This is a genomic window from Pseudovibrio sp. Tun.PSC04-5.I4, from assembly GCF_900104145.1.
GTDB lineage: Bacteria > Pseudomonadota > Alphaproteobacteria > Rhizobiales > Stappiaceae > Pseudovibrio.
On the sequence record NZ_FNLB01000006.1, the window covers coordinates 375687 to 433357 of the forward strand.

Annotated in this window: 54 protein-coding genes and 1 riboswitch (2 of these 55 cut by a window edge); of the genes, 24 read left to right on the plus strand and 30 right to left on the minus strand. The window is 50.5% G+C overall.

What is annotated here, in order from left to right; translation table 11 throughout:
- The 7 genes from BLS62_RS06745 to BLS62_RS06775 form a co-directional block, all read left to right on the plus strand.
- Window positions 1-755 carry the 3' portion of a glycosyltransferase gene (locus BLS62_RS06745; protein ID WP_093178512.1) on the plus strand. The gene continues 394 nt to the left of window position 1, outside the view, so only the last 755 of its 1149 coding nucleotides appear in the window; the start codon falls outside the window, past its left edge; the stop codon is at window positions 753-755.
- A 22-nt stretch (window positions 756-777) separates the two neighbouring features.
- Window positions 778-2283, plus strand: a complete 1506-nt coding sequence (locus tag BLS62_RS06750; RefSeq protein WP_093178514.1) for a glycosyltransferase family 39 protein — start codon at window positions 778-780, stop codon at window positions 2281-2283.
- Window positions 2284-2364: 81 nt separating this feature from the next.
- Window positions 2365-3162, plus strand: a complete 798-nt coding sequence (locus BLS62_RS06755; RefSeq protein ID WP_208990716.1) for a ChbG/HpnK family deacetylase — start codon at window positions 2365-2367, stop codon at window positions 3160-3162.
- Window positions 3163-3385: 223 nt separating this feature from the next.
- Window positions 3386-4075 carry a Crp/Fnr family transcriptional regulator gene (locus tag BLS62_RS06760; protein ID WP_093178519.1) on the plus strand — a complete coding sequence of 230 codons (690 nt, stop codon included), beginning with the start codon at window positions 3386-3388 and terminating at the stop codon, window positions 4073-4075.
- Between the two features lie 83 nt (window positions 4076-4158).
- Window positions 4159-4596, plus strand: coding sequence for a group III truncated hemoglobin (locus BLS62_RS06765; protein WP_093178522.1), 438 nt, complete (start codon window positions 4159-4161; stop codon window positions 4594-4596).
- Between the two features lie 34 nt (window positions 4597-4630).
- Complete coding sequence (locus BLS62_RS06770; RefSeq protein WP_093188534.1) at window positions 4631-5059, plus strand: acyl-CoA thioesterase; 429 nt, start codon at window positions 4631-4633, stop codon at window positions 5057-5059.
- Window positions 5060-5094: 35 nt separating this feature from the next.
- Entirely contained in the window at window positions 5095-5544 is a 450-nt protein-coding gene (locus tag BLS62_RS06775; RefSeq protein ID WP_208990718.1) for a group III truncated hemoglobin, read from the plus strand.
- A 3-nt stretch (window positions 5545-5547) separates the two neighbouring features.
- Here BLS62_RS06775 and BLS62_RS06780 read toward each other — a convergent pair whose 3' ends face one another.
- Window positions 5548-5922, minus strand: coding sequence for a hypothetical protein (locus tag BLS62_RS06780; RefSeq protein ID WP_208990719.1), 375 nt, complete (start codon window positions 5920-5922; stop codon window positions 5548-5550).
- A gap of 47 nt (window positions 5923-5969) precedes the next feature.
- Window positions 5970-6100: riboswitch (SAM-I-IV-variant riboswitch) on the minus strand.
- A 281-nt stretch (window positions 6101-6381) separates the two neighbouring features.
- On the opposite strand from BLS62_RS06780, the gene BLS62_RS06785 reads away from it, so the two are divergent.
- Window positions 6382-7623, plus strand: a complete 1242-nt coding sequence (locus tag BLS62_RS06785; protein ID WP_093178529.1) for a PQQ-dependent sugar dehydrogenase — start codon at window positions 6382-6384, stop codon at window positions 7621-7623.
- 50 nt (window positions 7624-7673) lie between these two features.
- Here BLS62_RS06785 and msrA read toward each other — a convergent pair whose 3' ends face one another.
- Window positions 7674-8303, minus strand: a complete 630-nt coding sequence (gene msrA / locus BLS62_RS06790; RefSeq protein ID WP_093178532.1) for a peptide-methionine (S)-S-oxide reductase MsrA — start codon at window positions 8301-8303, stop codon at window positions 7674-7676.
- 254 nt (window positions 8304-8557) lie between these two features.
- On the opposite strand from msrA, the gene BLS62_RS06795 reads away from it, so the two are divergent.
- Entirely contained in the window at window positions 8558-8932 is a 375-nt protein-coding gene (locus tag BLS62_RS06795; protein ID WP_093178535.1) for a hypothetical protein, read from the plus strand.
- Between the two features lie 71 nt (window positions 8933-9003).
- Here BLS62_RS06795 and BLS62_RS06800 read toward each other — a convergent pair whose 3' ends face one another.
- From BLS62_RS06800 to BLS62_RS06825, 6 genes are all read right to left on the minus strand, one after another.
- Window positions 9004-9471 (minus strand): GNAT family N-acetyltransferase, encoded by a 468-nt coding sequence (locus BLS62_RS06800; RefSeq protein ID WP_093178538.1) that lies wholly within the window; start codon window positions 9469-9471, stop codon window positions 9004-9006.
- 72 nt (window positions 9472-9543) lie between these two features.
- Window positions 9544-9990, minus strand: coding sequence for a DUF4268 domain-containing protein (locus tag BLS62_RS06805; protein WP_093178541.1), 447 nt, complete (start codon window positions 9988-9990; stop codon window positions 9544-9546).
- Window positions 9991-10088: 98 nt separating this feature from the next.
- The gene (gene groL, locus BLS62_RS06810) at window positions 10089-11738 is read right to left on the minus strand and encodes a chaperonin GroEL (protein ID WP_093178544.1); all 1650 of its coding nucleotides are present in this window, start codon (window positions 11736-11738) and stop codon (window positions 10089-10091) included.
- A gap of 65 nt (window positions 11739-11803) precedes the next feature.
- Entirely contained in the window at window positions 11804-12091 is a 288-nt protein-coding gene (gene groES, locus BLS62_RS06815; protein ID WP_093178547.1) for a co-chaperone GroES, read from the minus strand.
- 364 nt (window positions 12092-12455) lie between these two features.
- Window positions 12456-13031 carry a hypothetical protein gene (locus BLS62_RS06820; RefSeq protein WP_093178550.1) on the minus strand — a complete coding sequence of 192 codons (576 nt, stop codon included), beginning with the start codon at window positions 13029-13031 and terminating at the stop codon, window positions 12456-12458.
- Between the two features lie 173 nt (window positions 13032-13204).
- Window positions 13205-14656: a sigma-54-dependent transcriptional regulator gene (locus BLS62_RS06825; protein ID WP_093178552.1), complete on the minus strand. Its 1452-nt coding sequence runs from the start codon at window positions 14654-14656 to the stop codon at window positions 13205-13207.
- A gap of 380 nt (window positions 14657-15036) precedes the next feature.
- Here BLS62_RS06825 and BLS62_RS06830 point away from each other — a divergent pair, with 380 nt between their 5' ends.
- Window positions 15037-16455 (plus strand): EAL domain-containing protein, encoded by a 1419-nt coding sequence (locus BLS62_RS06830; RefSeq protein WP_093178555.1) that lies wholly within the window; start codon window positions 15037-15039, stop codon window positions 16453-16455.
- A gap of 43 nt (window positions 16456-16498) precedes the next feature.
- Here the strand turns inward: BLS62_RS06830 and BLS62_RS06835 are convergent, their stop codons facing one another.
- The 9 genes from BLS62_RS06835 to BLS62_RS06875 form a co-directional block, all read right to left on the minus strand.
- Window positions 16499-17860: a M16 family metallopeptidase gene (locus BLS62_RS06835; RefSeq protein WP_093178558.1), complete on the minus strand. Its 1362-nt coding sequence runs from the start codon at window positions 17858-17860 to the stop codon at window positions 16499-16501.
- A gap of 14 nt (window positions 17861-17874) precedes the next feature.
- Window positions 17875-19323, minus strand: a complete 1449-nt coding sequence (locus tag BLS62_RS06840; protein ID WP_244283545.1) for a M16 family metallopeptidase — start codon at window positions 19321-19323, stop codon at window positions 17875-17877.
- 167 nt (window positions 19324-19490) lie between these two features.
- Window positions 19491-20228 (minus strand): hypothetical protein, encoded by a 738-nt coding sequence (locus BLS62_RS06845; RefSeq protein ID WP_208990720.1) that lies wholly within the window; start codon window positions 20226-20228, stop codon window positions 19491-19493.
- A 198-nt stretch (window positions 20229-20426) separates the two neighbouring features.
- A complete protein-coding gene (lspA, locus tag BLS62_RS06850; protein WP_280141829.1) occupies window positions 20427-20885 on the minus strand; it encodes a signal peptidase II in 459 nt (152 codons plus the stop codon).
- 71 nt (window positions 20886-20956) lie between these two features.
- Window positions 20957-23893, minus strand: coding sequence for an isoleucine--tRNA ligase (ileS, locus tag BLS62_RS06855; RefSeq protein WP_093178565.1), 2937 nt, complete (start codon window positions 23891-23893; stop codon window positions 20957-20959).
- 344 nt (window positions 23894-24237) lie between these two features.
- The gene (locus BLS62_RS06860) at window positions 24238-25209 is read right to left on the minus strand and encodes a DMT family transporter (RefSeq protein ID WP_093178568.1); all 972 of its coding nucleotides are present in this window, start codon (window positions 25207-25209) and stop codon (window positions 24238-24240) included.
- A gap of 157 nt (window positions 25210-25366) precedes the next feature.
- Window positions 25367-26311, minus strand: a complete 945-nt coding sequence (locus tag BLS62_RS06865) for a DMT family transporter (RefSeq protein ID WP_093178571.1) — start codon at window positions 26309-26311, stop codon at window positions 25367-25369.
- Window positions 26312-26340: 29 nt separating this feature from the next.
- Complete coding sequence (locus BLS62_RS06870) at window positions 26341-27342, minus strand: bifunctional riboflavin kinase/FAD synthetase (protein ID WP_093178573.1); 1002 nt, start codon at window positions 27340-27342, stop codon at window positions 26341-26343.
- A gap of 133 nt (window positions 27343-27475) precedes the next feature.
- Complete coding sequence (locus BLS62_RS06875; protein WP_093178576.1) at window positions 27476-27922, minus strand: MaoC family dehydratase; 447 nt, start codon at window positions 27920-27922, stop codon at window positions 27476-27478.
- A 278-nt stretch (window positions 27923-28200) separates the two neighbouring features.
- On the opposite strand from BLS62_RS06875, the gene BLS62_RS06880 reads away from it, so the two are divergent.
- Together BLS62_RS06880 and BLS62_RS06885 are read left to right on the plus strand one after the other, a co-directional pair.
- Window positions 28201-28584, plus strand: a complete 384-nt coding sequence (locus BLS62_RS06880; protein ID WP_008552155.1) for a response regulator — start codon at window positions 28201-28203, stop codon at window positions 28582-28584.
- Between the two features lie 177 nt (window positions 28585-28761).
- Window positions 28762-29436, plus strand: coding sequence for a protein phosphatase CheZ (locus BLS62_RS06885; protein ID WP_093178579.1), 675 nt, complete (start codon window positions 28762-28764; stop codon window positions 29434-29436).
- Between the two features lie 52 nt (window positions 29437-29488).
- Here the strand turns inward: BLS62_RS06885 and BLS62_RS06890 are convergent, their stop codons facing one another.
- The gene (locus tag BLS62_RS06890; protein WP_093178581.1) at window positions 29489-30343 is read right to left on the minus strand and encodes a TIGR01459 family HAD-type hydrolase; all 855 of its coding nucleotides are present in this window, start codon (window positions 30341-30343) and stop codon (window positions 29489-29491) included.
- A gap of 201 nt (window positions 30344-30544) precedes the next feature.
- Between BLS62_RS06890 and mutL the strand changes: the two genes are divergently transcribed.
- Window positions 30545-32503: a DNA mismatch repair endonuclease MutL gene (gene mutL, locus BLS62_RS06895; RefSeq protein ID WP_093178583.1), complete on the plus strand. Its 1959-nt coding sequence runs from the start codon at window positions 30545-30547 to the stop codon at window positions 32501-32503.
- 104 nt (window positions 32504-32607) lie between these two features.
- Here the strand turns inward: mutL and BLS62_RS06900 are convergent, their stop codons facing one another.
- The 3 genes from BLS62_RS06900 to BLS62_RS06915 all read right to left on the minus strand — a co-directional run bounded on the left by BLS62_RS06900 (window position 32608) and on the right by BLS62_RS06915 (window position 37604).
- Complete coding sequence (locus tag BLS62_RS06900) at window positions 32608-33909, minus strand: porin (RefSeq protein ID WP_093178585.1); 1302 nt, start codon at window positions 33907-33909, stop codon at window positions 32608-32610.
- Between the two features lie 696 nt (window positions 33910-34605).
- Window positions 34606-35166 carry a 16S rRNA (guanine(966)-N(2))-methyltransferase RsmD gene (gene rsmD / locus BLS62_RS06905; protein ID WP_093178588.1) on the minus strand — a complete coding sequence of 187 codons (561 nt, stop codon included), beginning with the start codon at window positions 35164-35166 and terminating at the stop codon, window positions 34606-34608.
- Window positions 35167-35168: 2 nt separating this feature from the next.
- The gene (locus BLS62_RS06915; protein WP_102063727.1) at window positions 35169-37604 is read right to left on the minus strand and encodes a pseudouridine synthase; all 2436 of its coding nucleotides are present in this window, start codon (window positions 37602-37604) and stop codon (window positions 35169-35171) included.
- 275 nt (window positions 37605-37879) lie between these two features.
- Here BLS62_RS06915 and BLS62_RS06920 point away from each other — a divergent pair, with 275 nt between their 5' ends.
- Window positions 37880-38341, plus strand: a complete 462-nt coding sequence (locus BLS62_RS06920) for a nucleoside deaminase (RefSeq protein WP_244283548.1) — start codon at window positions 37880-37882, stop codon at window positions 38339-38341.
- 150 nt (window positions 38342-38491) lie between these two features.
- On the opposite strand, the gene fdhD is transcribed toward BLS62_RS06920, so the two are convergent.
- Window positions 38492-39244, minus strand: a complete 753-nt coding sequence (gene fdhD, locus BLS62_RS06925) for a formate dehydrogenase accessory sulfurtransferase FdhD (protein WP_093178594.1) — start codon at window positions 39242-39244, stop codon at window positions 38492-38494.
- Window positions 39245-39277: 33 nt separating this feature from the next.
- Entirely contained in the window at window positions 39278-40123 is an 846-nt protein-coding gene (locus BLS62_RS06930; RefSeq protein WP_093178597.1) for a patatin-like phospholipase family protein, read from the minus strand.
- 220 nt (window positions 40124-40343) lie between these two features.
- Here BLS62_RS06930 and BLS62_RS06935 point away from each other — a divergent pair, with 220 nt between their 5' ends.
- Window positions 40344-41108, plus strand: coding sequence for a helix-turn-helix transcriptional regulator (locus tag BLS62_RS06935; RefSeq protein WP_093178600.1), 765 nt, complete (start codon window positions 40344-40346; stop codon window positions 41106-41108).
- Window positions 41109-41416: 308 nt separating this feature from the next.
- Here BLS62_RS06935 and purD read toward each other — a convergent pair whose 3' ends face one another.
- Complete coding sequence (gene purD, locus BLS62_RS06940) at window positions 41417-42697, minus strand: phosphoribosylamine--glycine ligase (RefSeq protein ID WP_093178602.1); 1281 nt, start codon at window positions 42695-42697, stop codon at window positions 41417-41419.
- Window positions 42698-42818: 121 nt separating this feature from the next.
- On the opposite strand from purD, the gene BLS62_RS06945 reads away from it, so the two are divergent.
- Together BLS62_RS06945 and ubiA are read left to right on the plus strand one after the other, a co-directional pair.
- Window positions 42819-43307: a hypothetical protein gene (locus BLS62_RS06945; protein ID WP_093178604.1), complete on the plus strand. Its 489-nt coding sequence runs from the start codon at window positions 42819-42821 to the stop codon at window positions 43305-43307.
- 20 nt (window positions 43308-43327) lie between these two features.
- The gene (gene ubiA, locus BLS62_RS06950) at window positions 43328-44275 is read left to right on the plus strand and encodes a 4-hydroxybenzoate octaprenyltransferase (protein WP_093178607.1); all 948 of its coding nucleotides are present in this window, start codon (window positions 43328-43330) and stop codon (window positions 44273-44275) included.
- On the opposite strand, the gene BLS62_RS06955 is transcribed toward ubiA, so the two are convergent.
- A complete protein-coding gene (locus BLS62_RS06955; protein WP_093178609.1) occupies window positions 44269-44877 on the minus strand; it encodes a DUF6101 family protein in 609 nt (202 codons plus the stop codon). The genes ubiA and BLS62_RS06955 overlap by 7 nt on opposite strands.
- 319 nt (window positions 44878-45196) lie before the next feature.
- Between BLS62_RS06955 and BLS62_RS06960 the strand changes: the two genes are divergently transcribed.
- The 6 genes from BLS62_RS06960 to lpxK are packed head-to-tail and all read left to right on the plus strand — an operon-like array spanning window position 45197 to window position 50687.
- Window positions 45197-46540, plus strand: a complete 1344-nt coding sequence (locus BLS62_RS06960) for a TldD/PmbA family protein (protein WP_093178611.1) — start codon at window positions 45197-45199, stop codon at window positions 46538-46540.
- Window positions 46527-47321 (plus strand): 3'(2'),5'-bisphosphate nucleotidase CysQ, encoded by a 795-nt coding sequence (locus tag BLS62_RS06965; RefSeq protein ID WP_093178613.1) that lies wholly within the window; start codon window positions 46527-46529, stop codon window positions 47319-47321. Before BLS62_RS06960 ends, BLS62_RS06965 begins: the two co-directional genes overlap by 14 nt.
- Window positions 47322-47375: 54 nt before the next feature.
- Complete coding sequence (locus tag BLS62_RS06970) at window positions 47376-47618, plus strand: DUF4170 domain-containing protein (RefSeq protein WP_093178615.1); 243 nt, start codon at window positions 47376-47378, stop codon at window positions 47616-47618.
- Between the two features lie 50 nt (window positions 47619-47668).
- Window positions 47669-48364, plus strand: coding sequence for a lysophospholipid acyltransferase family protein (locus BLS62_RS06975; protein WP_093178617.1), 696 nt, complete (start codon window positions 47669-47671; stop codon window positions 48362-48364).
- A 25-nt stretch (window positions 48365-48389) separates the two neighbouring features.
- Window positions 48390-49679, plus strand: a complete 1290-nt coding sequence (locus BLS62_RS06980) for a 3-deoxy-D-manno-octulosonic acid transferase (RefSeq protein WP_093178619.1) — start codon at window positions 48390-48392, stop codon at window positions 49677-49679.
- Window positions 49680-49682: 3 nt separating this feature from the next.
- A complete protein-coding gene (lpxK, locus tag BLS62_RS06985; protein WP_093178621.1) occupies window positions 49683-50687 on the plus strand; it encodes a tetraacyldisaccharide 4'-kinase in 1005 nt (334 codons plus the stop codon).
- 21 nt (window positions 50688-50708) lie between these two features.
- Here the strand turns inward: lpxK and BLS62_RS06990 are convergent, their stop codons facing one another.
- From BLS62_RS06990 to BLS62_RS07010, 5 genes are all read right to left on the minus strand, one after another.
- On the minus strand, window positions 50709-50930 hold the full coding sequence (locus tag BLS62_RS06990; RefSeq protein ID WP_093178623.1) for a DUF2093 domain-containing protein: 222 nt from the start codon (window positions 50928-50930) through the stop codon (window positions 50709-50711).
- A gap of 105 nt (window positions 50931-51035) precedes the next feature.
- On the minus strand, window positions 51036-52400 hold the full coding sequence (locus BLS62_RS06995) for an MATE family efflux transporter (protein ID WP_200798481.1): 1365 nt from the start codon (window positions 52398-52400) through the stop codon (window positions 51036-51038).
- A 6-nt stretch (window positions 52401-52406) separates the two neighbouring features.
- Window positions 52407-52829 carry a MerR family transcriptional regulator gene (locus BLS62_RS07000; protein ID WP_093178625.1) on the minus strand — a complete coding sequence of 141 codons (423 nt, stop codon included), beginning with the start codon at window positions 52827-52829 and terminating at the stop codon, window positions 52407-52409.
- A gap of 166 nt (window positions 52830-52995) precedes the next feature.
- Entirely contained in the window at window positions 52996-54774 is a 1779-nt protein-coding gene (locus BLS62_RS07005) for a monovalent cation:proton antiporter-2 (CPA2) family protein (RefSeq protein WP_093178627.1), read from the minus strand.
- Between the two features lie 116 nt (window positions 54775-54890).
- Window positions 54891-56795, minus strand: coding sequence for a monovalent cation:proton antiporter-2 (CPA2) family protein (locus BLS62_RS07010; RefSeq protein WP_093178629.1), 1905 nt, complete (start codon window positions 56793-56795; stop codon window positions 54891-54893).
- Between the two features lie 218 nt (window positions 56796-57013).
- Between BLS62_RS07010 and BLS62_RS07015 the strand changes: the two genes are divergently transcribed.
- Window positions 57014-57671, plus strand: the 5' portion of a protein-coding gene (locus BLS62_RS07015; RefSeq protein WP_093178631.1) for a transglutaminase-like domain-containing protein. 92 nt of this gene lie beyond the right edge of the window; 658 of the gene's 750 nt are visible here — the first part of the coding sequence; it begins with the start codon at window positions 57014-57016; its stop codon lies beyond the right edge, outside the window.

Sequence of the window (57671 nt, forward strand, 5' to 3'; positions counted from 1 at the left end):
AAGACTACGACATCTGCGTTGCTTCCCGCCATGTGGAAGGCGGGGATGTGGGCACCGGCCTGTCTTCTATTCGCGCTTGGGGCTCCAACCTTGCAAACAATCTGGCGCGTAACTTCCTGAAGGTTGAACTCTCCGATCCGATGAGCGGCTTCTTCATGCTTCGCCGTGATAAGTTCGTGGATCTTGCGCCGCACTTGTCCTCGCAGGGCTTCAAAATTATGCTCGACATTGTTGCCAGCGCAAAAGGCGCGTTGCGGATCAAGGAACTGCCGTTTGTGTTCCGCGAACGCCAGCACGGTGAAAGCAAGCTCGATACTTTGGTAACAATGGATTACCTCGGCCTGCTCGTCTCCAAACTCTTTAATGACGTGATTTCAATCCGCTTCATGATGTATTCCATGGTTGGCGGCACCGGTGTTGTCGTTCACCTCATCGCATTGAAATTGCTGCTCGTTCTCTTTGGTATGAGCTTCGGCATTGCGCAGTTGATTGCAACCTTCGTCGCCATGTCCTCCAACTTCTTCCTCAACAACCGCCTCACGTACCGGGACCGCCGTTTAGCCGGTGCAGCCTGGATTAAAGGTCTGCTCACATTCTATGTGATTTGTAGCTTTGGTGTTCTGGCAAATGTTGGTGTGGCAGAGTTGATTTACACCAGTAAACCAATCTGGTGGTTTGCCGGTGCAGCCGGTGCGATCATGGGAGCCGTGTGGAACTATGTAATCTCCAACACGCTCACATGGCGCAAAGGCTGATTACCCTGAGGATTGTGAGCAGATGCAGGAAACAACCTCCGCAAAGCCGTTGAGCTTCTGGCTCCGGCCAACCAATTTGATCCTGATTGTTGCCGTGCTGTCTCTGGCACGTCTGGCGACAGGCATGAATTCAGATCTGGTTGAGGATGAAGCCTATTACCGCCTGTGGGGGCTCTATCCTGCACTCGGATATTACGATCATCCACCAATGGTCGCCTACTGGATCTGGCTAGGTCAGGCGTTGTTTGGCGATACTGCGCTCGGTGTTCGCTTTATAAGTATTCTGTCAGCCGCAATAGGGTCTGCTGTTCTGTGGCGAACTGCAAAAGTGCTGTTTGATGACCATGTTGCAGGCTGGACAGTTCTCTTTTTCAACGCAAGCCTACTCATAGGTGTTGGCTCATTACTGGCAACGCCAGATGCCCCCTCGGTCTTCTTCTGGGGGCTGGCACTTTGGGCCATGGCAGAGCTCACCGCTTCAAAGAACGCCAACTGGTGGATTGCTGTTGGCATTTTTGCAGGACTTGGGCTTCTCTCCAAATACTCCGTACTGTTCCTTGGCATAGGCATTGTCTTATGGCTGCTCTGGGTGCCGGAAAACCGTCGCTATCTGCTCTCATGGCAGTTGTGGCTTGGTGGGGCACTCGCCATCGCGATCTTCTCGCCCGTGCTTTATTGGAATGCGCAGCACGAGTGGATCTCGTTTGTAAAACAGTTTGGTCGCTCTGTTCCCGATGGCTATTCCGTCAAATACATTGGTGAGTTTATTGGTTCTGTTGCTGGTCTGCTCAACCCGCTGGTCTTTATAATCGCACTGGTTGGAGCATGGCGCATCCTCCGTCGCGTGGTAAAGCAGGACAGCGCTGCAAGCCTGTTGGTTTTGACCGTTCTGCCGTTCTTGGTCTATCTGTTCTTCCACTCGCTGCATTCTCGTGTGCAGGGCAATTGGCCCGCGCCCATGTATCCAACTCTGGCACTGTTTGCCGGCATAGCCGCAGCTTATCCGCCGGTGAATGTTGGGCGCTGGTTCAAAGCACTCGCTCCATCAGCAGTGGTGCTGGGAGTTGTGATCGCAGGTCTTGTTTATGTCCACGCACTCACGCCGTTGAACACATCACTGGGCCGCAAAGACCCCACACACCAGATGCGCGGATGGCAAACGATCGGCACTGAACTTGCTGAGCTGGCTAAAGCCAACAATGTCGACTGGATCGCCACAACCAGCTATGGTTTGACCGGCCAAATGGCAAATGCGCTGAAAAATACGGGACTCAAAGTCTATGCGATTCCCGAGCGTATGCGATATGCAATGATTCCCGAGGCACTTCAGACCCCAAAAACCAGCAATATGCTGTATGTGACGGAAGAAAGAAGAGATCGGTCCGATAGGCTCAAAAACATGTTCGATGATGTGGTGTTGATCGAGACTATCCCCCGAGAATCTAAGGGTGTATTCGGAAATACTACCATCGAAAATATACGGATATACAAGCTCTCTGGGGTGAAGTTGCCCCTGAAATCCTACTGAGAGGGTCGAGATTTCGTTGCGTTAAATTTCCAAGCTTTGTTAAATATGCTCCTGAACCTTTGGGATTGGGAGTTCCGCGCGATGAAGCGCATCCTCTTAACAAGTCTGGAATTTGGGCAAAGCTACGGCGTTGATAGGGCGATCTGTGATTTAATCATCGCTGGACGCCTCTCTGCTGTCGGTTGCGTTGTAACTGGTGAGATGTGGTCGCGGGAGTTTTATCAACTCCGCGATGTGGTCGCATGGGCTGAACATGAGACCATGGTCGGCCTGACTGTTACCCTCACAAAGCCAGCAGGTCCCCTAACGGATTTCGGCCATACCGTCTTTGGTGATCTATTCCCGAGCTCATTGTGGTACTCGATCCGCAGCCCGATGAAGATGTTACCCGAAGAAGCCATTGCAGCTGAAATCGCCGCACAGGTGGATTTGTTTGAAGAGGTTTATGCCCGCCCACCAGCCTTTATTGCAATACAAGGGAATCTGGCCAAACACCCCGCAGTCAGTGCAGCACTGATCACCGTTCTGACCATGATGAAGGGACGAGAGCCCGCACTTGTCCTCCCGACGGGTGCAAATCGTATCGGCAATTCAATAGCTAAGCGTGCGGCCAAAGATGGGTTGGAAACCATATACTGCGGTCCCGATTTGCCATTAGCTGATGAGGAAACCGATCTGCGAGATTTTTTCTGGCATGGCATCAACGAAGCTAGAGATCAGGCGATGGTCCTGTGTCGCCCATCCTATCCCGAACAAGAGCACCAGCTAACGCTGAGGAAGAACATACGGCAGATCTCCTCACGAGAAAATCAGCTTAAATTCCTGATAAGCGAGGAATTTCCGTTTCTTTTGATGGAAAAAGATATCTTCTTGTTCTAAGAACGATCTCTTCCTGCGGTAACGTGAAGAGATCGTTCTATTGAATATGTCATAAATGTTGGGGTATTTATGAACGTCTCTAATTTGCCGAAAAATGGCGATAAGCTCTGTGACTCTTGTCACAAAAAAGCCGCAAGATAGACCTAGTTAAAATCATCAATTATATTGATGTAGTTTCAACTACAAAATGTGGAACTACGGCTCGTCAGGACCTCGTGATAAGATGACAAAGTTCAAAGAACTCCTTCAAAATAGCTTCTCACTTGCAGGCTTGGCGGAAGAACATGCGCATGGGCTCTCTGAAATCGCGCAGCCTATGTCTTTGAAGTCCGGGGCAGTTTTGTTTAAGGCTGGAGATCCTGGCAATGGCTGTTATGCTATTATCGAAGGCAACATGAAGGTCTCCGTAGTCTCATTGGATGGCAGTGAACAGCTCCTTGCCGTTTTGGCGCAAGGAACGCTAGTGGGTGAAATTGCTTTGCTGGATGGCAGTGAACGGTCCGCAACCGTGACCGCTTTGAAGCCAAGTAAGCTTGCATTTATCTCCAAAGCTGCATTTTATCGCTATGCCGATGAAAATCCTGCAATTTACCGACACATGCTTTCCATCGTAGCGACTCGCCTGCGCAGATCCAACGATGCTTTGGCGGCTCGCTCTTTCTTGCCGCTCAACGGCCGTGTCGCGCAAACACTGCTTCAATTATCAGAAACCTTTGGCAAGAAGGTCGATAGCCACAAAATTCTTGTTCACTACAAAATCTCTCAGGCCGAAATTGCCAATATGGCGGGTGGCGCACGCGAAAACGTCAGTCGTGTGTTGAATGTATGGAAGCGAGAAGGTGTTATCAGCAGGCTCTCTGGTTATTACTGCCTTGAAAAGCCAGAGGTGCTACGAGCTGCCGCAGAGCTTTAAGGTGGGTTCTTGAGGTAAAGTGACCTTAAGGAAAAATAAAGGGCCTAGGCCTTGTCATTGGCAAGGCCTTTGAAAATACCACAATGACATATCAACATTTTGACATTCGCCCGCTGAGCGAATGTACTCCGGTTCATCCCGAACTCACCCACACTCAGGTGCGTGCGCTTGTCACAAGCCATGTAGATAAGCTGCGCAAAAATAAGCGTCTTGCTGGTGTTTATCTCAGCAATTTGAGATGTGATTGGGAAGATTATGAAGCACAGGCAATGCGCTTCTGGTGCTCAGCGCTTTTGAAGGATCAGAGTTACTCTGGCCGCCCGCTTGGCAAATATCGGAGTGCCGCTGCTCAGGTCTGCAGTGATGATATTGCCAGCTGGTTGAATTTGTTCGAGAATGCAGTTGAAGAATGCATTGCAGACGCAGCCCAGGCTGACACGAAGAAGAGTGCAGCTCAAGTTGTTGATTGCTTCCACATGGCGATGAATATTACTGGAGCTGATGGCACACGTCATGCATAGCATTTCTGGTAATGTTTGGACGGAGCTTAAAACAATGACTGACGCAAGAGACAACGCTGAAAACGTGCAGCCAGTAGGTGAGCTAACCACGCGCACAATGGCTATGCCAGCGGATACGAATGCATCTGGCGATATCTTTGGTGGATGGGTTGTCTCTCAAATGGATATAGCAGCCGGTATTGCTGCCAGCCAATGCACTATGGAACGTGTCGTCACTGTCGCAATTGACGGCATGACTTTTATCCGCCCAGTGAAGGTTGGAGACGTCATGTGCGTGTATGCGCATGTCCTGCGGGTAGGAAGAACGTCCGTCACCCTTGCGATCGAAGCATGGGCGCTGCGCCACCGCTTCGGCAGTCGTGAAAAGGTGACAAACGCACAGTTTACGTTTGTTGCAGTCGGTGATGATGGTAAGCCAATCGAAATATCATCGGAACAACGCGCCAAATTTACGACCTCGTAGTCGCGTAACTGCAAATTGGAATTGGGAAACAAGCCGTGTCACTAGAAATCCCCGTTGTATCAGCGCGTGAACGGACACCGCTTGACCCTTCCATTACGCCTGCTCAAATCAATCTGCTCGTAGAAAGTTTTTACGGTAAAGTCCGGGCACATGAAACACTTGGGCCGATCTTTCTGAAAGAGATGGGTGACGACTGGGGCCCGCATCTGAATAAGATGAAGCACTTCTGGGCGTCTGTTTTGCTAAAAACAGGCACCTATAAGGGAAAACCGGTTCCAGCACATGCCAGAATTGAAGGCGTATCGACCGAAAACTTCCATGAATGGATGGACTTGTTTGAGGACGAGGTCTACGCGATCTTTTCCAAAGAAGCAGCTCCACAATTGTTGGCCACAGCACAGCGCATCGCACAAAGCCTTTGGCTTGCAATGGTCGCAGATCCTTTTGCCACGCCACCAAAAAAGTTTGGCAGCCAAGCAGCCTGAGGTCTAGCGAAACTGTTTGGAGCGAAGAGCGGTTTGTTTAAAGTGCAATCGTAGTGCTTCAAGTTCTCTCGGGCGTCTGCGCACCGTATCTGCAAATAGACGCTCGTCAACAACCGTATGGCAACCGTTGGCCCATAATCGCAGCAAAGTCGCAAACCGGTCTGTGCGCTCTTCTGAGCTGAGGGGAGTGTTGTCTTGGCGTGTTGAGTGAGAGCATAAACGACTACGCAATCCCTTTTCGAGGATCAGGCAATCCAAAAGGTATGTTGCCGTAAACTCATCAGCAAGATGAGACACAGCTTCTCTCAGTGATTGTGGTACGCACTCAGACACATAGGACTGCCATGCAGACTGTGGCTGACTAGTAAGATCAAACATTAAATCCTCCATCGGTTTCCCGAGGAGAACTGGCGCAAAATCCATTGAAACTACCGCTTGGTTGTTGCGAACGATGACGACCTAGTCCTCTATTCGAAACCACATCCCTAATGGCGGAGACCACCTTGCCCGGTTTGGCAGGTTGGCGAGGGCGCCAGCCCTTCTCTTGATGATGCTAGGGATTTGGCACGAAAATAAGGCAATTGCAAGTGTGCGACTGTCCTTTGTTCTTTCTCCACACTTTCAAAATTCCGTTATGTCTTACCCTAACACCACATAACGTAGGTTCCGCTAAGTGAATACCTTCAATTTTCACGTTTCGATAAACTGAATTATTGTCAAATCTAAGTATTCTCCCTCCTCGTCAAAACAGCGCATAGTGTTGGTCTAATTGCACGGCTTAGGTCATTTATTGCACCTAACTATTCACCAAATCAGGAAACCCAAGGAGACGCGAGAATGTGCAGTAAAATAACCATCAGCTACGGAATCGTGGCGACATGCACATACGCTTTCCTGATGTCCTCAACACAGGCTGCTGTATCCACTAAGATAATAGACGAGGTTAAGACGGAGTTTGTGAGCCAGACAAAGGCTGACCAGAAAACCCTCTCTGACAATGTGGATGTTGTTGTAATGCCGAGAGGCTTTCATATTGAGCCCTATGCTGTAGTGCCAGATGCACGCCATATGGCCGTTGCTCCCGATGGCAAAACCGTTTTTGTTGGAACGACGACTGATCGGGTCTGGGTGGTTGAGCAGGATGAAAACGCACCGATAGCCGCGGAAGTCAGGCAGTTTGCTGCCAACCAGTCTTTTATCATCCCAAATGGCGTGTGCTTCACAGAGGATGGTGCTCTGGTTTTGGCGGAACAAAACCGGGTGTTGAAGTTCCCCAATGCATTAAAAGCCAAAGATGAAGCGAAGCCGGACGTTCAGATTCTCATCGGTCAGGGAATGCTCATTCCCAAAGCAGAAGAAAGTTACTCCCACTCTGCGCGGGTCTGTGATCAGGGGCCTGATGGCCGGATCTACATCTCTCTCGGCCAGCCTTACAACGTCCCACCTGAGATGAAGCTGAAACTATACGACAGTCTCGGCATCGGCGGTATTATCTCAATCACTGGGGATGGAATGGATCGTCAGGTCTACGCGACTGGTATTCGCAACTCCGTAGGCATGGAATTCCATCCCAACTCCAGCAATTTGTGGTTCACTGACAATCAGGTGGATGGCATGGGAGATGACATTCCGCCGGAGGAGCTGAACAAGGGCGTGGAGCCGGGCAAAAACTATGGTTTCCCGTGGTACGGAGGTGGAACAGTTCGCACGCCGCATTACATCAATGAACCAATCCCGAGCGGAGTTGTTAACCCCGAAGTGGAACTGGATGCCCACGCCGCCAGTTTGGGAATGACCTTCTATCAGGGCAATATGTTCCCTGAAGAGTACAAAGGCGGCATCTTCATCGCCCAACACGGCTCTTGGAACCGCTCAGATCCTATCGGCGCACGAGTGGTGTTCGTGCCGGTGAATGACAAAGAGGAAGCTGGCGTCCCCACAATCGTTGCAACGGGGTGGATTGATGCTGAAGGGGACTATCTTGGTCGTCCGGTTGATGTGGTGGAACTTGGAGATGGATCGCTTTTGATCTCTGATGATTCAACAGGCGGTATCTACCGCATGTACTACGAGGACTAAAAAGCAGGCCAAGAACGTCCTTGACCTGCTCACATTAAGAGTATCGCTGATTAATGGCTGCCGGGAATACCTTTGTAGGCATTCTCTCCCCAAACCTTCTTCACGCGTTGATCGCGACCACATTGGTAGCGGTAGTATTTGTAACGGATCGGGTTCTTCTCGTAATAGTTCTGGTGATAGTCTTCTGAATCATAAAAAGCAGAGGCTGTACGGATCGGCGTCACAAGAGGTGCTTTGATCTCACCTGATTTACTAAGCGCCTTCTTGGAGGCTTTTGCTTTTTTCAGCTGTTCTGCACTGGTTGCAAATACAGTGGTCTGATAGCTCTCGCCGCGATCACAAAACTGACCGCCTGCATCTGTTGGATCAACAGAATGCCAAAATGCAGTCAAAAGCTCTTCGTATGATACTTTCGCAGGGTTAAACTCAACTTCCAAAGCTTCCAGATGACCTGTGCCGCCAGCAGAAACCTGCTTGTAGGTCGGGTTGGCACTGCGACCACCTGTGTAACCAGAGGTCGTTTCCAGTACGCCGTCAATCTTGTCGAAATCAGACTCAATGCACCAGAAACAACCGCCTGCAAATATGGCCGTTTCTGTTTTGGCCGCTTGGGCAGGCTGTGTCACAGCAAAAAGCAGAGGCAGCAGAGCAAAGGCTTTAGCAGCGTTTTGTGCAAACATCTCAGATCCTTAAATCAGGTTGTGCATTGGAATTTCTTAAAACTTATCAGAACAGCCATACTTATTTGAAATGAAGTTACATCAACATTTCGTCACTGGAGTTTTGCTTTGGGCGCGGAGGTCTCTAGAGATCACAAAATACTGCCCCTCAATGGTCTGATATAAATACGTTCAATATCCAACAGATAAGGGATCAGTTATTCCTCTTAGATCGAATATGCTAAGATCTGATTTTCTATATTTTGAGGAATTTTATGCGATATTTCAGCGCCTTTTTCTTTTCCCTGAGTGTTTTGATTGTCCTGCCAGCAGCTGCCGATAATTTTGAACTAGCCCATCAGGCCATGTGCGAGAAGATGAAAGTCTGTGCGGTTGAAACGATGAAGCGCGAGAACGGGGATAGCCCGATTAACGGTGCAATTCGCGTGATGCTGGCTCAGCAACTTGATCAGGCTTGTGTGGCTATGAAAGCAGATTTCAATGAGGCACGCAGTGTTGCAGGGGGGCTGGAAAAAGCCGCCGCCTGTATGAATTCGCTCTCAGCCAAAACATGCGTTGCGCTCAACAACATGGAGGATGACCCAAACACAAAGGAATGCACCGAGTTTCAACAACTCTCCGTGCAGTAAAGCGGCTCCGAAAAGTGGATATGGTATCCGGATAGGATTGCGTTCGAAGTCAAAGGGCTTGTGCAGAATGCCTAAAGCACATTTGCCATATTCCAGCCGGTAACGACGAAACCAACTTTCTCATAAACGCGGATGGCAGCCTGGTTGTTGGGTTCAACGCGCAAACCAATGCGCGTCAGGCCTTCAGCCTTCAGCGTGGCTTTCAAAATTTCAAGTGCTTGTGAAGCATAGCCCATGCCGCGGTGTTCCGAGTAGACAAGAAAATCCATAATGAAGATGGAGTTCTCATCATTTCGCGCGTACCAGAGATGCCCGACAGCGGCCTCTCCCTTATCTGACTGCTTCATAATGCTCAGCATCTTGTTTTGGTCCGTACTCACTCCATCAGGAAACGCATTAACGACACCGTCCGTTGCCTTCTTCAAAGCGGCCTGCTCGTCCATTCGGTGATTGGTCATGAGATCAACAACGTACTCTGAAATTGCGGTGTGCTTGAAATCAGCAAAATGCGATGGATCGTAGGTTTGAAGGCGGATCATTGAATGTTCTTTCGATGAACTGGAAGCTTAGAACAAATAAGAGCGCCCCGATGGGCGCTGCTATTGGTCTTATTATTCTGGAATTATGGAGAGGCGCGGGTGGAGCGCTTTGTAAAAGTTTTCAAACCAGGTGACATACCATTGTGCCAGGTCTGCAGTTGTCGTGCTGATGCCCAGATCGACATCTTTTTTCCATAAAACGATGCAGCAATACTTGGCATTTTCTACAGGATCCCAATCCAGGGATGCACCGATCTCACCTTCTATCTGTTCTTTTTCGCGCAGTAGGTGCTCAAAATATTTTTCACCGCGTTCGTTGCGCAGGCTAACCATAACCTTCGCGCAGTTTTCTTGCTCCACATAATGAAGGCTAAGATACGCGCTGGGTACGCCAAATTTGACGTCGTAATAACTTCCGGAAGGAATATTGTTTCTCAATTTCAGCGGAAGTTTGGTCTCGGTCAGTTGTTTTCTTACTTCCTGCCAAAGATCGTGTTGTTTAGTTTCTAAATCATTCATGATTCACTGATCTCCATCTCAAGTTATATATGCATATACATGACAAAAAGGGCGCCTCAAAGGGCGCCCTGATCTGTTTAAGCGTTGGAAAGCTTGGCTTAGAAGCCCATGCCGCCCATACCGCCCATTCCGCCGTCCATAGGAGGCATTGCAGGGCCGTCAGATTTTGGCATTTCAGCAACCATTGCTTCGGTTGTGATCAGCAGGCCAGCTACAGATGCAGCGTCCTGAAGGGCAGTACGAACAACCTTAGTTGGATCGATGATGCCAGCTTCAATCATGTTGACGTATTCTTCGGTCTGCGCGTTGAAGCCGAAAGTTTCGTCAGCAATGTTGTCCTGGATCTTGCCAACAACGATAGAACCTTCAACGCCGGAGTTTTCAGCGATCTGGCGAAGTGGGGATTCAAGAGCGCGAAGAACGATCTTGATACCAGCTTCAATATCAACGTTGTCAGAAGAAATCTTCGCAACAGCAGCTTTTGCACGAAGCAGAGCACAACCACCACCTGGTACGATACCTTCTTCAACAGCAGCGCGTGTTGCGTTCAGGGCATCGTCGATGCGGTCTTTTTTCTCTTTAACTTCAACTTCAGTAGCACCACCAACGCGGATAACTGCAACACCACCGGCAAGCTTAGCAAGACGTTCCTGCAGCTTTTCACGGTCGTAGTCAGAAGTAGTTTCTTCGATCTGAGCTTTGATCTGAGCAACGCGTGCTTCGATGTCAGCTTTAACGCCAGAACCGTCAACAATAGTGGTGTTCTCTTTAGAGATGTTCACCTTGTCAGCAGTGCCGAGCATTTCGATAGTAACGTTTTCCAGCTTGATGCCGAGGTCTTCAGAAACCACAGTACCACCAGTCAGGATAGCGATGTCTTCAAGCATTGCTTTACGACGGTCACCGAAACCAGGAGCCTTAACAGCAGCAATTTTTAGGCCGCCGCGCAGTTTGTTAACAACCAGAGTTGCCAGTGCTTCACCTTCAACGTCTTCTGCAATGATGAGCAGCGGACGGGAAGACTGAACAGCGCTTTCAAGGATAGGCAGAAGTGGCTGTAGGTTGGTCAGCTTTTTCTCGTGAAGGAGAATAAGTGGCTTTTCCAGATCAGCAACCATCTTTTCAGCGTTGGTTACGAAGTAAGGAGACAGGTAGCCGCGGTCGAACTGCATGCCTTCAACAACTTCAAGCTCAGTCTCAAGGGACTTAGCTTCTTCAACGGTGATAACGCCTTCGTTGCCAACGCGCTGCATTGCTTCAGCAATATCCTGGCCGATCTGAGCGTCGCCGTTAGCAGAGATTGTGCCAACCTGTGCAACTTCGTCGGTAGAAGAGATAGACTTAGAACGAGCAGTCAGATCTGCAACAGCAGCTGCAGTTGCCATGTCAACGCCACGCTTCAGGTCCATTGGGTTCATGCCAGCGGCAACGAACTTTGCACCTTCTTTAACGATAGCCTGCGCCAGAACAGTCGCAGTTGTTGTACCGTCACCAGCGATGTCGTTGGTTTTGGAAGCAACTTCACGCACCATCTGTGCGCCCATGTTTTCAAACTTGTCTTCAAGTTCGATTTCTTTTGCAACAGAAACGCCATCTTTAGTGATGCGTGGTGCGCCAAAAGCTTTGTCTAAAATAACATTACGGCCTTTAGGGCCCAATGTTACTTTTACAGCGTTTGCAAGGATGTCTACGCCGCGGATCATTTTGTCGCGGGCATCAGAACCGAATTTGACTTCTTTAGCAGCCATGGTTTTGTCTCACTTAAATTCTTGAAAAACAGAAGGGATCGTAGGGTCTCAACAATGGCTTGGAATTAAGCCAGGATACCCATGATGTCGGATTCCTTCATGATCAGCAGCTCTTCGCCGTCGATCTTAACTTCAGTACCGGACCATTTGCCGAACAGAACGCGGTCACCAGCTTTAACGTCGATAGCGATGAGCTCACCATTGTCTTTGCGTGCGCCAGTGCCAACAGCGATAACTTCGCCTTCCTGTGGCTTTTCTTTTGCAGTGTCAGGAATGATGATGCCACCAGCTGTTTTTGCTTCAGACTCAATGCGGCGAACGACAACGCGGTCGTGTAGTGGACGAAACTTCATAATTGCTTTTTTCCTATCATGCGCGAGCGCCCCTTGTAGGCAGCGCCCGGACGCGAAGGTTAGTGGGTGATGCTCTAAGCTTCACAGTCTTAGCACTCCCAAAGGCAGAGTGCTAACAACCGACTTTTGATGTAGGTTCCCCCATTGTTGTAGTCAAGGAGAGCCCGGCAAAAAAATAGCTCAGAACCATATAATTCTGCGATTACTGCAAAAAATTGGGGGTAATCCGGGAGAGAGTTTGGTTTTACAAGACCAAAGAACTAGGCGGTGAGGAAGGCCGGTGAGGACCGGAATCAGAACAAAATAAAAGCTGGCTCTCCAAAAAAGCCAGCTTCATGAATGCGATATCTAGCTGAAGAACTACTTAGTTCTGCAGCGGTGTAGCTTTCATTAAAAACGGAAGTTCAAAACTTCCTGATTTTTCAGAGTTTTCATCGTTAAACCGAACTTTTAACACGTACTCACCAGCCTGAAGGCCTTGCAGGTTGAAGCTCAGGGAACTCTGGTATTCACGAATCCGACTGAAGCTTTCGGAGTGTAGTTCTGCAAAATCATCCTGTGAAGCGAGAACCTGGCCCGTCGTATTGCGCAACTCAAAGTCAACGCTCAGATCAATCATGAATTGACCATTTTGCTCCTGATAGGCGTAACCAAGAGGTTCAGCATATACAATCAGAGGATCGCCGCTCTGGAATTCAGCAGATACCAGTGGAGTGTAAGAGCCGTACCCTTTGGCCGGAAGGGCGATGAACTTTGCTGATGTGAAAACAAGGCTTTGCTGTTTCCAAGCTGTATTATATGCGCTTTGGGCGGTGACAAAGTTAGGTGTCAGTTGAGCCGTTTCAGCGGCAATCGCAGCACTTCCCAACAAAGTGCCAACGACTACGGTACAGGCAGCGGCACTTATGCATGCCGCCATCCCTCTTTTATTGAATGGCATTTTTAGTCCCCTAGAGCCGTCGGTATAGGTACCGTGGCACTCACCAATTTGTTGGCGGTGGTATAGCCCTTAAATTTTGGGGAGACAATACTGCGTCATTTCGTGAAGCTGCTTAGGGGAGGTTCACGGCCATGTTCCTGATGCAATGGTTAAGAATTTGCCGAAGCACTCCGTTAGAGGCTCGCACGATCTGCCCAGGATTGGCGCTTTCTGTAGATCGTCGAGGGGCTGATTTCCAGCGCAGCAGCAGCAAGCGCAATATTGCCATCAAAAGTTTCAAGTGTCGTCTCAATGATCTGCTTTTCCTGAAACCACAAAGGCTCGATAGAACGGCCTGACGAGAACGCATATTCAGTCGCGCTGATGGAAATGTCAGATTGGATGGAAGCCGGATTGGATTGGAGGAGAGGGGAGAGCATACTCTCAGTAACCTCAACGCCTTCATTCATGACGACCAGTTGGCGTACGACATTCTCTAGTTCGCGAACATTGCCCGGCCAGCTATGTTGCAGCAACAAGGCCTCTGAACCTGTTGAAAATCGCTGAAAACCGCGCTTTTCTTCTCCCGCATATTTTCGAAGGAAGGTCAGTGCGAGTGTCGGGATATCTTCTCGGCGCTCGCGCAGAGCTGGAAGCCGGATTGGCAAGACGTGAAGGCGATAGAATAAGTCCTCGCGGAAACGGCCTGCGGTAATCTCGGCTTTTGGGTCGCGATTGGTCGCGCAAATCACACGCAAATCGAGTGACCGGACTTTATGCTCTCCAACCCGCTGGATTGTTCCCGTCTGTAGGAACCGAAGAAGTTTGCTCTGCAGGCACAGTTCCATTTCTCCAATCTCGTCAAGAAAGAGAGTACCACCATCAGCAATTTCCGCCGCCCCAGCTCTTGCTTCATCCGCCCCTGTAAAGGCTCCACGCACATGACCGAAGATCTCGGACTCCATCAGGTTGACAGGAATTGCTCCACAGTTGATTGCGACAAAAGGACCAGCCTTTCTGGCAGATCTGGCGTGGAGAGCCTGTGCACATAGCTCCTTACCAGTCCCTGATTCTCCAGTGATGAAGGCGGGCGCGCTGGATGTTGCCATCCGGTCTATCTGTCCATAAACCGTCTGCATCCGATTTGAGGTTCCAACGAAACCTTCAAACTGTGTTGCGGACACGTCGCTTCCAACCCTCTGATTTGAGGAGGGAACTGCAACTGTTTTCTGATGAACTTTGCCAGATTGAGCTTGGAAAGCTCCAAGATGTGCGTCCAGTTTTTCGCAAAGCATCTCGTCCGTGAATGGCTTCGTCAGGAAATCGTGGGCACCATTGCGCATTGCGTTTATAGCACGGCTAACAGAACCTTTTGCGCTCACCGCCAGCAAGATCGCCCGAGGACAAGCTGCAACAATTTCCGAGAGCTCAGCTTCACCGCCGATACATTCAAGATCGACAACAATGACGTTGATAGGCGTATGCCGCAAAAATGCGACGGCATGTTCTTTACTTGAAAGAATGTACGCCGGTTGGCCATTGGTGACGTGTTGCGCCAAAGCACTGCTGGTTTTACGCGCATCAGAACGGTTTGTGTCTACAACGCAAGCGTTCAGAAAACGATTATTGGCTTTGGGGGATCCCATTGGCAGGCAACCTCGAAATTCTCAAAATAAGTGATCGAAATATTTTCGACACCCTGAGTTTGTGCAAACAGGGTAAACAAACTCTTTTCGTTTTGCGTGTTGATTGCATTATGCAGTTGTTTCTTCGCAATTGAGCCTCACAACAGGTTCTGTTTTGCCGGTGAAGAGAGTACAAGGCACAAATGCACGCCTCAGTTCAGCGCAGGAATGCGACGAAATTTGTTGAACCTGATGATATATGTTGTTTCATTGTCATTCTTGCGGGGACAACACGGGTTTTCCCTAGAAATATTAGGGGCATAGATTCGAAGCGAGGCCGTAAATACGGCAAAATCCGATAAGAATTTTTTTGATTCGGACCACTGGGTATTCTCGAGGTTATGACGCGCTTGGCGAACATTTCCATTCTGTTTTCGATATCGGCTATAGCAGCGTCCTGCGGGACGGTTATGGTCTATCTTTTTGCGCGTCCTGTTGGAGAGGCTGTCGGCCTGTCCTTAGCTGCCATGTGCACCATGATTGTCGTTCATCTGATGTTGACCCGCTCTCAGGAGAAGTCATCCGTCTCCGATGCGGTTGACCGGATGGAAGAGCGCATTGCCGCTATAGATGATGATGTCGGGAATCTTGAAGGCCGCCTCTCTGGGGTGGAACACAATATTCCGCGCCGGACACGTGAAGAGATTGATCCTCTGTTCGCGGAAGTTGAAGTTATTGGCTCCCTTGTAAAGCAGATGGCGGAAGCCATGGCTGACATGGAAACCAGAATTGAAGATCAGGGGACGGCCCTTGAAGACCACCGGGTGAAGCAAGCGATGTTGCCGCCGCAACCTGCGCAGCGTTTAGCAGCTCCACAACCAGCCCAGGAAGGCTCAATGAATCTGGCAGGCCAGGCTGCTGCTGCTTTCGCAGCTGGCGCTGTTAAACCAATGCAACCTCCACAAGATGCCTTTGCTGATGTAAGAGCGCCGGAAATGAGACGCCCAGCTCCGCGCATGCATCATCCCAATGCGGCTTTGGCCGAAGAAATTCGTGCCAGCATTGAAGCGGGACGCGTTGATCTCTATCTCCAGCCTATCGTGACACTCCCACAGCGCCGCGTGCGTTATTACGAAGCGCTGACCCGTCTACGCAAAGCAAATGGCGACACACTGGAGCCCATCGAGTTCCTGCAGGAAGCTGAACGCACTGGCCAGATGCCTGCAATCGACAATATTTTGTTGTTCCGCTCTCTGCAAATCCTAAAGCGCCTCGCAACACGCAATCGCGAAGCAGGGCTGTTCTGTAATCTGTCACCAAGCACATTGATGGATGAGAATTTCTTTCCTGGCTTTTTGGAATTCGTTCGCGCCAATGACACATATTCAGACCTGTTGATCTTTGAGTTCTCGCAGGCTGATGTCGCCGTAATGAGTGCCATTGAGTATGAGAGCCTAGCGGCGCTCGCTGAAATCGGGTTCCGCTTCTCTGTAGACCGGATCACAGATCTAAGAATGGATTTTCGTGCTCTTGCTGAACGTGGGTTCCGCTTTGCTAAACTCCACGCATCTCGTCTACTGATGCGTGAAGATGACCTCGCAAAAAGCAACATCCATCCCGCAGACTTTGGCAGCTTGCTACAGCGCTATGGTATTGAGCTGATTGTGGATCATGTTGAGAGCGAAAGCACTGTTCTTGAGCTACTTGAGTTGGAAATCCGCAGTGCGCAGGGCTTTTTGTTCTCGCCGCCGCGCCCAGTACGGGCAGACGTTCTCCAAGGTGCGCCAAATCCACGTCCTATAAAAAGAGAGGCGAGCTGACATTTCGTCAACCCGCCTCTGATTTTCGCATAAAGAAGTTGTGTCAGTTCGCTGTCACTGGCTCACCAACCGTCACAAAGGTTGGTTCGATGCCACTAAACAGGTCGCGTGCAACATCCTTCACGCCTTCCAATGTCACAGCATCCACCATCTCATTGCGTTTCTCGATGTAATCAATACCCAGTTCCTGAGTTTGAATACCGGTGAGCTGACGCGCAATGCTGCTGGAGCTGTCAAAGTTGAGGGCGTAGGAGCCAGTGAGGTAAGATTTGGCTTCTGCAAGCTCAGCAGCAGTTGGGCCGGTTTGCGACATACGCACCATCTGCTGCTTGAGGATATCAATCGCTTCACCTGCTTTGTCAGGGCGTGTTCCTGTTGAACCCATCAGCAAAGCTGTGTGCTGATAAGGGACGAGATAGGAACCGACTGAATAGGCCAGGCCACGCTTTTCGCGGATCTCATCATATAACCACGACGTGAAGGAGCCACCGCCGAGAATATGGTTCATGACAAAAGCAGACATGAACTTAGGGTCGTGGCGTTTCAAGCCTGGCAAAGCGAACTGGATGGAAGTCTGCGGGCTTTCAAAGTCCACATGAATAGTCTTGTCGGTGATTGGCTCAACCTCAGCAATCGTAACGAGATCGCCGTCTTCAGGAAGGTCCGCAAATACCTTGTCCAGAATGACAGCAAGCTCATCAGCGCTGATGGCTCCGACAACGCCGATCTTCAAAGAGCCTTTTGCAAAGATCTTTGAGTGTTGTGTCCTTAAGTCCTCCGAAGTCAGTGTGGTAACTGTCTCTTCGGTTCCACGAGTTGGACGACCATAAGGATGATCAGGGAACAACGTTTTGGTTAGTGTCAAACCTGCCAAGGCATCTGGACGCTTCAAACTGCGACGAATACCGGAAACGGTTTGCGCCTTCATACGATCCAGTGGTGCTTGATTAAAGCGAGGCTCGTTAACTGCCAGACGAAGCATCTCAAAAGTATCGTCTTTGTTGACTTGCAGGCTTTGGAACGACCCATAAAAGAAATCCCGGCCACTGCTGAAGGAGAGGCTCATTGTAAGGTCTTCTATACGTCCCTGAAACTCCTGAGAGGTCAGATCTCCAGCGCCTTCGTCAAGCATAGTGCTTAAAAGGTTGGTTACGCCAAGCTTGTCGAGCGGATCCTGAGAACTCCCACCCTTGAAAGCAAAATTCATGGCAATGATTGGCACTGTATAATCTTCAACCAGCCACGCTGTTATGCCTTTGGAGCTCTTAACCTCTTGTATTTCAATCGCGTGCCCGTCTCTTGCAAAACCTGCAATGAACAACAGGCTAAGCGCGAGCAAAGCAAACAGGCTTGCAATGAAGCGCTGGCTTTGCGTGGGAGAGGAAACAATTACTTTCGCGGTCATACTGTGAATTCCCCTCAATCTTGTTTTTCTGCAGCAGGTTCAGGTTTGGCAGCTGGCTTGAGATAGCTGGCAACACTAGTTTCCTGAAGGTACTTTTGAGCGACACTATGCACTTGTTCTGGTGTGACCTTCGCAATGCGGGCAGGCCAACTCTGAACTTCATCAACTGATCCGCCAGTGGTAAGCGCAGTCCCGAATATACGAGCCAGAACGTCCTGCTTATCTTGAGCGTAGATAGCGGAAGCGAGCATGGACCGTTTGGAGCGCTCCACTTCTTCAGCTGTTACACCGTTTTCAATAATACCATTGATGACGGCCAGAGCTTTTTGTTCAAGGTCTGCAAGTGAAGTGCCATCCTTAGGGGAGGCATAAAGGATGAAGCGTGTAGCGTCCAACGCAGTTGATTGATACCACGCACCGGCGCTGGTTGCGATTTGTCCTTCAACAACGAGATCTTTGTAGAGCCGGCTGTTGGCACCACCGCCCATGATGTCGGAGAGCACTTCAAGCGCCTCAGATTCTCCGGGGGCTGATGTTGTGGAACTCGGTACAATCCAACCATGCTGAAGGCTAGGCTGTGCCACTTGATCACTTTGCAGCGTGACTTCCCGGTTTCCCGGAACCACCTGAACCTGTGGGCGGTCACGTGAGCCCGGTTCAGCGCGTTGTTCAACCTTGCCATAGGTCTCGTTTGCGAGCGCTAGAACGTCTTTCTCATCCACATCACCTGCGACAATGAGAATGGCATTGTTAGGCGTGTAGTATTTGTCATAAAAGGCGATGGCATCGTCTTTATTGAGCGCAGAAATTTCGTTTTTCCAACCAATGACAGGAATGCCATAGGGGCTGTTTGGAAATAACACCTGATCGAATGTCTCGGACAGGCGTGCAGCTGGACTGCGATCCACACGTTGTGACCGCTCTTCCAGAACCACATCACGCTCAGGAATAATCTGCTTTTCAGTCAGGATGAGGTTGGACATACGGTCTGCCTCAAAACCCATCACCATCTTCAGGTGTTCTTTTGCGACCTGCTGGTAGTAGGCGGTGTAATCCTGAGAGGTAAAGGCATTCTCTTGCCCGCCAACTTCAGCAACCTTTTTGGAAAAAATGCCCTCTGGTGCAGTGCTAGTTCCCTTAAACATGAGATGTTCAAGAAAATGCGCGAGGCCGGATTTACCCGGTTGCTCGTCAGCCGCACCCACTTTGTACCAGATCATGTGGGTAACAATAGGTGCACGACGATCAGGAATAACGATAACCTGAAGGCCATTATCCAATGTGGATTGGGATATGTTTTTTCCGCCTATGCGGATATTTGAAAAATCTTCAATAGAGGCTTTGCCAGCGTTATCAGCCGAAAAGACGGCAGTGGGGCTGGTAAAAAGCAGAAGGCTCAGAGCGAGAGCCTTAAATGGAGTAGACCGACCAATCACGAGGGGAGCTCCCTTTGAAATGAGCAAGACACAGCTCATCATTCTATAGCGTGATCGTGGTTAATCTCCTCGTGAATTATTCGTAATCTATTGCGAACATAATGAAAAAAGCGCGAACAAGGTCGCGCCTACTTCATATTTTCGTAAGGAATTGAGCAAGGCGGGCAAAACCCGAACCTTGCAATAACAATTGGTTACTGCTTGCTCATATCGATGCGAGCACCGTCTTCAATGGCAGCAGCTTCACGTTTCTTACGAACTTCTTCGCTCTCATCAACATCAGGTGTTGCAAAGGCAATACCTGATACAGGAGTGGAATAATCCACTGGCGGCTCAGTCAGGTAACGACGCTGAGGCTTACACTGTGGATTGTCTGGAGAACAAATAGGCGTTTCAACCGCAGCGCCACCAATTTGTTTTTGAGCTTCCTTGTATTTTTTTCCAAGAGCAGCAAGTTCTTTGGGACTTAATTTGTCGCCATCCAAAAGCTGCTGTTGCCGTTTCTCAGCTGCAAAGTCGCGAGGACGTGCTGCGACCTTCTTCAGGGAAGGATGGCCGCGCATCTGTTCAATAGAAAGTGGTTGGCCCGGTTCTACCTTGTAGAAGGCACGGATTTCTTCCAGCTCTTGCTGGGAGCGATCTTGCGGCCAGTTGCTTGCAACCTCGGTCAGTTTGCGACTATCCGGCCGAGGGAGATTGTCAGCTTTGGAAGGCATCACGAGCGGGGCACGTTCTTTGTACTGAATGTCCGCATTTCGTTGTGATTGCAGCCCAACAGCATTCATCACTTCGGACATCAGGCCAGAGTCGCTGGATTCGCCTCCATCACTAAAATCACCAGCGCCAGTCATACACGCGGACAATGTAAGTGAGAACGCGCAAACGAGAGACGCACGAACGACGAATTTTCTGCTACGGCTTTGCAATTTCATTACCCTTGTTTCCCGATCACCATCAAAGCGGTGTTTGACAGGCATCACGGGTTTTATGACGGCCTGCGAAATCTGTAGTCTTCATATTCCAGTGATGCCACCTTAAAGCAGGAATCACAAAAGCATGAAGGCCCTATTAGTGAAGTTATGCCCAGAACCACCCGATATTCCCCACATATAAATGAGAATTAGGCAGTATTAGGGCCGCTCCTCGCGATTCTTACCAATAAACAATGTGTCCAGAAGTAATCCTGCGGCCCCAAGAACGATCCACACGTCTGCCAAATTGAAGACGTACCAAGAGAATTCACCCACATGGAAGTAGATGTAATCGACGACCTGACCATAATAAAGCCGGTCCCATCCATTGCTAAGTGCGCCAGATAATACAAGTCCGAGGCAAAAGGCTTCCAAACGATTAGTAGAGCGTGTGCTCCAGAACCAGATGAAAATGGAAGCAAGGATGGTAAAGCCAGCAAGTCCCCAACGCCCAAGTTCTGTTGTTTGTTGGAACAGACCGTAAGACACACCTTTGTTCCAGACCAATACCAAATCGAGAAATTGGCCTAAGGGAATCGGTGGTGCACCGCCACCGGAAAAATACCCGACAGACCAGAGTTTGGCGGCCTGATCAATGACCAGGCCAACCACAGCCAAAAGGAGGACCAGGGAACTGTAACTTCCCCAAAACTTCAGCTTTTTCAAAGCAAACCCTCGTCGTCAGAAGCTCAGGCAGCAGCGCCGTCAATTTCGCGTATTGCAGCCGCATCGCGCAGTGTCAGATCTGGATAATCAGCATCTGTTCCAACTTCTGGAAGGATCTTCCAAGAGCGAGCACACTTGTTACCTTCAGCAAGACCTGGAACAACACCAACGCCAGCAATGTCATCAAGAGCAAACGCACCTTCTGGAGCAGCCTCAGAAGACAGGCTCAACTGAGATGTAATCGCAATTTCCGCCATATCCAGTCCAGAAAGGGCAGACATAAGCTCAGCATCAGCCACGTAAACAGTTGGATGGTTTTCCAAGGAAGAACCGATACGCTTTTCACGACGCTCAATTTCAAGAGCACCAGTGATCACACGGCGGACTGTACGGATCTTTTCCCATTTGGCGGAAAGATCATCATTACGCCATGCAGAGGAAACCTCTGGGAACTGCTGAAGGTGAACAGACGTTGCAGCATCGCCATAACGGTAGTTCCAGCTCTCTTCCATGGTGAAGGGAAGGATTGGTGCCAGCCACAAGGTCAGGTGACGGAACAGCTGCTCAATCACATAAAGCGAGGACTTACGCTTTGCAGAAGAAGGGGCATCACAGTAAAGCGTGTCTTTTCGAACATCGAAGTAGAACGCAGACAGCTCAACAGACATGAAGTTGAACAGCGTAGAGCAAACGCGTTTGCTGTCGAATGCGTTGTAGGCATCACGAACCTGAAGATCCAAATCAGCCAAACGGTGCAGCATCAGCTGCTCCAGCTCATTCATGTCGGCCAGAGTAACTTCTTCGCCTTGGTAATGAGACAGTGAGCCAAGCATGAAGCGCAGTGTGTTGCGCATCTTACGGTAGGCATCAACGTTGGTCTTGATGATCTCAGGGCCGATACGCTGATCTTCAGCAGAATCCACAGAACCAACCCACAAACGCAGGATGTCCGCGCCGTACTGTTTGATTATGTCTTGTGGTGCGACCGTGTTGCCCAAGGATTTAGACATCTTCCGACCATGCTCATCCATAGTGAAACCATGGGTTAGAACGGCATCATAAGGAGCGCGACCCCGGGTGCCACAACTTTCCAGCAGAGAAGAGTGGAACCAACCGCGATGCTGATCTGTACCTTCAAGGTAAAGAACGTAATCATCACCGCCAACGCCTTTGCGGTTCGGGTTCAGGTCTTCACGACGTTCCATGCAGAATGCGTGGGTTGAGCCGGAATCGAACCAAACATCAAGGATGTCGGTTACTTTTTCGAAGTTTTCAGCATCGTAGGCCTCGCCGAGGAAGCGCTGTGTTGCGCCCTCATCAAACCATGCATCCGCACCTTCGTTCTGGAAAGCTTCAAAGATGCGTGCATTGACTGCATCGTCCTTCAAAACATCACCAGTTTCTTTGTTCACAAGCACGGTGATCGGCACACCCCATGCACGCTGACGGGAAAGAACCCAGTCAGGACGCGCTGCAATCATCGCGTTCAAACGGTTCTGACCTGTCGCAGGCACAAAGCGGGTCTCAGAAATGGCTTTCAGCGCGCGAGCGCGCAAAGTGTCACCCTTGGCTTCTTCGGTAAGCTCTTTGTCCATGTAAACAAACCACTGAGGCGTGTTACGGAAGATCAAAGGTGCTTTTGAGCGCCAGGAATGTGGGTAGGAGTGCTTAACGCGGCCACGAGCGATCAGGCGACCAACTTCAGTCAGTTTCTCGATGACGGCTTTGTTGGTGGAACCTTCCTTGCCCTTGCGGTCAAGAATGTAGCAACCTTCAAACAGTGGCACATGCGGGTAGTAAGCACCATCTGGCTGCACTGTCATTGGAACTTGTTCAGTACCAGCCTTGGCAAATGCATCCCGGTTATCCAGGAACATCTGGAAATCTTCCTGACCATGACCAGGCGCCGTATGTACAAAACCTGTACCAGCATCATCAGTGACGTGATCACCAGCCAGCATTGGGACCTTAAAGTCGCTGAAGTAAGTTCCGGCACCGTCTGCGTGTGCAAGTGGGTGTTCGCAATATTCGATCTTCGCAGGGTCTACATCCCCAACGCGTTCATAGGCAACAACGCGGGACGCCTCAAAAACACCACTTGCAAGGTTGTCAGCAAGAATAAACTCTTCACCAACCTTCGCCCAGTTGTCCTCTGCAGCTTCAGTAACATTGTATAGGCCGTAGCTGATGTCGTGAGAAAATGAGATCGCACGGTTCGCAGGGATGGTCCAAGGCGTGGTTGTCCAGATAACCACTTTCTTGCCGATCAGCGCGTCATCGCCGGAAACCACATTAAACGATACCCAGATTGTGTGTGACGTATGATCTTCGTACTCGACCTCAGCTTCAGCAAGGGCAGTTTTTTCAACGATGGACCACATAACTGGTTTGGAACCACGATACAGCTGGCCGGATGTCGCGAACTTCATCAGTTCTTTAGCGATCACAGCTTCACTGTCGTAGCGCATGGTCAGGTATGGGTTGTCCCAGTCTGCTTCAATGCCAAGGCGTTTGAATTCTTCACGCTGAACATCAATCCACTTTTCTGCGAACTCACGGCATTCCTTGCGGAACTCGTTGACCGGTACAGCGTCTTTGTTCTTGCCTTTTTTGCGGTACTGCTCTTCGATCTTCCACTCGATTGGCAAACCATGACAATCCCAGCCCGGAACATAGTTCGCATCAAAGCCCTGCATCTGCATGGAGCGGTTGATGATGTCCTTCAAGGTCTTGTTGAGCGCATGGCCAATGTGGATGTTGCCGTTCGCATAAGGAGGGCCATCATGAAGAATGAACTTAGGCTTGCCTGCGGCCTGCTGGCGCATAGCTGTGTAAAGATCCTTGTCTTTCCACTTTTCTAAGATCTTAGGTTCGTTCTTAGGAAGGCCGGCTCGCATAGGAAAGTCGGTTTTTGGCAGATTGAGCGTATCTGAATAATCGCGGCTCGTAGTATCGGTCATGTGGCAGTCCGCTTATGTGGGCACGTGTTTGCCCATCGGCATTTGTAAAAACGCAAGAAGGTGCGCAAGCTTAATAGATCTGCCGCTGGTGCAGCAGTTGTGGGTCTCCCGGTACTTCAGGGCGCCAAATAGGGCGTCTCAGCTGAAGGCCGGGCCAATAATTCGAAATTGGCACACCTTGGAGGAAGTCAAAGGAGCAGTCCTGTTATCATTAAACTCAGCTAACATAATGAGAGCTTTTAGCAGCGGTTCCCTGAGGAATAAAGAGCTAAAGCGTTTTCCCTGAAAGTGGCCCCATTTTTCAAAGAAAATCCGCATAAATTAGGGAATAAACGCGCCTGCGCTCAATAATGCCGTTTAGGGGAGGTCTCAACCAGTTGCTCACTTGCCATTTGCCGCCGCGTCGCGGTCCGCTCGCGGTGTGCAATGTAAACACCACCGCCAGCAATCAAGGCAACACCAAGCCAGACAAACATGTCAGGAACATCCCCAAACAACACATAGCCAACGGCTGTCGCGCTGATAATCTCTGTGTAGCTTAACGGAGCAAGCACGGATGCTGGTGCGCGATCAAACGCCAGAACGATACACCCGTGTGAGGCAAAGGAAATGACACCCATCAGCAAGAACAGAGGTAGATGCGGGAGAGCCGGAGTGGTCCAAGCCGCTGCCTCAAACCCCAAGAGGCTGGAAATGATGACCAAGGGAGTAAGCGTCAGCACACCTGCAACACCCGTTGCAAGTTGAATGCCCAGCAAAGAGGCCTTACCGGAAAGCTTACGAGTAAGCACAAGATAAAACGCAAAGCATGTCGCCGCAGCAAGCGGGAGTAGGGATGGCAAACCAAGCGCACTTGAACCAGGGCGTATGATAATCAAAGCCCCGATCATACCAATAAAAACAGCGGACCACCTGCGAACGCCCACTTTCTCTTTCAAGATAATGGCAGAGAGCATCGTGAGGATCATCGGTTGTACGAAGAAGATCGCAATGGCATCCGCTAAGGGCATGTACTTCAGGGAGCTAAAGAAAAAGATCGAGCAGATCGCAAGGCAAGCCCCACGCACCAACTGCATGCGGGTGATTTCTTTTATGAGCGAGCTGATGGACCGTCCCATAACCACAGCAATAACCAGCACGACAAGTGCCTGACAAAGAAACCGTCCCAGCGATACCTCAACAGGTGAAATAAATGCAGAAAGGTACTTCGCTGTGCCATCCATGAACGGTGCAAGCGACATGGCGGAAACCATAAAAAGAATGCCATGAAGGCCTGCGTTGGAGGCAGGGTTTCCCTGCGATATTGTTGTTGTCATGTTGTTCTCGGAAAATGGGGACACGCTGGCATATCAGAGTATGGGAGCGGGGTAAGGACACGTATTGACGCACCAAGCACAATGTTGCGCAAGGGACAGCTTTGCCGCGCACAGGTTCTATTCAGTGCAGTTATCTAAAGAGTTCTGAGGCCGATCCTCAACTATGCGAAGACTTGGGCTTTCTCTCTGCATGGGCAAGGATAATGCCGCTGGAAAAAAGCAGAAAAACCCCGACCCAGATGAACTCATCAGGCACTTCATTAAAGACCAGATACCCAATCAGGGTCGCTGAGAAGATTTCAATGTAGTTGACGGGCGCAAGGAGGGAAGCTGGTGCGCGCTCAAAGGCTTTCACAAGCAGAACATGAGCAATAAGCCCTGTACCACCAATTCCGAGCAGAAAGGTTATGGGGAGAGTGAAACTATCTGTCGGGTGGGAAACCACCAGTTCCCCGCCAAAACCTGTTAGCCACGCAAAAACGAGAATTGGCAGGATCAGCAAGGTGCCAGCAAAGCCGGTGGCAAACTGAATAGCGAGCTGGGAGGCTTGACCGGAGAGCTTTCGCGTAAGCATCAAATAACAGGCAAAGGAGATGGCGGCAGCCAGCGGCAAAAGCGCCGCCGGTTGAAATACACCGGTTCCGGGCCGAATGATGATCAAAACACCCGCAAAGCCCAAGAAAACGGCAAGCCAGCGTTTCATTCCCACTTGTTCTTTCAGGAACATGGCAGAGAAGATGACCAAAAACACGGGCTGGATGAAGAAGATGGCTGTTGCGTCCGTCAAAGGCAGATATTTAAGAGCGAAAACAATAAAAATAGATCCAACTGCAAGCAACAAACCGCGCACAAATAGCATGATAGTTGTCTCTTGCAGCAAACTCCTCCACGTCCGTTTATAAAATGGAGCGAGCGCGAGAATAATCACCAACTGCACAGCGAAGCGGAAGAACGATACCGTCAATGGAGAGAAAAAGTCCGAAAGGTATTTGACTACCCCATCCGTACTCGAAAGAATGAGCAAACCCGCCATCATGAATAAGACACCATGCAACGTGTTGTCCGCACGAGACGGAGCGGCTGCGGTAGTCGCTGTGGTCATTCTATTATCTTTCGAGTGTGAGCAGGCTTTTAGGTGTCTGCGTTGAGCACCATATCCAGACCTGAAAGTGGGCGCATGGAAGCAATCATCGCGCGTGCTTCTTCACTGTCTTTATCCATCTGAGCGATCAGAGCATCAATTCCATCGAATTTCTGTTCGCTTCTGATATAGCCAATAAAGCTGACAGATACGAGCTTTTCATAAAGGTCGCCTTTGAAGTCGAAAACATGGACTTCCAACAGCGGTGCGCCATCATCAAAGGTTGGACGACGACCAAAGCTGGCAACCCCATCATGCATTACACCGTCAATCTTGATTTGAACCGAGTAAATGCCTAGTTTCAGCTCGCAGTTTTCGGCCAGCTTAAGGTTGGCGGTTGGATAGCCAAGCTCACGGCCTCGCTTTTCCCCATGCTGAACGCGGGCTTCAACGAAGTAGCGATATCCCAGTAAGCCATTGGTGAGCGGAATATCGCCTTCTGCCAATGCTTCGCGAATACGGCTGGACGAAATGATAGTACCGCCTTCGTCCCCTTCAGCACCAACAATGGTCACAGCGAAACCGAGAGTCTCGCCCGCTTCACGCAGAAAATCTGGTGTACCCTTGCGCCCTTTGCCGAAGTGGAAGTCGTAGCCTGTGATGCTCTGCACAATAGCAAGTTTGTCGACGAGGATATCTTTAACAAAATCCTCGGCCTCCATACTCGCAAATTCCTTTGTAAAAGGAAGTTCAATAACCCCGTCAAGATGTTCTGCCTTCAAAATCTCCGCCTTGATATGGCTTGGAGTAAGGCGGAACACCGGATGGTCCGGGCGAAAAACTGTGCGGGGATGAGGCTCAAAGGTCATAGCGAGCGCTGGTACACCGAGCTTTTCAGCCTCTTGGCGTGCATAATCGAGCACAGTACGGTGACCGCGATGGACACCGTCAAAATTGCCAATTGCAACAACACTGCCGCGCAGCTCCTCAGGGAACTGCGCTAGGTCGGTGATATGTTGAAAAGAATGCGCCTGCTTGGTCGGCTCACTCATGAACTGTCCATCCCGCTCTATTAGAAGAATTTTGCGAGACGGTGCCGCGTGAATGCGTCCTCGTCAAGCATTTCAGGGTACGTATACCGGACCAGACACAAGAATCTACAGCCTCTTTCAATAATAAAGCCTGTTAGAGCGGGACACTCATCTCAGACTGCCTAGGGACTTTGACCATCGCTTCCCCTTCCAAAACCACTTTACCTTCAACTAAACATTTACAATCGAGTCGGGCACGACACCCCTTATCAATCAGCTCAGCAACGCTCACGCGCACCTCAATATCGTCGCCGATATACACAGGCGCTTTAAAATTTAAAGATTGAGACAAATAAATTGCACCTGGGCCCGGTAATCGCGTTCCAAGTACGGCTGAGATAAGGCTCGCGGTGTAAAGACCGTGCGCGATACGATTTTTAAAAGGGGTCTTTGCTGCAAAATGCTCTGAAAGGTGGATGGGGTTTCGATCACCGGAAACCTCGGCGAATCCGACAATATCTTGGGAAATGACATGCTTGGTATAAACTTCAATCATGCCGACGGTGAGATCTTCATAAGCGAGTGGACGAAGGCTGAGCATAGTGTTTCCTTGGATAAACCACAGGCAGTATTGCCAGCAAAATGCGCAGAAAAACTAATAAGCCAGACCCAAAAAAACAATTAGGCTTTTAGCATTATTGAAATCGTATTGGAGAAATTAACCTAACTATAACATAGGGACGTTAATTTCGCGAAGTTGAATTGGTGGGATCCCTTTGATTGAAAGGGGCACCTGCGTCCAGTGTGACCGATAAATGTCGTGGTCGCGTAAGTATAGCAGAGAGGCTTCGGCAGCCTCTTGAGAATATGGAGTTTTACATGGCCCTTGATCTTCAGATGCCAATTCTGGTTGTCGATGATTATAAGACCATGATTCGAATCATTCGTAACCTGTTGAAGCAACTTGGCTTTACGGACATCGATGATGCGGCTGATGGCACTGAGGCCTACGAGAAAATGAAACAGCGCCGTTACGGCCTGGTTATCTCGGATTGGAACATGGAACCGATGACTGGATATGAGCTGCTCAAGCAGGTCAGACAGGACGCGGCTCTTTGTAAGACACCATTCATTATGGTTACGGCTGAATCTAAAACGGAAAACGTAATCGCTGCCAAAAAGGCAGGGGTTAACAACTACATCGTTAAGCCGTTTAACGCGCAAACTCTTAAAGGCAAGATCGAAGCGGTTTTCGCCGATTAATCTGTTTTGCGTGTACTGTGAATATTATGGGCTGGGGTGAGGACGCCAAAACGAAAGCACCCCAACCCTTTTTTGCACCCAACTGACCGGATACAAGGTTGGAGATATCTCACAACCGACAGGCATACTGTGTCTGCAGGAGGCGTTTCCTGTTGAGATAAAGGGAGAAATGTTGTTTTGCCAAATGTTGATATTCAGCAACTCATCGACTTTCTTGAAGAAAGCCGTGAAAAGTCCAGCGAAGTAACATTAACCGACATCATGGGACTTGCAGAAGTGATGACAGGCTCAATGGGAAGTATCATTGAGCACATCCAACCTGCTGTTACCCTAGAATTGGCAGAAATCGGCGCTGAAATTGCGCGGATGAAAGCTGAAATTGGTAAACTCCGTGTCACTGATATGAGAGATAATCATATCCCAGAAGCTGGTCGTGAGCTGGATGCTATTGTTTCTTCCACAGAGGAAGCCACGCATACAATCATGACGGCGGCCGAATTAATTATGGCAGCTGATCCTGACGATAGGGATACCTATCAAAATGTGGTCAATGATCAGGTTATGGAAATTTTCCAAGCCTGCGCGTTTCAAGATATTACTGGTCAACGGATCTCCAAAGTCGTTGGAGCGTTGAACACAATTGATCAGCGCGTTGCTAATTTTGTTGAACGCTTACGTCTTGAGCAGGAAGTTCAAAGCGATAGTCATTCAGGCGAGACTGAGGACGAGCGTCGTAAGCGTGAGCTAATCCTTCACGGACCGCAGCATGCAGGTGAAGGTGTTTCTCAAGATGAGATTGATGCGCTGCTAGGTGAAGTTCAGCAGGATGATATTGATAAATTATTTGCCTAAATACCTCACTGGAGCAGGTTGTAAACTTTGACAAACTGCAAACTGCTCTAGCTTACCATCCAAGCCGCCCCATGAAGCTGTGCACACTCAATCCTTTAGCATCAAGGGTTTCAACAACAGCTTGAGCGTCATCGGAGAGATCGGCAGCATGAATGCCATCAGTTAGGAAAAGAGCGCTAATGCCTTGGGCGTTTGCCCCTTTAATATCTGTCGGCATACCGTCTCCGATCGCCAAAATATCTTTTTTATCAAGCAACTTTCCTGCACAGGCGTTCAACTCTGCTAGGGCCATTTCATAAATTGGATGAAACGGCTTGCCAGTGATGATCACTTCACCGCCCATCTCTTCGTAAAGCTTTGCAAGAGCACCGCCGCACCAAACCAACTTATCACCTTGTTCTGCCACTATGTCTGGATTGGCGCAGATCAGCGGCAAATTTAGCTTAAGCAGGTCTTGAAAATGAGGGCGATAGTCCTCTGGCTCCTCAACGCGTCTATCATTTAGGCCAGAGCAGACAATGATATCGGCATTCTGTGGCTCTGCAAATTCGAAATTCACGCCATGGAACAGACTATGATTCTTTGCAGGTCCGATATGGTAAACCTTTGCGTGTTCCAAGGCCCTCAAATCAGCCTGAACCACGCCACCTGAAGATACAATCCCGTCATAGCACCCACGTGGAACACCAAGCTGATCCAAATGGGCCTGAATCTCGCTCGCGGGTCTAGGGGCATTGGTTATGAGAACGACTGGTCCGCCCTGTTGTGCTTTATAGGCTTCCAAAGCGGCGATCGCTGCCGGAAAAACGCTTTCTCCATTGTGCAAGACGCCCCATACATCACAAAGAATCCCGCAAAACTGATCTGCGATTTGATGAAGGCCGGATATGGGTAGGTTCTGCTGCATACAATGTACTCTTGGAGGAAACGCATATAATCTCTTGAAAAAAGAGATGAGTTGAGCCAAATCCTCATACTCTGGACATTTGAAGAGCACAAGCTGTAAAACTTCTGCTCAGGCTGCATCCTGTCACGTACTCTTTTGTTGATCACAAAAACATATCGAGTGCGCCACTATTGAGAGCAGACAGTTTAATACGGAGCAATCATGGCTGTTAGACAACTCAGCGACACAACAATCAACAGAATTGCAGCCGGAGAGGTGATTGAGCGGCCTGCAAGTGTTGTGAAAGAGCTGGTTGAAAATGCAGTAGATGCCGGCGCGACCCGAATTGAAATCGTGACCGCCTCCGGTGGTAAAAGCCTGTTGCGGATTACGGACAATGGCTCAGGCATGACAACAGAGGATCTGCAACTGGCTGTTCGCCGCCATTGTACATCCAAGTTACCTGAAGATGATCTCATGGACATCCGCACGATGGGGTTTCGAGGCGAAGCGCTTCCCTCAATCGGTGCAATATCCAGGTTGGAAATCACCACACGTCATGCATCAGAGCCACATGCATGGAAAATTGAGGTCGAAGGCGGTCAGAATGAGGATATCGAGCCCGCCGCGCTTAATTCGGGTACGCGTGTTGAAGTTAAAGACATCTTTTTCTCAGTACCTGCACGTTTGAAGTTTTTGAAGACTGACCGTGCTGAAGCCACTGCAATAACTGAGATCGTTAAGCGGGTAGCACTCGCAAATCCAACGGTCCGTTTCACGTTATCCGGCTCTGACCGGAGGTCGCTGGACTTTCCAGCGTGCACAGGAGACGATGCCGATCTCGCTCGGGTGAGTCAGATCCTTGGATCTGAGTTCTCCAAGAATGCATTGGAGATCGAGGCGCATAGGGAAGGGATCCACCTTTACGGCTATGCCGGTTTGCCAACCTTCCATCGGGCCAACTCTCAACATCAGTTTTTCTTTGTAAATGGACGTCCGGTTCGCGATAAACTTCTTCTCGGATCTCTCAGAGCGGCATATTCCGATGTGCTCTCGCGAGATCGCCATCCAATAGTCGTGCTGAATGTCGATCTTGATCCCCATCAAGTGGATGTCAACGTACATCCTGCCAAAGCAGATGTACGTTTTAGAGATGGTCAGCTTGTTCGTGGTTTGGTGATCGGAGCGTTGAAACACGCTTTTGTTCAGTCTGGCTATCGCGCATCAACCGCAAACACCCAATCTGCAATCAACGCTATACGTCCGATGGGGCATCGTGAGGGATTCAATTCCCACAGCGGTGAAACAACGCATAATACGCAAGGGCATAGTGCTTCAACACAAAACTATGCTTGGCAGCAATCATCTTACCGACCAGAAGAGCATGGGCAAGCCTGGGCCGCCTCTGACATTTCAGAAATCGGTGTAACTGAGACCCAACTTGGACTTATGGAAGCAGCAACTCCGTATGAAGCGGGCCGAGCAGGGCAAATGCCTGCTGCAACTGAAGTTCGAGGGGAGCAAGACGCCTATCAGTTTGTTGATGCACCTTCTGCTGATGCAAGAGCACATGAGCACGATCTCCCTGTTGAGCGGGAGCATTTTCCATTAGGCGCTGCACGCGCCCAGATACATGAAACCTATATAGTCTCGCAGACCAAAGATGGTCTTGTGATAGTGGACCAACACGCCGCTCATGAACGTTTGGTCTATGAAAGACTGAAGGAAGATCTGGCAAAGAACGATGTTGCCCGCCAGATGCTTCTCATCCCAGAGATCGTAGAGTTACCGGAAGAAGACGTAGCACGACTGGAAGAGCGGGCGAGTGAATTGGAAGACGTTGGTCTGGTACTGGAGCGGTTTGGACCTGGAGCAATTGCAGTAAGAGAAACGCCATCAATGCTTAAACGTTTGAATATAAAAGCGCTTATCTCAGATCTCGCAGATGATTTTGCAGAGTTTGATAATTCCACACGTCTTCGTGAAAAACTTGATCTCGTTGCTGCGACCATGGCATGTCATGGCTCCATCAGAGCAGGTCGGAGAATGCGCCCTGAGGAGATGGATAATCTCCTACGGGATATGGAAGCGACGCCGCTTTCCGGTCAATGCAATCATGGGCGTCCAACATGGATCGAACTGAAATTGACTGATATAGAGCGACTATTTGGTCGCCATTAGTGGGCAGGTATTCAATAAAGCCAGAAGAGGCGAACCGATGGTCCGCCTCTTCCAGTTCGTATTCTCGACTACACTAAGTAATCGAAGGGTTCTGATATGTGGCCTCAGAAGTCCCGCTGAACACGGATTAGGACAGAGATAATATCCTGCTGGCCAAGTGGCCGGGTTGGATTGTCATTATTAACTGTGTTATCCGGGAACAAGTCGCCATTCGCTAGGTTACGGTAAGCGACCTCAGTACCGATTTCGAAGCCGCTAACTGGTGTCCAGCCAATTTTACCTACGACATCATACTGACTCTGGTTCCAGAGGAATTTGGAGCGAGCGTTAGCAAACGAAGCCTGGATCGCCCCATTCCATTCAGGAGAGAAGTCAGCTTGGAAACCGCCTGCTACTGACCAACCAGTTGCAACACCGTCACCTCCATCAGTCAGATCTGTCGAATCCCATACAACGTTCTGCCAGTCACTGTTGACGTACCCAAGAGCGCCCTGAGAGAATGTCGCCTGAACAACACCTTGGAAGCCTGAGACATAATTAGTGAAGAATGGCAGATTAAATTCAACACCACCACCGACAGCCCAACCGAGCTTACCGGAAGGATATTGTTCAAGGTAACGAACCTCAGTCAAGGCACCCATGATCTGAGCAGAACCCCAACCTTGATCAAGTCGGAAGTTGGCGACCAGGTCTGGGAAGCGCATGCCGCCATAACCTTGGTTAAATCCGTCAGAGTTTAGGTACTCACCAGTAAAGAGGTTCTGCTGACGAGCTGTTCTGTCTTCTACAGACCAACTGGTAGACAAGCCATTACCGAGATCTAAGGTATAACCAGCCAGCCATAAGTTTTGGTCAGAGTATGCAACAGTGGTGATCGCACCGTAAGCATAACCGGTCCAGAAGTCATAGAAGGACTGCGCCCGACCAACAGTCATGCCGCCAAACTGGATAAATGCGTAATCTAGCGTCATCACTGTGTTGTCCTGCTCAACTCCAAAGGAGCCAACCGGGTTGTTCACGTTGGGGACTGAACTGTCATCCTGAATGAAGCCAGGAGTGTCGACGGTACCGAACAAGTCAATGTAAGCGCGAAGCAAACCGTATTCTGTTTGTGTACGAGCGTCCATGCGGAGGTAACCACGTGCACGAGTGGATGTTGCGTTTCTTGTCCGCTCAGACCAGTCGCTCGGCGCTGCTCCAAAGTTGTTGAAGCGGTATTCAGCTCGAACACGGCCTCGAATTCTTAAACATGTATCTGTGCCTGGAATAAAGAAATATCCAGTACCGTAGGCGTCACAAATTTGGACGTATTCTACGGGCTCCGGTGCAACGGGAAGATCTGCTGCAAGGACCGGAGTGGCACTCATCATAAGCGCTGCTGCGGCGCTAGTTGTAAAGTGGCGCATAATTCAACTCCTAATCGGGTAGAAACCCACTCCTCAAACAAGGTTTGGTGTCATAACTACTTAAGGTGACTCAAGTGATGCTTAAGCAAAACTCATTTTATTTTTGTGTACGCGAATTCCCTGCAGCAATTGATGCCAGCAGATGCTTCGTGGCGCAATAATAACTCCGCAAATAACCTAGAGTTATCAAAGTAAACGAGGCCTCTGTTTCATTCCTGCAACGCTTTTGCCAAGTTCTACGTAGAAATCACAAACACAATATTAGGGAAGCTCTGTGAGTATTAAGTCATTGTTATTGTTTGTTAAAAATTCGTTTATGCGAATATTGTCTGTTTTCATGTGCATGGTGCGCTATTCGAATCACAGATGAGATTCAGCAGCCTCCTCAAAAATCAGGGATCTCCCCGATAAGTACAGTGACAGTAATTACATGTATTCGCGTTTTCGTTGATATGTGGGGAAGGTGCGTCGCTATGGGATCTGACGCGTTCCTTTGAGAACTGTGAACGCGAAACCGACATTTCCCGCTTTTCAGCTGTTTGATGTCCCTAACGCCGCACCAATACTGTGTCAGCTGTCCACCAAACACTCAGCAACTCACCGCCAGCTTCTCCCACACGGAAAAGCAGATACAAAAAAGCCTCCCTCGCGATAATGCAAAGGGAGGCTCACTTGTTACTTAGAGAGAGGCTAGGCTTATACGCCGTTAAATCTCAGGATGAGGATCTGGCTATCACCGGCGTGGCGCACATCCAGTCCTTCAAATCCATCGGGAAGGACAGGCGTAACGCTTGCGTGTTCCTCCCAGATGCACAGAGCGCCTTTTTTGATCCAGTCACCGGCAACCGCACTGGCGAGAGCTTTCTCGCCAAGCTCATTGCGGTAAGGAGGATCAAGAAACACCAGATCGAACGGAGCAATCGTACCGGCTGGACCGAGATTGGTCGCATCCCGGCGCAGAACTTTGGTTGCACCCATCAAACCTGTTGTTTCAACGTTGCGACGGATCAGGCCACGCGGTTCAACGGCTTCTTCCACAAAGATGCAGTATTTTCCGCCGCGACTCATCGCTTCCAAACCTAGCGCACCCGTTCCGGCAAACAGATCCAGAACGCGAGCGTCCTGAACCGGGTTGTCATAGGAATGCGCCAGAACGTTAAAGATAGTCTCCCTCAACCGATCACTGGTTGGGCGAGTATCCTGCGTTTTAGGCGTAGCGAGCGCTGTGCCCCGAAATCGACCGGCAACAATTCTCACGATTATTTACCGCCCCTCGGGCCGGAGCGTCCACCACCAGCAGGGCGTCCACCACCACCAGCAGGACGTCCGCCACCACCAGTAGGGCGGCCACCACTCGGACGACCACCACCTGAAGTGCCGCCTGGACGACCGCCCCGTGGTTTGTCACCGCCAAAGCTTTTGCCGCCACCGCTGCGATTGTCATCGCGAGGGCCTTTGTTGAACGGACGCTTGTCGCCGCCAGCACTGCGAGTATCATCGCGAGGGCCTTTGTTGAACGGACGCTTGTCGCCGCCAGCACTGCGAGTGTCATCGCGAGGGCCTTTGTTGAATGGACGCTTGTCGCCGCCAGCACTGCGAGTGTCATCGCGAGGGCCTTTGTTGAATGGACGCTTGTCGCCGCCAGCACTGCGAGTATCATCGCGAGGGCCTTTGTTGAATGGACGCTTGTCACCGCCAGCACTGCGAGTATCATCGCGAGGGCCTTTGTTGAATGGACGCTTGTCGCCGCCAGCACTGCGAGTGTCATCGCGAGGGCCTTTGTTGAATGGACGCTTGTCGCCGCCAGCACTGCGAGTATCATCGCTAGGGCCTTTGTTGAATGGACGCTTGTCGCCGCCAGCACTGCGAGTATCATCGCGAGGGCCTTTGTTGAACGGACGCTTGTCGCCGCCAGCACTGCGAGTGTCATCGCGAGGGCCTTTGTTAAACGGACGTTTGTCGCCACCGCCAGCACTGCGAGTGTCGTCGCGAGGACCTTTATTAAATGGACGCTTGTCGCCATCACGGCCACCGCGTTCGTCACGGTCATCTCTTCTCGGGCCGCGGTTGGAGAACCTACGCTCACCCGGTGTCGGGCCGGTATCACCAGCGTAACCTGAATTTTCAGCAGGGTTGAAACCACTCGTGCGGCGGGTGTCACCCTTAGGTGCCTCTGCCTCTTCAGTCCGTTTGGTGCCACCGTGTGCCAAATCAAAGCCGCCACGTTTCGTGCGTGTGCCGAAACGGCGTTCCTCTGGCTTGCGTGCCATTGGCTTTTTGTTATCGTCATCCTCAGGCATTGGCGTGTAGTTGTCTACGCTGCCATCATTACTGAAAACACGACGTTGTTTGGGTGCGCTACCGCGCTCATTGCGACCAAAGCGGGAAGGGGCATCCCCACGATCCCGGTCACCGAATGATTTACGTTCACCACGGTCTTTGTCGCCAAACGGTTTGCGCTCGCCGCGATCCCGGTCGCCGAATGGTTTACGTTCACCACGGTCTTTATCACCAAATGGCTTGCGCTCGCCACGATCCCGGTCGCCGAATGATTTACGTTCACCACGGTCTTTGTCACCAAATGGTTTGCGCTCGCCACGATCTTCAGAAGGTTTGCGATCGCCAAAAGCTGGCTTGTCGCTCACGCGCTTGCGGTCACCAAATGGGTTTTGTTCAGAGTTGCCACCAGAATGATCTGGACCTTTGCCATGACGAAGTGGTGGCTTCTTGTTTTTGGAAAGAACAGCCGCCGCATCTTTAGCACTGATCCAGCCAGCACCAGAGCCACCCTTGGATCTTTTCTTAGGTTCAGCTTTTTTGGTCGTTTTGCTCGCCATCTGGTTGATGATTGGTGCATCAAAATCCAGATCAGCGTCAGCAATAAGGCTTTCACCTAGCTGGTCACGCAAAACACGGCCTTTGATTTCCTGAACTTCGCCGTCACCAAGATCACCCAGCTGGAAAGGACCAAAGGAAAGACGGATAAGGCGGTTCACGGAAAGTTCAAGGTGTTCAAGAATGCGCTTCACTTCGCGGTTCTTGCCTTCGCGCAGGCCAATAGTCAGCCAAACGTTGTCACCCTTTTCGGTGTCCAATGTCGCTTCAATAGCGCCATACAAGACACCATCAATTGCAATGCCGTCTTGCAATTTGTCCAGCTGCTCTTGTGTTACCTTACCGTAGGCGCGCACGCGGTAGCGGCGCAACCAGCCAGTAGCAGGCAATTCAATAACGCGGGAAAGGCCGCCATCATTGGTCAGCAGCAGCAGACCTTCGGTGTTAATATCCAAACGCCCAATAGTCACAACGCGTGGCATATCATTTGGCAGAATATCAAAAACGGTTTTACGGCCTTCAGGGTCTTTGTTGGTGGTTACTGTTCCGCGTGATTTATGGAACAACCAAAGGCGGGTGCGTTCTCGGGTTGGCAAAGGTTTGCCATCAACCAGAACTTTGTCTTTCACTGTGACTGTAAAGGCAGGAGTGTCCAGCACTGTACCGTTGACGCTAACGCGTCCTTCTGCAACCCATGTCTCCGCATCACGGCGGGAGCATAATCCAGCACGGGCCATCGCTTTGGCAATGCGCTCACCAGCTACAGTTACGGCTGGTTCAGATTTTTCTGGGGAGGACTTTTTCGCGCGCTCAACTGGTTTACGTGGGGAGCTGCTGGCTTTTTTGTCGCTATTTTTCATTTGGCTTTTGCCCGGCTATCCGGGGCCTTTAACTGTCTACATCTGTACAGATACACTGGAGAGGCACGCATAGGCGTCTCCGCCTTGGCCGGCCAGCAGTCTGTCAGAAGGGTCACAATATTCATTTGTCGTCTGCGGGTCTTAACCTAAGCAAGGCCAGTTCGCAAACAACCAAAAGCATTCCGCTTAATTTTTTTCTGATTTTTTCCGAGTAAACACCATCAAATGAAACGCCTCGTGATGACATCTCTAGCTTTCAAAGCTAGTTTGCGCCCATGAAGACACCCACATTAAGTTCCCGGTTTATGGATATCGCGCTGGAAGAAGCTCACGCGGCACAAGCCCGTGGTGAAGTGCCAATTGGCTGCACACTGGTCAAGCAAGGCGAGATAGTGGCGCGCGCAGGCAACCGGACGCTGGAATTAAATGACCCGACAGCCCATGCAGAAGTCTTGGCCATTCGTCAGGCCGGGAAGGTGCTAGGCTCACAAAGGCTGGAAGAGTGTGATCTGTACGTGACGCTGGAACCATGTCCCATGTGTTCCGCCGCAATCTCCTTCGCCCGCATTCGCCGTCTCTATTATGGGGCAGGCGATGTAAAGGGCGGCGGTGTTGACCACGGCGTCCGCTTCTATTCCTCACCCACCTGCCACCACAAACCAGATGTCTACTCCGGTCTGGCAGAAAAAGACTGCGCCGATCTGCTAAGGGGCTTCTTTAAGTCGAGGCGGGATTGAGGATACGGACATTTGCAGAAATAGCGTCCTGCTCTGTTACTCTCTTTATAATACTTGGATCCAACCACTACATGCGGAAAAAAAGCAGATGTCAGAGGCTGGTCCTAATTAAGATGCAGACCATAAAGGGTTAGGAAACAAGAGTAGTGGTTAGCTGTAGCGCGTAAAGCTGTAGCCGCGGTTGCAGCTGAAGAGATTTAAGCAGTTCTCGCGGGCAAGTTTCACGGCCAGATCACTGGGCGTTGCCATAACTGCGAGCGTACCAACTCGCGCGCTGACGGCTTTTTGCACCAGATCAGAACTGCACCGGCTGGTGGTGATCACAAGGTCAACACGCTCCGCGCTGCGAATACCAGCACCAAGAGCTTTATCCATTGCATTATGGCGACCAATATCCTCCCGAACGGCGAGGATCTGTCCCCCGCAGCAAACTGCTGCAGCATGGAGCCCGCCGCCATAAACCTCATTCAGGCTCTGTTTGCTCTGCAAATCTTCAAAACACGCGCTGATGCGATCCGTTTTAGGGGCAGGTTGAGGTGTCAGTGGGGTAAGAGCACGTAAAGCCGCCCGTATGCTGTCCAGCCCGCAAAGGCCACAGCCAGATGTTCCAGTCAGCATTCGCTTACGCTTCAACGCGGTGAAAAAAAGGTCATCCTCAATATCGAGGTTGACGCTAAGGCCTTCCTCTCCGTGCTCATGCAGCCCAATGGAATGAATATCAGAGGCGCCTGACACAATGGACTCGCTGATAGTAAACCCCACTGCGAAATCTTCCAGATCCAGCGGAGTAGCCATGAACACAGCAAAGCCCTCACCATTTAGGGTGATTGCGACCGGCGCTTCCGGTGGCAACTTTCTGCTTTCATCTATTGGTGTTTGCCACTCGGGGTCCAGAACAGCCAACCTAGGTTCCTTTTGTTCCTATCTCATTTCTTATCAGGAGATTAAGTAGGTCTCGATCTTCTGGTCAAGCTCAACCTTTATCTCTTCGCGCAATGGTGCATTGTCCTCTAGTATTTCGCGGGCTTTGAGAAAGTCAAGGAGTTGATACTGCTTGATGTTTGGAAGTGCAATGAGGTCAGGAGGCCGTTGTTTTAGTTTTTCCTGAGAGATCGTTCGCATCAGGATTTGCATGGCTCCAAACACACTCTCCGTTGCGCTGGGCAGTTTCTTCTTTGGGTCACGTTGTGGAGAGCCAATAACGTCAACCGCAATGATGATGTCGCAATCGGCGGGCAAACAATCAAACGGCAAAGGATTGACGACACCCCCATCGATGAAAACCTTATCGTGCAAGTGCACAGGCTTGAACACAAAGGGAATAGCAATACTGGCAGCGATTGCATCAATCAGATTACCTTCATGAAAGCGCACTTCCTCTGCCTTGTAATAATCGGCTGCAATGGCTTGAAACGGAATGCTCAGCTGGGAAAAATCATCCTTTAAGATCTCACCGGCAAACACATCCAAAACGCGTTTGGAGTCAAACTGACCTAAGCTACCTTTCCCGCCGATGAGATCCCCGAACCGTTTGGGAATGCTGACCTCAACCAGTTTGCCAAGTACCTTTTTCCATTCGCCAAGCGTTGCAAGTGTAAAGCCTTCCAACTCATCACCACTCATTCCGCCAGCATATCCCGCGCCGATCAACGCTCCAATTGAGGTGCCAGCGATCGCGTGGGGCTTCAACCCCATATCATCAAGAGCCTGTAAGACGGCGATGTGAGAGAGGCCGCGGGCGCCGCCGCCGCCAAGTGCAAGTCCAATCCGGGGAGTACTCATTCATTCTCCTGATATATTCATCTTGCATTGATTGAAATATAAGTGCTTTGGGAAGGTTTCCAATTGAAAACCTTATAAAATGGCGTGATACTCTCCCAAAGAGCAGTTCAAAAACAAAATATGGGTGTTGGGGCAATCATATCACTTACATAGGCAATCGTTCATGCCATGTAACGACGGATTGATAATGAATGTAAGCCTCCACTATGTGGAGATAACGATGAACAATTCGACAGGCTTACGACAAGAGTATGACCGAAGTTTCTTGCAGTTTTCCGAAGTAATGCGGAACTGTGGGTCCACCTTAGAGCGATGGAATGAGCTAACCAAATTTACAGCTGATCTGGGCTACGAAAAAGGTGCTTATATCATAGTCCCTAAATATGAGGGACGGGTGGAAAACCGGCAACCGGTTTACTTCTCAAATCACGATAGTAAATGGGTCGAGCACTACCAAAACAACCGCTATTACTTCAAAGACCCCGGAATGGCACACATTCTGAATGGAAGCAGGGCTGACCAACTGTGGACGGACTACACATCCATTGCAGCTAATGGTGTGTCTACCGACTTTATTGATGACGTTCAATCAGCTGGTTTGCGCTTTGGAATGAACCTTTCGTTGGAATGCGCCAACAAGCAATTGGTGAGCGGAGCAAGCTTTGCCTCCTGCGAACAAACACAGGCTGCATTCGATACACAAATGGCGTCGAAGTACACCACGTTGAAAAATGCGGTGCAGTTGTTCCATTCCTATGCTCAACCTCCAGGGCAGTTACAGGAATTCTTCGGCTTCTCACCTCGAGAACTGGAGTGTTTGTTGTGGTTGACGGCAGGCAGAGCAAATAAGGAAATCGCTCACATTCTCCACATCTCTGAGAAAACGGTCGAGCATCACATCAAACGCGCTTGCCAAAAGCTACACGTCACCAACCGCACCCACGCAGTTGCCCGCGCAATGTCGTTTCAATTGCTCTCGCTATGATTGCAGAACCGCAGTCTCTTATAGGGGAATTTCCCCCGTTGTTGTGAGCTGCGCATTTATGCATATTAGATGTACTGAAGTTTACGCTTCGGGAGCTGCAAAGCATTGTTTTCGCTTCGCCAGTTGTTTGTGGTAGTTTATCTATTTGATCTTTTGGTTGTGATCCAAGCTGTCGTGGTCATGCCAAGTAGTTTATAAGTTATAACTCCTCCGAAGTTCGCTTCGGAGGTTTTTTTTATCCTGAATATCTAGTGCTTAAAAAAGAGCGGCTCACATGAACCGCTCTTTTTAAATTCTGCTCTTCAGTATCAGCTGACGTCTTCACGCTGGACTGCGCGCCAGCCAATGTCTTTTCTGTAAAAGCCTTTTGGCCAGTCAATCTTCTCTACGGCTGCGTAAGCTTTCTGCCGTGCTTCAGATACGGTCTCGGCACGAGCAGTGATGTTGAGAACGCGGCCCCCGTTGGAGAGCAATTTGCCATCAACCACAACGGTTCCAGCATGGAAAATCTCCACATCCGGATCAGCTGCTGCGTCTTCCAGCCCTTTAATTTCCGTCAGTTTTTCATAGGACCCGGGGTAACCCTCTGCAGCCATAACAACAGTTACAGCAGGGTCATCATGCCATTCTGCATCAACCAGATGCAAAGTGCCCTCAGCGCAGCCCAAAAGAATCAGGAGCAGATCCGTTTTCAGGCGCATCGTGAGAACCTGACATTCAGGATCGCCAAAACGCACGTTGTACTCAATCAGCTTTGGACCGTCTTTTGTGATCATCAGGCCGGCATAAAGCACGCCTTTAAAGGGACAACCCTGAGCTTTCATGTCTGCAATGGTCGGGCGAATGATTTCTTCCATCACCCGGTCCGTCATTGTCTTGGTCATGACAGGAGCAGGGGAATAGGCGCCCATACCACCCGTATTCGGGCCGGTATCGCCATCAAACGCACGTTTGTGATCCTGCGCCGTGGCAAGTGGCAGTGCATTCACACCATCAGAAAGCACAAAGAAGCTGGCTTCTTCGCCTTCCATAAACTCTTCAATCACCACTTCTGCGCCAGCCGCGCCAAAGGCACCGTCAAAGCAGCTGTCAACGGCATCAAGCGCTTCTTGTTCGCTCATCGCCATGATCACGCCCTTACCAGCGGCAAGGCCATCAGCTTTCACAACAATAGGAGCGCCTTGCTCGCGGACATACGCCTTGGCAGATTCCGCATCGCTAAACCGGCCATAAGCGGCGGTTGGAACGTTGGCTCTGGAGCACATGTCCTTGGTAAAGCCTTTCGACCCTTCCAGTTGAGACGCGGCGGAGGACGGACCAAACACGCGCAAACCTGCGTGGGTCAGACTGTCGGAAAGGCCATCGACAAGCGGAGCTTCCGGGCCAATCACCACAAAGCTAATGTCGTGGAGACGGCAGAAATCGATAACAGTGCGATGATCGGTAATATCAAGGGTGATGCACTTGGCTATCTGTTCAATGCCCGCGTTTCCGGGTGCAACATAAAGCTCGTTAAGAACCGGAGACTTTACCAAAGACCATGCCAGAGCATGTTCACGTCCGCCGGAACCGATCAAGAGGATATTCATTGAGGTAGACCCTGAAATTAAAAAGGGAACAGGTTCGCAAGTTATGCGTCTAGATAGTGAAGCAGCCTGTAGCATGTGTATCGCTGACAGTAAACGAACAACAGCTCTGGAGTGATTTAAAATGCCCCGTCCATCCGTCGAACTGTTGTTGGTTACGCCTCTGTTTATGAATGAATTCTTTGCCTTGCTGGCAAAATGGGGCGAGCAGGATACGCTTTCCGAACCAACTCAATCTCTGGAAGAAACGGCGCGCAGGCTCTTGGTGGACCCCAGTGCCGGGCAAGCGTGGCTGATAAGATGTGGGGGCAAGAGTCTTGGGTTTGTGCTCGCCAGCTACAGGTTTAGTGTAAGGTCAGGAGGAAAGATCTGCCTGTTGGAGCAAATTGCGCTGGCCCCGGTAGAGGGGATAGAGCGTCTTTTACTGCCAGTCCTTGAAGAACTGGAGGATGATCTTGCGAGAAAATCGGTCGTGAAGATGGAAGTCTCGTTGAAAAGAGAAGAGCGAAACCCCAGAAAACAGTTCTTCGAGGAATTTGGCTTCTTGACGCAAAGTGTCGATCTGTTGGAAAAGACCATACATTCCGAAGAGGTATTCCCTCTCAATTTTTAGCCCAACAGAATGGGGTGGCAATGTTCAATACCAAAGACACTGGACCAGTTGCTGATGCAGTAAAGCGTCATTGGGTTGATACGAAATTGCCGCCTGGCCTGCGGCCTTTCGCTCGGCTTGCCAGATGGGAACGGCCAATTGGCTGGCGGCTGCTGCTGTGGCCATGCCTTTGGTCTTTGTCTTTGGCCTCCAACGCCAGTGGCGCAGCTATACCCAATCTCTGGTATATGATTCTATTCTTTGTTGGGGCCGTTGCCATGCGCGGGGCAGGGTGCACCTATAATGATCTGATAGATAAAGATATTGACGGTCAGGTTGAGCGAACTCGCTCCCGCCCAATTCCATCCGGTCAGATTTCAAGCAAACAAGCCAAAATATTTTTAGGGCTTCAGGCGCTCACCGGTCTTGCGGTTCTGCTGCAATTCAACACGTTTTCCATTGTGCTGGGTGTTTCCTCCCTAGCAGTGGTCGCAGCCTACCCGTTTATGAAACGCATTACGGATTGGCCGCAATTCGTGCTTGGGCTCGCGTTCTCGTGGGGAGCTTTGATGGGTTGGGCTGTCGTGTTCGGAAGTCTGTCTCTGGCGCCGATTCTGCTGTATTGCGGCGGTATCGCATGGACCATCGGTTACGACACCATTTACGCCCATCAGGATAAAGAGGACGACGCCTTGGTTGGCGTGCGTTCTACGGCCCGGTTGTTTGGCGAAAAGACCAAGCAGGCGCTCTACATGCTTTATGGAGCGGCTGTCGTGTTCTTTGCCAGTGCCTTCTGGCTGGCTGGCAGCGGCCCTTTGGCCTTTGCTGGCCTTGCTGTGGGGGCGTTCCATCTGCTTCAACAGATCCGTGTTTTGGACATTGACGATGGCGATCAATGTCTAAGCCTGTTCAAATCCAACTCAACATTCGGTCTGTTCTTGTTTGCTGGCCTCGTGTTGGATGGAATTGCAGCCTACTTCCTTCAGTAATTGCCCTCATTAAGCCCAGTAATGCGGCGAGACGTGGCAAGCGCTCTTTGAAAACGAGAAAGCTTGCCAGTTTTGCGGCCCGCAAGAAACCGTGGCCGACGTCCGGTCAGGGCGCGCAGTTTACGGCGTGGTAAGGGATCACCTTTTGTGCAGGTGTTGAGGCCAAGCCGTGCCAGCTTAGATGTGCCATCGCTGTCGATGGTGAGCATCGGCATAGCAAGACTCCCAGACCAAGCTTCCCAGTGATCTGCGGTCAGTTCCATATTCTCGCCGGCATAAAGTGGAATGCACAGCGCATGGTCGCGATGAAGCAACAACACCTGATATTCAATTGCGCCGCTAACGTCATTCACCACCGCTTTTGCACCAATACCGGAGTAAGAGGAGAGCGGAACCGTTAAGGTCAGCGGTAGCCCACTCATCTCTCGGCGGATCAAAACCTTATCCGGATCGATACGAATTTCGGATCTGTTAAGACCCGGAGATTCCAAAAGGTCATCCGGGAGATCAGCTCGCATGCGAAACGGCAGCGACACGCGGATCATATTTCCATCATTATCGTTGACTGCATTGCCAGAAAACTGCGCTTTATAGGTGATCACTTAAATGCCCCTCCCTCCACAAACGTGGAGGCCTCAAATAATCTTCGTTTCAAACTAGAGGAAAACTAAGGGGTAAAATATACGTATCTTCTTAATTTGATTGGTTAAAAAACTGTGATTTTAAAGAGGCTTAGCAAAGTTCTTCCGAAACTGATAAAATTCTATCTATTTTGGGAAGGCGGAAAATGAAGAGCTGCTCTCTCAATTGTCTTAGCCTGCAATTTCTGCGTACAGCCCCGCGTTTATGAGAGGGTATGCTTGCTCTTAAGACAGGCACGTCCTAAACACGATGGAGCATGAAAACAGGAGACCCACGCGAATGTCTGATGCAATTGCAAATTCGAAGCTTGAACAGCAGGCGGTGAGTTTGGTGGAGGCTGCTAAAGCAGCTGGAGCCGACGCAGCAGACGCGATCGCGGTAACGGGAATGTCCCTGTCTGTCTCAGTGCGCGAAGGTCAGGTGGAAAGCACCGATCGCGCCGAAGGCAACGACGTGACACTCCGCGTTTTCGTGGGCAAACGAGTCGCCAGCATCTCTTCCAATGCCAATGATGATCCTGCTGTTCTGGCTGCCCGTGCAGTTGAGATGGCAAGAGTCACGCCGGAAGATCCGTATGCAGGCCTTGCAGAACCAGAACGTCTCCTGAAAGAAATCCCGCAGTTGGACCTTATGGACCCGCGCGAAGTCAGAGCCGACGAACTCACTCAGATAGCCATGGAAGCAGAAGCGGCCGCCATGGCTGTAGAGGGGGTGTCAAAATCCGGCGGTGCAGGTGCAAGCTGGGGGCTTGCTGGCATTGTTCTGGCAACCAGCCACGGCTTTGTTGGTGCTTACCAACGGTCCCGCTCTGGTTTTTCTATGACAGCTATTGCCGGCGAAGGCACCGGCATGGAACGTGATTACGAATTCGACTCCCGGACCTACTGGGATGACCTGATGTCTCCTGAAGTGGTGGGCCGTCTTGCCGCTGAACGCACAGTTCGCCGCTTGAACCCGCGCCAGCTGCAAACCCGTAAAGCGCCTGTGGTATATGAACCACGCGCAGCCCGCTCGCTGCTTGGGCACTTTGCAGGCGCAATCAATGGCGCTGCAATCGCGCGTGGGACCAGCTTCCTAAAAGATAAAATGGGCCAGCAGGTCTTTGCCAAGGGCATTACGATCTCTGATGACCCGTTTAAGGCACGCGGCGGCGGCACAGCTCCATTTGATGCAGAAGGCACGGGCGCGGAATATCTGAGCGTTATTGAAGACGGTGTTCTGGGGCATTGGTTCCTGGATGGCTACGCAGCCCGCGAGCTTGGACTGACTGCAAACGGACGCGCGCGCCGCGCCGGGTCTGCGACCTCTCCGGGCGCAACCAACCTGACACTGCATGCAGGCGAGAAAACACCGGAAGAAATATTAAGAGAAATCGGTGAAGGATTGCTGGTAACTGACCTGATTGGCCATGGCGCCAACGGCGTGACTGGTGATTATTCACGCGGTGCCTCTGGCTATTGGGTGGAAAACGGTGAAATCGCTTACCCCGTGAGTGAAATTACGATTGCCGGAAACATGAGGGACATGTTCCTGAACATGACACCGGCTTCGGATTTAGATGAGCGATATGCCGTTGCAACACCAACAGTGGTTATCGAAGGACTGACGATTGCCGGAAGCTAATAAAAGCGAAGACCAGAAGGATCTTGAACTGCTGGTTGCAGCAGCTCTGAAAGGGGGAGAAATCGCCCTTTCTTACTTTGGCAATGATCCGGAAAACTGGACCAAAGAAGGCGACTCGCCCGTTTGTGTGGCAGATATTGAAGTGGATCAATATCTGGCAGCCACGTTGCGCGGCGCCCGTCCAGATTATGGTTGGTTGTCAGAGGAAACAGAAGACGACCTCATCCGTATGAAACATGAGACGGTGTTTATCGTGGACCCTATTGACGGGACCGGCGCCTTTCTCAATGGCAACGACGAATGGTGCCTGTCTCTTGCCGTCGTCAAAAACGGCAGGCCAACCGTTGGTGTGATTTTCTGTCCGGTTCGTGAGGAGTTGTTCACGGCAACATTGGGCGGTGGGAGTTACCTCAACAAACAAAGTATTACAGTCTCAAAAAGAGTGTCTGTTCACGGTGCGTATGTTGCCGGTCCCGTCAGCTTCCTCGAAAAGGAAGGTGTAAAACGGGAGGAGATTCGGTTCAGTCCCTATTTGCGCTCCCTTGCTTACCGGTTTGCATTGGTTGCCTGTGGGAAATTGGATGCCGGCTTAGCCCGTGCCAGAGCTCGTGATTGGGACCTTGCCGCAGCGGATTTAATTATTAACGAGGCAGGTGGCCAGTTGGTAGACTTATCCGGTTCCACGCTTCACTACAATAAAACGAAAACAAATCACCCCGGACTAGTGGCATCTTCTGCCAAATTGTTTACAAGGCTGCAGGGAATTTCCGTAGAGGGTTAGTCCTTATCGGAAACCCAATGGAATGACTGCTTGTGAAGAAGGTGAACGAACACTATGAGTGCTCAAGAAAACAACCAACAGCTGCTGCACCTTGTGTTTGGTGGCGAACTAGATGACATCAGCAATGTTTGCTTTAAAGATCTGAAAGATCTGGACATTGTGGGGATTTACCCAAGTTACGCTGAAGCACACGTTGCATGGAAAGCGAAAGCACAGGGCACAGTAGACAACGCTATGATGCGTTACTTCATCGTGCACATGCACCGCCTGCTTGATCCGGAAACCGAAGGCAAATAAGCCCCGCGTCTTTTGGAATATCCGCCCGAAAACCAAATTGGCTTTGAGAAATGTTAAAGAAAATCGGCAGACACCCGCTTGTTATGAAACTTGTGGGCAATGCCATGGCATATTACTTGCTGTTCGTGCGCAAGACCAGCAAGTTCACACTGGATCCTCCAAACTTTTACGAGGATCATATAGGTAATGTGCCTTATGTTGTGTCCATGTGGCACGGCCAGCATTTTATGACGCCCTTTGCTCGTCCTGATGACTGGGATGTGCGGGTGATGATTTCCCGAAGCGCGGATGGCGAAATGCAGTCGATTTGTGCATCAAAACTGGGGCTCGGAATAATCCGGGCCGCCGGTGCACAACGCGCCAATCAAATCAACAAACGCGGCGGTATGCGGGGCTTTATTGAAGCTCTGCGTGCGCTGAAAGAAGGCGGAAATGTCGCCATGACTGCTGACGTGCCCAAAGGCCCGGCTCGGAAAGCTGGTAAAGGGATTGTCCAACTGGCCAAGCATTCCGGACGCCCGCTTTTACCGATTGCAATAGCAACAAGTCGGCATCATGACCTTGATTCCTGGGATAAGGCTTCCATCAATTTACCGTTTAGTCATATTGCGTTATGCTTTGGTGAGCCTATTCCGGTTCCCTCTGATGCAAGCGACGAACAGCTTGAAGAAATTCGTCAACTTCTGGAAACCAGAATGAACGAAACGACTGACAAAGCATACGCAATCGCCAAATCAGGCAAATAATAACCGCCTGGCAGAACTGGGTCCCATGAGTTCAGTGATCTTCAGAGTGTATCAAGGTCTGGGCCGTCTGGCCGCGCCTCTGCTCGTCGGAATGTACAAGTGGCGCGCGCGTCAGGGCAAAGAAGACCGGAACCGTAAGGGCGAACGCTTTGGAGTTGCGTCCAAGGAGCGTCCTGTTGGAAGCCTCATCTGGATTCATGCGGCAAGCGTGGGCGAAGCGAACGCCGTTTTGCCCCTAGCCAAGCAAGTTATTGACAGCGGCTCAAAGGTGCTGATGACCACTGCAACGTTAACATCTGCGCAGGTGGTTGAAGCTTCGGCACCCGATGGGGTTATTCACCAGTTCGTTCCTTATGATACACGCGGCAACATCAAACGGTTTCTGAATCATTGGTCACCACGTTTGGCAATTACGGTTGAATCCGAAATCTGGCCCGCCACATTCCATGAGCTTGAAAAGCGTCAAATTCCGCTGATTATCGTCAATGGGCGGATGTCCGAAGGCTCGTTTGCCAACTGGAACCGAGTTCCATCCTTTGCCCGCTCAGTCTTTGGCACTGTGGATTGCGTTTTGGCTCAGTCTGAGGAAGATGGCGCCCGCTTTAGTCAACTCGGCACCAACCGCGTCAAAGCCACGGGCAACATCAAGTTTGATGGCAATATTCCTGACTGTGACAGGGGTGAACTAGATGACTTCCAGAAGCAGCTGCAGGGCCGCCCAAGGTGGCTGGCTGCCAGCACGCACGCGGAAGAAGAAGTTAAAGTTGCGCAAACCCATAAAGCTCTGAAGAAGACCTTCGACAATCTCCTGACTATCATCGTTCCTCGGCATCCTGTGAGAGCGACCGAAATCCGCAGTGAACTCGAAGCGATGGATTTGGTGTGCGCGTTACGCTCACGTGGAGAAGCAATCACCGCTGCAACGGACATCTACATTGCAGATACACTGGGTGAGCTGGGTTTGTTTTATCGGGCTGCTCCTATTGTGTTTATGGGGGGCTCACTCGTTCCAATTGGTGGGCATAATCTGTTGGAGCCTGCACAAGTTGGGTGTGCCATTCTATCCGGTACTCATACGCAGAATTTCTCTTGGATCTATCGCCACTTCGCCAAAGAAGGAGGCGTATTGCTTGTCAAGGATGAGGCGGAGCTGGAAGAACAGATCACTGACCTGCTGCTCAATTCTAAAAAAGTAGAGGTGTTGTCTGATACCGCAAAAACACTGGTCGAATCTGGCAGGGGCGCGCTTGCTGCGACCCGCGATGCAATCGGCGAGTATTTGCAAGGAAAATCCAAAGTGGCAGGGGAGGAGTAATCTATGAATGCTCCTGATTTTTGGTGGACTGTAGAACGGACATGGCAGTCAGCTCTTCTGAGCCCACTCAGTGCACTCTACGGACATTTTGCTGCAAAGCGGTTTCAATACAATCCAAGGTACAAAGCCAAAAAACCAGTCATCTGTATCGGCAACTTCACAGCAGGTGGGACAGGCAAAACACCATTTGCTATAGCGCTGAATGCACTTCTGAAAGAAGCAGGTCACAAACCGGGCTTTCTCCTGCGCGGCTACGGTGGCACCTACAAAGGCCCTTTGCTGGTGGAGCAATCAAAGTACTCAGCTGAGGAAGTAGGAGACGAGGCACTTTTGTTGGCGCGTAAAGGCCCAACTGTAATATGCGCGGACAGGGCAGCAGGCGCAAAACTGCTGGAAAAGCAGGAAATCTCGGTCATCATCATGGATGATGGTTACCAGAATCCCTCGTTGCATAAAGATTATTCGATTGTTCTGCTCGATGCCAAGACCGGAATTGGCAATGGGAAATGCATCCCTGCAGGGCCGCTTAGAATGCCGTTTAAAAAACAATTGAAGCGTGTCGATCTGCTCATGGTCGTTGGGGATGGCAATGCCAGTTGCCCGCAGCAACAAGGTGCGAAGACAGCTGGAATTGAAATTGAGTACGCTGCTATTCGTCCAGTCTCAGCGGATGCATTGGAAGGTGAACGTGTTCTGGCGTTTGCAGGAATAGGCCGCCCGGAAAAGTTGTTTGCAAGCCTTCGCGAAACCGGAGCGGAGGTGGTGAAAAGCTTGTCGTTTCCAGACCATCATCATTTCACCAAGGAAGATGCCCGCAAAATCCTGAGCATTGCTGAGGAGCAGGACCTATTGCCGATCACCACCACAAAAGACTACGTGCGCTTGGATGGGCGTGAAGAGCCATCGATTGCCCGGCTAGCAAATCTGGCAAGTGTACTTGAGGTGGAAATGAAGATCGCTGATCCAGACGCTCTCATGGAACGCCTGAAACTTGTTTTGGCAAAATAAAAACCTGAGAAGAAGCGTGAGTTAAGCCTGAAAGCTGTTTTTCTCATAGGCATTTAACGCAGCATCTGCATCAATGTAGGCTTCTTGACGCGACACGCTCCAATATTTTAGGTCTTCCAGCATGATCGTTTTGCCTGTTACAGCACACTTCACAAAGTTTCCCGGCGCTTTAACCGAATAATCTCCGTCCAGATATTGGATACGAGCTTCTGTTGGAATGCGCGGTTGTTCAAAACGGTTCATTATTTTTGCATCCAGAGTTGTTTCGTTTGACCCTTCATACCGCCCAAACTAACAAATTGCCAGTATGGAAGGGCGGTATGTTTTCTCATAGAATCTTGGCAACAATCAAGCAACAGCCAGTTTTTCCCGGCGAATTTTGCCAATGGTTCGCCAGCACACATACTGGGCCATGAATGCGAAGACAATGCCGCCTAAGGCTTGTCCAGCCAGAACACCGTTTGCCTGATAAATCTGCGCCCCAACAATCGTAAAGGGGATAGTGCCAATGGTAGCACGGCCCCAGTTAAACAACATGGAATAAACCGGAAGACCCAGATTGTTGAAGACTGCGTTGGTAACAAAAATGGCTGCGTTAAAGAGAAAACCTGCCGCAGCAAAGCTGCAGAAGAAGAACACGAGCGATGCGCTGTCTCCCTCCGCATTGAAGAACAGCACCAACTGATCTTGTAGCAGATACAGCAAACCCCATGCCGACAGAGTGTAGACCACGATCAACAACAGTGAATCTTTCACCACCATGCTCAGGCGATCAAACCTCAGCGCACCATAGTTTTGTCCGATAATCGGACCGACAGCACCGGACAGCGCAAACAAAGCGCCAAAAGCCACCGGAATAATACGACCAACAATTGCAAAACCCGCAACCGCGCCATCGCCAAACTGTGCCAGCTCTGAGATGATCCATGCGTTACCAGCAGGAGTTGCAAGGTTGGTCAGCATCGCCGGTGTCGCAACCTTGAACAGATCAACCGTGTCACTAACCAGCTTGGAAACCTCAGGCCTCCCAAGCAGCTGATGTTTGGCGATGAGAATGTACAAGCCAACACCGACCATAATCACACGCGCTATCACAGAGGCAATCGCCGCGCCTGTAATGCCCATGTCGAGGCCGAAAATGAAGATTGGGTCCAATATCGCAGCCACAAAGCCACTGGAAAGGGTAACAAACATTGCGCCGCGCGCATCACCAACGGAGCGCAGCAGGGCAGAGAGCACCATTGCACCACACAAAAACGGCATGGATGGTACGACGATGTAGAGGAAGCTCAGCGTGAAATCGAGCGTTCTACCCTTAGCGCCCAGCAACATAGCCAAATCATCAAGAAAGGCGAGACTGCCCGCGACCACCATCAGCGATATCAATGTTGACATGATGAGGGACATGGTTACGAGGCGATGGGCGCCTTTGACATTTCCTTGACCGATACGCCGTGAAACGGATGCACTGGCGGCAATGGAAAGTCCGATGCCGATAGCAGAGTTGAAGAACATGATTGTTCCCGCATAACCAATAGCGGCAGCTAGTTCTTCAATACCCAATTGAGCAATATAAAAAAGGTTAGCAAAATCAACGAGGAAAATAGAAATTAAACCAACTGAGCTGGCCGAAGTCATCACCAGAACATGGCGCATTGTCGAGCCATCGGTGAACTTCGCTTTGCTCGCGCTAGCAGGTGTAGGACCGGACATAAAAACTCACTTTTCGCGATGCTGATAGCAATCGCAGGACAGGGCCTCAATGACCCTGCAATTATGTATTTTTCCGTTAGAACAATGAGTCAGCATCTTTTTTAGCTCAGTTTGCAGACTTTTCAGGCGAAGGATCTTGTCCTCCACTTCAATGAGGTGAGTACGGGCAATCTGATCCGCGCCCTCGCAATCATCTTCCGGGTGTTCTTTCAGCAGCATTAGGCTCTCAATCATCTCAAGTGAGAAGCCAAGCTCACGCCCGTGCCGAACGAACGAAAGCCGATTTAAATGCTCTGTGCTGTAACGCCGTTGACCACCTATCGTGCGTGGTGGTTCGGGTATCAACTTCTTCTGCTCATAAAAACGGATGGTTTGAACTTTGACGCCAGCCATTTTAGCAAGTTCACCGATTGAGTATTCACCAGCCATAACGATCCATCGGAATTACAGGGGATCTTGCAACAAAGCAGTGCCACAGATCACAAAATTGAGAATGAGGCCACAGCGCAGCCCCCAGACTAGCAGTGCAGCCCACAGACTAAATGTGCTTCAAACCTTCTAAGGTCAAGAGCGCAGGCATGATTTGCTGAGTTGATCAGTCAGGTTTTTCTGATTTGTCATCATCTCGTGGCGTGCGTTGATGAAGTTTGTCAGAGCCAGCCAGCACCCCTCCTGCAAGCTGCAACGTCAACCGTTCAGCATCCCGCTTCCGCACGTCTTCCTCAACTTCGGCGATCCGGTCCGCAGGCAACCCAAGGAATTCAAGCGCCTTTCTCCCAAAGGTCAAACTGGATTCAAACGTTTCGCGGATTTGATAATCAACACCAAGCCGGGTTAGGTCCAGCGCATGGGCGCGGTCTGTTGCCCGGCAATAGAGCGCTGCCTCAGGAAAGGCCGAGCGGATCTGCAAAATCGCTTGCTTCATGACCTGGTCGTTCTCAATGCAAAGCGCGATCAGAGTTGCGTTTTCTCCGCCAGCGGCTTTCAAAACATCCGAACGGGTCGCATCTCCATAATAAACTTTGTAGCCATACTGTTTGGCGTCGTTAATACGTCCCGGTTGATTGTCCAGCGCAGTAACAGAGATGCCCTCAGAGATGAGCATCTGCGCAACCATCATTCCAAATCGGCCAAACCCGACGATCAAAACGCTCGGACAGGCATCCTCAAAACTTTCAATCTTGCTGGACGTATGACCCCGTTTTTTCAACCGTTCAGCCACGAAATCAAGGCCAACGGCCCCAAGTGGGGTTAGCAGCATTGTTAAAATAACCACGGCGCTTAAGATGTTGGCCGTTTCTTCCGGCAAAATAGAAACTGCTGCAGCGGCGGAAAACAGAACAAACGCGAACTCACCGCCTTGTGGCAGTGTAACGGCAACGCGCAAAGCATCAGAGTTGGAAGACCCGAAAAGACGAGAAAGACCCCATAAAAGAACACCCTTAACAATCATCAGCACCACAACAGCAGAGATAACCGTTTGCCAGTTGGCAACAATGAGATCCAGCTCAAGCGCCATGCCAACGGTGATGAAGAACAACCCCATCAGCAATGAGCGGAATGGCTCAATATCGGCTTCCAGTGTGTGTCGATAGCTGGATTCGGCGAGCATCACACCGGAAAGGAACGCCCCCAGCGCCATGGAAAGTCCAACAAGGCTCATCAAACCGGCGCTACCAAGCACAACCAGAAGGGCGGCCGCAATCATCAGTTCCCGGCCACCGGAGGCGGTGAGAAATTGGAGGAGAGGGGAAAGCAAAAAGCGACCAGCAAAAATCACGAAGCCAACAGCCGCAACCACGATAATCACCTGAACGGCGATAGAGGCGTCCCCTGCATCTGCTTCAGCTGGTGCCAAAATGCCAACCAGCGCCAGCAAAGGTACAATTGCCATATCCTGAAGCAGTAAAATGCCAAAGGCACGTTGTCCGTATTTGGTGCTGAGATGCCCTCGTTCCTGCAACATCTGCAAGGCAAACGCTGTGGAGGAGAGGGCGAGCCCCAATCCGGCAATCAGCGCTATTTCCATAGGCAACCCGAACGCCATGGCGCACAACGTCAAAACAAACCCTGAAATAAGGACCTGCGCCGTTCCAAGGCCAAAGATGTCTCGTCGCATGGTCCACAACCGAGCGGGTTCCAACTCCAACCCGATAACGAACAATAACAGCACCACCCCAAGTTCCGCAAAACCCAAAATTCGCTCAGGCTCGTCGAAGAAGCCAATGCCATAAGGGCCAATCACCATTCCGGCTGCAAGAAAGCCAACCACAGCGCCAAGGCCAAGACGTTTAGTAATGGGAACTGCAATAACAGCGGCAGAAAGGACTACAATGGTCTCTATGAAAAACGGAGGGACATGAGCGGCTGCCATAAGTGTCCTAAATACGTGTATGCCATTCACCGACATACAAAAGGTGCATCATCAAACCGAGTCTGAGGGGAAGACCCTAGGTCTGTCTATGGCTAATTGTAGTTTTCCGTATAAAGCTAATCAGATTCTTCCGCAGGGGGGACCGATGTTTCTGGCTTGTCCTTTTTATCTCCTTCCGATTTACGGTCTGCTTCTGCTAATCTGCGGGCGGGCTCATTGAGCGGCGTGGATTCAGATTTAGGTTTGATCAGGGGTTGAACGGGAACATCCGGCAGTTTGAACCGCTTATAACCAGCATAAAGCCCCCCAACCTGTTGCAGGGCCAGCAATTCTACATCCCTGCGCCGAACATCCGCCAGAATTTCATGGGTCTGGTCTTCATCAACACCCAGTTCCTCCAGAATTTCCCGGCCAAACTGAAGGGCGGATTCAAGCGTTTCCCGCAATTGAAAATCAGCACCTGCTGTTACCAGTTGAATGGCATGGCGCCGGTCATGGGCACGGGCAAAGATCTTGGAAAGAGGGAACTGAGCCTTCGTCATTTTCACAATCTGACTGGTGGTTTCAGGCCGCTCAGTACAAACGGCTATGACGCTGGAGGTGTCGGCACCAGCTGCCCGCAACACATTTAAACGCCGCCCATCACCGTAATAGATGCGATATCCAAAGCGCGATGCATCGCGAATACGCTGCGCATCCGTATCAAGCACAGTCACAGTTGAACCCTGAGCGATAAGCAACTGACAGGCAAGCTGGCCAAACCGGCCAAACCCAATCACCAGGACTTTAGATCCGCCTTCTTTGCTGTTTGGAATATCCGGCTTTACAGGCTCTGGTTTGAACTTGGCGCCAAGCCATTGGGTGAGCTGCACACTCAACAAAGTGAATGCCATGCTAAAGGAGATGATGGCGGACAGCAGACTGTTTTGGTGCGGGTTGAACAGGTCAACAGCGACTGCCGCCGCAAAAATAACAAAGCCGAATTCGCCAGCTTGCGCGAGAAGACCGCCAATCTTCAAGCTGTTATCGGTGGTATGACCTGAGACCCTCGCCACAACAAAAATGCTGATGCATTTTACCAGCATCAAACCAAAACTGCAGGCCAGAACCGTCAGCCAGTTGCTGTACACAAAGTTCAGATCAATGGACATACCAACGGTGATGAAAAAGAAACCCAGCAACAACCCGCGAAATGGCTCAAGATCCGCTTCTAATTCATGGCGGAACGAACTTTCTGCAAGCATAACCCCGGCGATAAAAGCCCCAAGTGCGCTGGAAAGACCAACCGCTTTCATAAGCGCAGCAGCACCAAGCACCGTAAGGAGGGCCGAGGCCGTCATCATCTCTCTTGCGCCAATACGGGCAAAAAGGCGGAACAACGGAGTGAGTAAATACCGCCCAACAGCCACCAGCAGCAGCACAGTTGATGTGGTGATGAGTGCCGTTTCCCAACCCGGTCTCTGTCCTGTGTCAATGGATATCGGTGCAACAATGGCCATTAAGGCCAGCACTGGCACAATCATCATGTCTTGAAACAGCAGGATTGCGATGGAGGTCTGCCCCATCACTGTTGTGCGATCACCGCGATCTTGCAATATCCGCAGGGTTAGAGCTGTAGAGGACAACGCAAGTGTCAAACCGATAATGAGGGACCTTTGCCAGTCAACGCCCACCACATGGACGCCAAGTCCAATTAAAAGCGCGGAAAAGCAAACCTGAGCAGAACCGGTGCCAAAAATTGCTTTGCGCAAAGACCATAACCGTCCCGGGTTGAGTTCCAACCCAATCAGAAACAACAGCATGACAACGCCGAGCTCTCCAATGGGGCGTAACTCATCAGGTGTGCTGAAGGGGCTGCCAAGGTATTGCCCCAAACCCCAGGGGCCAAGAATAACACCGGCGATGAGGTAGCCGACAATGGTCCCGATCCGAACCAATTTGGCAATCGGAACCACAAGGATAGCCATGCTTAGAAACAGCATGATATCTGTCACAAAATCCAGTTGGTGGAGTTCGATCATGAAAGGTGCGGCTCATTCTTATTTTTAGGAGGAAGCTACAGGTACATCGTAAACACCCACTAAAATCAAAGCGGCCAACCTGAGGCAATTCGTCGAGATCCTTAACAAAGCCCGCCAGAAGTCCATCTCAGTTGCAGTGATAATTTTTGCAATTTAGGACTTGAACCTACAGTGACTAGAGCCTTTACAGTCGATTCATTCTCGATTGGAGGCGCGAAATGTTGGATAAACCGAACACACAACTAGATATCTTAGTGCAGGAAACTCAGCTTCTGAATTTCAGATCGCCGTCCATTCGCCAGCTCACTGAGCAGCGTAATTGGGTGAAGCTGTCATCTTTTGATCGTGCAGGCGCGGTCTACGATTTCGTTCGTAATGAGATTCTGTTTGGTTACAACACAGAGGACAATATCCCAGCAAGTCAGGTGCTTGCTGATGGGATTGGCCAATGCAACACCAAAGGCACACTGCTGATGGCGCTGATGAGAGCGGTGGGTATTCCCTGCCGTCTACACGGCTTTACCATCCATAAATCCCTGCAAAGAGGCGTGGTGCCAGAGCTGATCTATAAGATCGCCCCTGATAATATTCTGCATTCATGGGTGGAGGTCTACTTGGATGGGCGTTGGATAAATTTGGAAGGCTTCATTCTGGATGATGCATTTCTTATCGCACTGCAAAAACAGTTCGCACCAAAACGCCAGTCACTCTGCGGATATGGGGTTGGTACCAACTGCCTTAGTACGCCGCAGGTGAAGTGGAATGGGCAGGATACCTACATTCAAAAAACCGGGATTAACAACGACTTTGGAACCTATGAGAGCCCGGATGTATTTTATGCCGAGCATATGCAGGCTTTCTCTCCCCTGATGAAAC

Coding starts and splice junctions, on each gene's coding strand:
- BLS62_RS06750 (WP_093178514.1), top strand. CDS start 778: ATGCAGGAAACAACCTCCGCAAAGCCGTTGAGCTTCTGGCTCCGGCCA.
- BLS62_RS06755 (WP_208990716.1), top strand. CDS start 2,365: ATGAAGCGCATCCTCTTAACAAGTCTGGAATTTGGGCAAAGCTACGGC.
- BLS62_RS06760 (WP_093178519.1), top strand. CDS start 3,386: ATGACAAAGTTCAAAGAACTCCTTCAAAATAGCTTCTCACTTGCAGGC.
- BLS62_RS06765 (WP_093178522.1), top strand. CDS start 4,159: ATGACATATCAACATTTTGACATTCGCCCGCTGAGCGAATGTACTCCG.
- BLS62_RS06770 (WP_093188534.1), top strand. CDS start 4,631: ATGACTGACGCAAGAGACAACGCTGAAAACGTGCAGCCAGTAGGTGAG.
- BLS62_RS06780 (WP_208990719.1), bottom strand. CDS start 5,922: ATGTTTGATCTTACTAGTCAGCCACAGTCTGCATGGCAGTCCTATGTG.
- BLS62_RS06785 (WP_093178529.1), top strand. CDS start 6,382: ATGTGCAGTAAAATAACCATCAGCTACGGAATCGTGGCGACATGCACA.
- msrA (WP_093178532.1), bottom strand. CDS start 8,303: ATGTTTGCACAAAACGCTGCTAAAGCCTTTGCTCTGCTGCCTCTGCTT.
- BLS62_RS06795 (WP_093178535.1), top strand. CDS start 8,558: ATGCGATATTTCAGCGCCTTTTTCTTTTCCCTGAGTGTTTTGATTGTC.
- BLS62_RS06800 (WP_093178538.1), bottom strand. CDS start 9,471: ATGATCCGCCTTCAAACCTACGATCCATCGCATTTTGCTGATTTCAAG.
- BLS62_RS06805 (WP_093178541.1), bottom strand. CDS start 9,990: ATGAATGATTTAGAAACTAAACAACACGATCTTTGGCAGGAAGTAAGA.
- groL (WP_093178544.1), bottom strand. CDS start 11,738: ATGGCTGCTAAAGAAGTCAAATTCGGTTCTGATGCCCGCGACAAAATG.
- groES (WP_093178547.1), bottom strand. CDS start 12,091: ATGAAGTTTCGTCCACTACACGACCGCGTTGTCGTTCGCCGCATTGAG.
- BLS62_RS06820 (WP_093178550.1), bottom strand. CDS start 13,031: ATGCCATTCAATAAAAGAGGGATGGCGGCATGCATAAGTGCCGCTGCC.
- BLS62_RS06825 (WP_093178552.1), bottom strand. CDS start 14,656: ATGGGATCCCCCAAAGCCAATAATCGTTTTCTGAACGCTTGCGTTGTA.
- BLS62_RS06830 (WP_093178555.1), top strand. CDS start 15,037: ATGACGCGCTTGGCGAACATTTCCATTCTGTTTTCGATATCGGCTATA.
- BLS62_RS06835 (WP_093178558.1), bottom strand. CDS start 17,860: ATGACCGCGAAAGTAATTGTTTCCTCTCCCACGCAAAGCCAGCGCTTC.
- BLS62_RS06845 (WP_208990720.1), bottom strand. CDS start 20,228: ATGAAATTGCAAAGCCGTAGCAGAAAATTCGTCGTTCGTGCGTCTCTC.
- ileS (WP_093178565.1), bottom strand. CDS start 23,893: ATGACCGATACTACGAGCCGCGATTATTCAGATACGCTCAATCTGCCA.
- BLS62_RS06860 (WP_093178568.1), bottom strand. CDS start 25,209: ATGACAACAACAATATCGCAGGGAAACCCTGCCTCCAACGCAGGCCTT.
- BLS62_RS06865 (WP_093178571.1), bottom strand. CDS start 26,311: ATGACCACAGCGACTACCGCAGCCGCTCCGTCTCGTGCGGACAACACG.
- BLS62_RS06870 (WP_093178573.1), bottom strand. CDS start 27,342: ATGAGTGAGCCGACCAAGCAGGCGCATTCTTTTCAACATATCACCGAC.
- BLS62_RS06875 (WP_093178576.1), bottom strand. CDS start 27,922: ATGCTCAGCCTTCGTCCACTCGCTTATGAAGATCTCACCGTCGGCATG.
- BLS62_RS06880 (WP_008552155.1), top strand. CDS start 28,201: ATGGCCCTTGATCTTCAGATGCCAATTCTGGTTGTCGATGATTATAAG.
- BLS62_RS06890 (WP_093178581.1), bottom strand. CDS start 30,343: ATGCAGCAGAACCTACCCATATCCGGCCTTCATCAAATCGCAGATCAG.
- mutL (WP_093178583.1), top strand. CDS start 30,545: ATGGCTGTTAGACAACTCAGCGACACAACAATCAACAGAATTGCAGCC.
- BLS62_RS06900 (WP_093178585.1), bottom strand. CDS start 33,909: ATGCGCCACTTTACAACTAGCGCCGCAGCAGCGCTTATGATGAGTGCC.
- BLS62_RS06915 (WP_102063727.1), bottom strand. CDS start 37,604: ATGAAAAATAGCGACAAAAAAGCCAGCAGCTCCCCACGTAAACCAGTT.
- BLS62_RS06920 (WP_244283548.1), top strand. CDS start 37,880: ATGAAGACACCCACATTAAGTTCCCGGTTTATGGATATCGCGCTGGAA.
- BLS62_RS06930 (WP_093178597.1), bottom strand. CDS start 40,123: ATGAGTACTCCCCGGATTGGACTTGCACTTGGCGGCGGCGGCGCCCGC.
- BLS62_RS06935 (WP_093178600.1), top strand. CDS start 40,344: ATGAACAATTCGACAGGCTTACGACAAGAGTATGACCGAAGTTTCTTG.
- purD (WP_093178602.1), bottom strand. CDS start 42,697: ATGAATATCCTCTTGATCGGTTCCGGCGGACGTGAACATGCTCTGGCA.
- BLS62_RS06945 (WP_093178604.1), top strand. CDS start 42,819: ATGCCCCGTCCATCCGTCGAACTGTTGTTGGTTACGCCTCTGTTTATG.
- ubiA (WP_093178607.1), top strand. CDS start 43,328: ATGTTCAATACCAAAGACACTGGACCAGTTGCTGATGCAGTAAAGCGT.
- BLS62_RS06960 (WP_093178611.1), top strand. CDS start 45,197: ATGTCTGATGCAATTGCAAATTCGAAGCTTGAACAGCAGGCGGTGAGT.
- BLS62_RS06970 (WP_093178615.1), top strand. CDS start 47,376: ATGAGTGCTCAAGAAAACAACCAACAGCTGCTGCACCTTGTGTTTGGT.
- BLS62_RS06975 (WP_093178617.1), top strand. CDS start 47,669: ATGTTAAAGAAAATCGGCAGACACCCGCTTGTTATGAAACTTGTGGGC.
- BLS62_RS06980 (WP_093178619.1), top strand. CDS start 48,390: ATGAGTTCAGTGATCTTCAGAGTGTATCAAGGTCTGGGCCGTCTGGCC.
- lpxK (WP_093178621.1), top strand. CDS start 49,683: ATGAATGCTCCTGATTTTTGGTGGACTGTAGAACGGACATGGCAGTCA.
- BLS62_RS06990 (WP_093178623.1), bottom strand. CDS start 50,930: ATGAACCGTTTTGAACAACCGCGCATTCCAACAGAAGCTCGTATCCAA.
- BLS62_RS06995 (WP_200798481.1), bottom strand. CDS start 52,400: ATGTCCGGTCCTACACCTGCTAGCGCGAGCAAAGCGAAGTTCACCGAT.
- BLS62_RS07000 (WP_093178625.1), bottom strand. CDS start 52,829: ATGGCTGGTGAATACTCAATCGGTGAACTTGCTAAAATGGCTGGCGTC.
- BLS62_RS07005 (WP_093178627.1), bottom strand. CDS start 54,774: ATGGCAGCCGCTCATGTCCCTCCGTTTTTCATAGAGACCATTGTAGTC.
- BLS62_RS07010 (WP_093178629.1), bottom strand. CDS start 56,795: ATGATCGAACTCCACCAACTGGATTTTGTGACAGATATCATGCTGTTT.